This is a genomic window from Paucilactobacillus nenjiangensis (assembly GCF_005405445.1).
GTDB classification, from domain to species: domain Bacteria; phylum Bacillota; class Bacilli; order Lactobacillales; family Lactobacillaceae; genus Paucilactobacillus; species Paucilactobacillus nenjiangensis.
Window position 1 is genome coordinate 1 of record NZ_BJEB01000005.1, and the last position, 50,041, is coordinate 50,041.

Below are 50,041 nucleotides of genomic sequence, written 5' to 3' on the forward strand. Positions count from 1 at the left end.
CACTGGGTTTGATCACTGATCTTGACGAACTTTTCAGCTAGATTCTGTAATTTTCGATTGCGTTTGAGTCGAATAATATAATACTCAACTGGAGAGTCTTAGCCACGTTATAATAAGCCGATACACCCAGTAATATACCGATAATAACTCCAAGTAAAATTGGATCGCCTAAGATACCAAATCGTTTTTGAAGTTTTTCAGCGTCAACATCAATTTTGTTAACGCCAGGGATTCTTTCCATAATCCAATTAACTACAATTGCAAAAGGAATGAAGCCGACACAGAATGCTTGAGGAATAGAAATTCCTTTTAAGTCATCACCATAAAATTTTTCAACCATTTTTTGTGAACGGTCAGCACCACATAGAGTGATGATGTAAACGATGATTGCTGCAAATGCACCCTATAGGAAGCTGTGAGTTGCAATTGATACAATTGAGCCGATGAAAGCAAAGTGCCAATAGTTCCACAAATCGATATTCAGTGTTTTTGTTGTCTTAGTTAGTAACATTAAAATATTAACACCGAGTCCCAATGGGATAATAATTGCTCCAACTTAAGTACCGAAAGCAACAGTCGAAGCTGCTGGCCATCCGATACCTAAAGTGTGTAAATGTAATTTGTAAATTTTAACCATCGAATTAACGGCAGGCCCTAAGTTGGTAGTTAAAAGTTGTGTCACGACACTTAGTCCGACAAACCCAACCCCAACTGAAAGTCCTGATTTTAATGATTTTCCAACACCTAATCCAAGTAAAAGACCAAAGATAAGGAATATGATGGGCATCATTACGCTCGCTCCGAGCGACATAATATAAGATATTGCACTCATGATAATCTCCTCCAAAGTAATGATTTAGTTTTTTCTATGGTTGTTTTCCGATATAAGCTAAGATACCGCCATCAACATATAAAATATGTCCGTTAACAAAATCTGAAGCCGGTGATGCTAAGAATACTGCAGGTCCTTGGAGATCACTTGGTTCGCCCCAACGTGCAGCTGGTGTTTTGGCAATAATAAATTGATCAAATGGATGACGTGAACCATCAGCTTGCTTTTCAAGTAATGGTGCTGTTTGTGGTGTTGCAATGTAGCCGGGCCCGATACTGTTACATTGGATGTTCGCTTCACCATATTCTGAACAAATGTTACGGGTAAGTATTTTAAGACCACCCTTAGCAGCAGCGTATGCACTAACAGTTTCACGACCTAATTCACTCATCATTGAGCAAATATTAATAATTTTTCCGTGACCTTTTTTAATCATTGAAGGAATAATTGCTTTTGAAACGATAAAAGGACCTGTTAAATCAATATCAATGACCTTACGCCATTCTTCTGCGCTCATTTCTACCATTGGGGTACGTTTGATAATTCCGGTATTGTTAACCAAAATATCAACTGAGCCAACTTCTTTTTCAATTTTTGCGACAACTTCTGTCATAGCTGATTCACTTGTTACATCAGCAACATAACCGTGTGCTTCAATACCAGCTTCTTTGTATGAAGCCATACCTTTGTCTACAAGTTCTTGGTTAATATCGTTGAAAACGATTTTTGCACCATATTTTGCGTATGCACTGGCGATTGCAAAACCAATACCATAACTAGCACCTGTAACGAAAGCAACTTGTCCGTCTAAGCGGAATGAGTTTTCTGTAAAATCTGACAGTATATAATCTCCTTAGATATTTTTTTGATTTCCAATAAAGAAATGATAGTTCTTATTAAGATATCTCAACAAGAGTATATAATGTCATTAATTATTTTTCAAGTCTTAAATTAAAAAAATCACAAATTATTTTAAAAACAGAAATCGTTTCCATTTCTGTTAAATTAAGATTATTAAAATTGACATAGAACAATAAACCTACAAAAGTGATTGAATGAGCAAATTAATGCAAAAAAATAGCACATTTTTATGTGCTATTTTTACATCAGAAACTATTTGTTATAAAAGTCCGATAGCTCGCTAGGTGTGGGGTACCCATCGTTATCACCGGGGTTCATAACTGCAAGAGCACCAACGGCACAACCTCTGCTGACAGCGTCGGAAATCGATTGGCCTTCAAGTAATCCGGTAATCATACCTACTGCGAAACCGTCGCCTGCGCCCACGGTATCAATAACTTGATCAACTTTGAATCCAGCAACTGTCTCACTGCTTCCGTCTTTATGTTTAATAAATGCGCCTTTGGACCCTAGTTTGACCACAACAGTTTCTGTGATTTTACTTTGATTTAAGTAAAAATCAGCAATTTCATTAGGATCTCTTGAGCCCATTAATATTTCACCTTCATTAATTCCTGGCAAGACAAGATTTGCGTTCATTGCTATTTTATTTGTAGTTTTGACCATTTCTTCTTGTGATGGCCACAAAGCCGGACGTAAGTTAGGATCGAAGGTCGTAAAAATATTGTGTTGAATTAATAATTGATTGAGACGATTTAAGGAATCTAAATCATTTTGCGAGAGTGCAGCAAAAATACCAGACAGATGAGCAATCTTCAAATCACTAAAATCAATTTTTGATAAAATTTCATGATTAAAGTTAGCTGCTGCTGAGTTTTTTCTAAAGTAATAGGTACTTGGGTCACCCTTAGTTACACGTTGTTTCAGATAAAAGCCGGTCCAATGGTCTTTGTCTAAGTCGATTAAAGATGAATCGATTCCACTTTCGTGGACTTCGTTAATAATAAATTGTCCGAGCGGGTCATCACCTACAGCGGATAGATATTGTGATTGATGACCTAATCGTTGAACACCGATAGCGACGTTTAATTCAGCTCCAGCAACAAACTTTTTGAAATTTGTTGCGTCAACCAAAGATAAGTCTGGGTTTTCAGAAGCAAAAACGGCCATTGGTTCGCCAATAGTTAAGAATTCTTACATAGTGAAAGCACTCCTTTATATTTCTTTATAAGACATAATGTTTCCTTTAAAAATAGTATAATTCACTTGTTCAGTTATTATCAAGACATTTTTATTTTTGGCTATAATTTTTATACGGTACAACTTGTGATAAAATGTAAGTACTTTACAATGCGTGCAAATGGCGAATAAAAGTATGATGGGAGCTACAATGAAAGACTTCTTTGATCGAGAAAATTTATCAATCTTTATTAAAAATACTAATGTGCGTTCCCTGGCAATATTTTTGGTCGTGGTTTCAGGGTTAGGCGTTATTTTTGCGTTCATGACTAGTTGGATTTATGGTCTAATTATGCTGGTCTTAATTGTAATTGGACTGTATTTTTCAATTGAGTTATTACAGCGAATGGCGACGGATACACATGAATATTTAAAAGATTTAGCATACCGAATTAAAAATGGTGAGCAGCAAGCATTATTAGAGATGCCAATTGGTATCTTGGTGTTTGATGAAACTAATAAAGTCGAATGGATTAATCCTTACTTAGCTAAGTTTGTTGGTGACGAGGATTTAATTGGGTTTCAACTTGAAGATGTAGAACCTGAACTGTATGCAGAATTGCAAACTCATCAAAATGATGAAGGGTTCCAAACAATTAATTGGCAAGATAAACAATTTAGTTTACTGGTTCAGCCTGATTTTAATATTGCCTATCTAATGGATATTACTCGCTATGCGGACATAGAAGAACAATATGAAGATGAAAAACTTATTTTAGGAAACATCTACTTAGATAATTACGCTGAAATCAGCCAGGGAATGAGCGATTCCGATATATCGAATTTACGGAATTATATTACTTCGGAGTTAAATGAGTGGGCTGAAAAGTATGGACTATTTATTAAAACAATCGATGACGATTATTATTTGATTTTAGGGCATCAAAGCTCATTAAATTTAGTTGAACAAAACAAATTTTCAATTTTAGATGTTATTCGAGAGAACACGACGAAACAAAACTCACCAGTTACCTTAAGTGTTGGGGTGGCTTATGGTGATAATGATTTAAATAATTTATCTAAATTAGCTCAAAGTAACTTGGATTTGGCACTTGGTCGAGGCGGAGATCAAGTTGTGGTTAAGGCAGATGGGATGCAAGCCCATTTCTATGGTGGAAAAACGAATCCGATGGAGAAACGTACTCGTGTGCGTGCTAGAATGATTAGTCAAACATTACAAGATTTGATGACTGAATCTGATCAAATTTTTGTTCAGGGACATCGAATACCCGATATGGATTCAATTGGGGCTTGTTTAGGAATTCGACGGATTGCTAAAATGAACAATCAAGAATGCTGGATTGTCTTAGAAGATGATCACATTCATTCTGATGTGGCTAAGTTACTTGAAAAAATTGATGAAGATGGATATCAAGATATACGAGATCATATCATCACTGCAAGTCAGGCATTGGACCAAGCAACGGATAACAGTTTATTAATTATGGTCGATCATTCTAAACCAAAAATTTCAATGTCTGAAGCGTTATTTGAACGTTTGAAGAGTCGTGTTATGATTATTGATCACCATCGTCGTGGTGAAGAATTTCCTGAAAATCCAATCTTAGTATATATCGAACCATATGCTTCTTCGACGTGTGAATTGATTACAGAAATGATTGAATACCAACCACGGGATGCTGAAGGTATTAATAAGCTGGAAGCCACTGCAATGTTAACAGGGATCCAAGTCGATACTAAGTCATTCACTTTAAGAGCTGGGACACGGACATTTGATGCTGCTAGTTATTTACGGTCAGCTGGTGCAGATGGCTTGCTAATTCAGGAATTGATGAAAGAAAACGTTGATAGTTATATGCAACGGAATTATTTAATTTCCCGGGTAACTTTATTAAATAAAACCATGGCTTTAAGTGCAGGTGAAGATGATGTTGTTTATGATTCAGTCACAACTGCACAAGCAGCTGATTCGTTATTAAATATGACTGGAATTGATGCGTCGTTTGTAATTACATTGCGAGACGACGGAGCAGTTGGTGTATCCGCACGGTCAGTTGGTGACTTCAATGTGCAAGTCATTATGGAAGAAATGGGCGGTGGTGGACATTTATCAAATGCTGCTACCCAAATTAAAGATCAATCAGTTTCACAAGTTAAAGATAAGTTAATTGCTATTTTGACAAGAACTGAAGATGAAGAAAAAGATGAGGAGTGATTAGCATGAAAGTTATTTTTTTAGAAGATGTTAAAGGTCGAGGTAAACGTGGAGAAGTTAAAGACGTTCCTGATGGATATGCACAAAACTTTTTAATTAAAAAAGGTAAAGCTAAGCAAGCTAACAAGGCAGCGATTAGTGCGTTAGAAGGTCAAAAACATGCTGAAGATAAAAAGCATGCGGAAATGATTGCCGATGCTGAGAAGGTTAAGGCGCAACTGGAAGATGATAAGACGGTGGTTGAACTGAAGGCAAAGGCTGGAACTGATGGCCGTTTATTTGGATCAATTCCAAGCAAACAAATTGCGCAGGGCTTGGAAGAGCAGTATGGTATTAAATTGGATAAACGTAAAATGGAAATGAATGATGCTATTAGGACGATGGGATATACGAATGTTCCAGTTAAATTATTTGCTAATATCGTTGCCACCATTCGAGTGCATGTTTCCGAGAAATAAGAGTTAGGGATAGTAAACCATGAATAATGATGTTCTAATCGATCAAACACAACCACAAAATATTGAAGCTGAAAAAGCAGTACTTGGTGCTGTTTTTTTGAGCAACGATGCGTTAGTCGAGTCAATGGAGTATTTAACTGCAGATGACTTTTTTAAGCGTGCCCATCAAATAATTTTCGAAAAAATGGTCGATTTGAATGATCGGGATAAACCGATTGATGTCCTGACTATTCGTGAGGAATTAGAAAAAGCCAACCAAGTTGATGATATTGGCGGTGTCAGTTATATTGTTGAATTGGCTGAAACCGTGCCAACCGCAGCAAATGTTGTCTATTATGCGAAAATCGTTCAAGAAAAATCAGTTCTTCGTAAGCTGATCAAAACTGCGACCACAATTGTGACTCGTAGTTATGTGGGTGAAGAAGAAGTCTCTGATTTACTTGATGAGGCTGAACGTTCAATTATGAACGTTTCGGAAGCCACTAATAAAGAAGGATTCAAGAACATTCGGGATGTTTTGAGTGATAACCTGAAGGAACTTAATCGATTGGCGACCGATGATTCTGAAGTAACCGGGTTATCGACCGGTTTTACAGAATTGGATAAAATGACAACCGGGTTACATGACGATGAATTAATTATTTTAGCTGCTCGTCCGGCTGTTGGGAAAACTGCCTTTGCACTTAATATTGCTCAAAATGTTGGAACGCAAAATGATACTCCAGTTGCTATTTTTAGTTTGGAAATGAGTGCCCAATCCTTAGTCAGTCGAATGCTGTGTGCTGAAGGTAGTATAGATGCTAACCATTTTAGAACCGGTAACTTGACGCCGCAAGAATGGGATAATTTAATGGTTGCCATGGGTAGTCTATCTAAAACGAAGATCTTCCTTGACGATACCGCAGGAATTAAAGTAGCTGAGATTCGGGCGAAATGTCGTCGTTTGGCTAAAGAACAAGGCGGAATCGGACTGATTGTCATTGATTATTTACAACTAATTGAAGGTACTAATCATGAAAATCGGCAACAAGAAGTTTCTGATATTTCACGTCAATTAAAGAAGCTCGCTAAAGAATTACATGTACCAGTTATTGCGCTATCTCAATTGTCTCGTGGCGTTGAACAGCGTCAAGATAAGCGGCCGGTGCTGTCTGATATTCGTGAATCTGGTTCAATTGAACAAGATGCAGATATTGTTGGATTCTTATATCGAGAAGATTATTACGAACGCGATAATGATGCAGAGGATAGTAATCAAGATCCACGTGATAATGATGAAAATGTCGGTGAAGTAGAAGTTATTATTGAAAAGAACCGTAGTGGTGCACGAGGGACTGTTAGACTGTTGTTCGTAAAGTCGTATAATAAGTTCTCTTCGATTGCATATATGCCAGATGGACATTAAAATAAACCCTAATTCGAGTAGTTTGCGAATTAGGGTTTAACTTTGCGGCTTAAAAGGAGTATGGCCTTGAAAAATGAAATACGCTTGCGTTGGTTAGTTTTGGGCTCGTTTATTAGTAGTTTGGGCACGAGTTTCATTTGGCCACTAACCACGATTTACTTGCATAATCAATTACACCAATCACTGACTACTATTGGTGTTGTGTTATTAATGTATTCAGGAATGAATGTGGTCGGAAGTTATCTAGGCGGGATGTTGTTTGATGCTGCGGATCCACGAAAATTAATTATTGGCGGCTTGATTATTGATATCCTTGCGATGGCAAGTTTAATAGTTTGGAATAGTTGGCCAATTTACCCCATTTTGCTTGCCGTAGTTGGTTTCTTTAACGGATGGCTGACGACTTTAATTAACTCTCTAGGAACGCTCATTCGAAGCGTTGATGGACGCTATGTGTTTAATATGATCTATTTTGCTAGTAACTTGGGAATTGTTTTGGGAACTTCGGTGGTTGGGTTTATTTATCGTGGCAATGTGGCACCACTTTTTGCACTGACCGCGACATTATATTTAGCCTATTTGTTTGTTGCTTTCAAACATTTTCGAGTGGTTCGTTTGGCGAAAGGATTCAGACAGCAAAAAAGTACTGAAACTGTGACTATACCTAAACCAAATTTGACGATTATGTGGACATTTTTCATCTCACTCGCGATTGTTTGGATTATGTATGAGCAATGGGTCAGCAATATGTCGGTCTATGTGACTGATACCGGAGTATCGATGGCTAAATATAGTTTACTTTGGACTATGAATGCCGGGTTAATTGCTATTATTCAGGTTGTCATGAGTAAAATGACTCGTTTCCTGAAAAATCCTTATTATCAAATCTATGTAGGGATACTGTTCTGTGCGGGATCGTTCTTTGTTTTAATTTTTGCGCATTCATATTCAGCTTTTGTTGTGGCAATGATTATCCTAACTGTAGGAGAGGCAACCGCTTTTCCAACCGTGCCGGCAGTGGTCAATATGTTATCACCTCAATCAGTTAAGGGTAAGTATCAAGGCTTAACGAATGCATTTTCCTCGGTTGGTAAGGCATTAGGTCCTTTATTTGGTGGTTTAATTATTGAAGGGGCTTCTTATAAAATCTTGTTTATCGTCTGTGCGTCATCAATTGTGGCCGTTGATATTATCATCATGACCGTAGTTGGTTGGAAGAAAAAGCACTTAACAATCTATTAATAATGTTTCATGTGAAACAAAAAAACAGCCGGTCGGCTGTTTTTTAGTATTCACCTTTAATGACGAAGAATGACCCGCGGATGGTACCGGCTAATTTAGACTTTTGTCGAGCAAATTTAAATTTACCCTCAAACTCTTTAGGAATTTCCATACCATCGGTTAATTTAAATCCGACTGCCCGTTTAGAACCTGGTTCCAGACCGTATAAAACATTGACTTCGAGCCCGTTTTCGTAAAATACAAATGATCATTTTGTACCCTCTACTTCGAGTTCACTGACTTCTAGTGGCTTATAAGGGGAAACCATATCTCGTTCTTTTAAGATAGTCTCAATCTACTTCAATATTTCAGGGGCCTCTGCGGCTGGTGTGGTGATAAATTCATGTTTATATTTATTCCAGAAGTAACGTGCTTCGTTAGCGCGAAGACCTGCAAAGGCTTCTGCTACTGGAGATGATTCCAAACCAATGGTGCTAACTTCTTTAAAATCTAATTTATATGTCATGTCAAGGACTCCTAGTAAGTAAAATTTGTATACTGTATTACTCAGATTAAAACGTGCTAGAATAGCATTAAATTGGCCCGTAGTATTTTAAAAGGACCAAGTTTAGCGATATTATACCATAGACTAAATTGATGGGAGTAACACATGAAACTTAATCAACTTGATCACATTTTAATAATTGTGAGTGACTTAGTACGAGCAAAGGAATTTTATGTTTCTAAGTTAGGCTTTACGATTAAACGTGAAGTAGAACGTGTGAATAAACGAGACATAATGTTAGATTTAGAAAATGGTCAAGTGCAGTTAGAAATTTTTGTCAAAGCGAATGCACTAACTCGCTTGAATTATCCAGAAGCTCGAGGATTACGTCATTTGGCGTTCCGCGTTGAGCAAATCGAACAAGTCGTTGATGAGTTGAAGCAAAAAGGCATAGATTGCGAACCAATACGTCGCGATGATTTTACAGGAGAAAAAATGACGTTTTTATTTGATCCAGATGGTTTACCACTGGAGTTGCATGAATAAAGTAAATTAAGCGAAAAACAGGCACAAAAAAAGCTTGCAACCACGGCAACCAACACGCATCGTGATAACAAGCTAATATAGGTTTAATGGGCAGCCAGGGGATCGAACCCTGGACCCACGGATTAAGAGTCCGTTGCTCTGCCAGCTGAGCTAGCTGCCCATAAGTAATAATTTTTTCAACTCAAATATAGTATCATGGATTTCATAGTATCGTCAATACTATTTTGTAATAAAAGTTAATAAAACGCATTTAATTGGCCTTTTTCCATAAAAATCCAAAGATATTGGTGAAATATGACGAAAATAATGAGCAAAAAATATGAAATTTTACAATTGTGGTATAATAATTCACAAGGCGTCAGTTCAGAAAAGTGAACTATCTGACTGTCCAATATGAAGAGAAAATAAAAAAATTACATACCTCCGGAGGGGTTAGCCAATATGAAGAAAGTTTTAGTTGTTGATGACGAAAAACCAATTTCAGATATAATTAAATTTAACCTAGAAAAAGAAGGCTACGATGTTGTCGTAGCTTATGATGGTGAGGAAGCACTACAAAAAGTTGAAGATGAAGATCCTGATTTGATTGTTTTGGATTTGATGCTTCCTAAAATTGATGGCCTAGAAGTGGCCAAACAAGTCCGTGCCAAGAAGACGACACCAATTATTATGGTGACCGCTAAAGATTCAGAATTAGATAAAGTCCTTGGCCTTGAATTAGGTGCCGATGATTATGTGACCAAACCATTTTCAAATCGTGAGTTAGTCGCACGTGTGAAGGCTAATTTGCGTCGTCAAGAATCCGTTGAATCGGCTGTGCCTGACGAAAATGCTGATATTGAAGTGGGTGATTTAACAATTCATCCCGATGCTTATACTGTCAGCAAACGAGGAGAAAGTATTGATTTAACTCATCGTGAGTTTGAATTGCTCCATTACTTAGCGCAACACATCGGACAAGTAATGACCCGTGAGCATCTACTACAGACTGTGTGGGGATATGACTACTTTGGTGACGTGCGAACGGTTGATGTAACGGTTCGTCGCTTACGTGAAAAGGTAGAAGATAATGCGAGTCATCCAACATGGCTCATTACGCGTCGTGGGGTCGGTTATTATTTAAACAACCCTGAAAATGATTAGGAGTAACTGAATAATTGAACAGTAAGATTAAATTCTTTCAATCGATTCATTTTAAAATCGCTTTGGTATTCGCTCTGGTTTTGTTAATCACGATCGAAATTATCGGGGCGGTTTTTGTGCGTCAATTGGAGCGACAAAACTTAAACACATTTAAACAACAAATAGAGTTACCGGCCTATATTGAAAATTCTATTTCTGAGCAACTCTCAAATACAGATACAAAAGCTGCCAATAAAAAAATCAAAGCAATTTTGTCTGATGTCAATAACGCCAATATCACTGAAATCCGTGTAATTGATAGTAAAGGAATTATTCGCGGGACCAGTAGCGTCAATAATCAATCAATTGTTGGCCAAAAGACCACGAATGAAGATATCAAAAAAACAATCTCGAATAATCGGTCCTATGACCAAAACGTGTATGACGACAAAACCAATACACGATATTATGTTTCATCCTTACCGTTATTAAATAGTTCCACCAATAGTAGTGTGGCTGGTGCGCTGTACATGAGGGCTAATTTGGAAAGTGTTTACGCCAGCATTAATAAAATCACCCTTTTAAGTTTATCGGCAGCGTTAGTGGCGATTGCGTTAGGGTTATTTGTCGCAATTGTTATTTCCCGGGCAATATCAGTACCAATTGATGAAATGAAGAAACAATCGATCCGAATTGCTCGTGGAGATTTTTCTGGTCACGTTAAAGTCTATGGTAATGACGAGTTGGGACAATTAGCTGGAGCAGTTAATAACTTATCCGTTCGTGTTGAAGAAGCTCAAGATTCTACTGAAGCAGACCGTCGTCGATTAGATGGAGTGTTGCGCCATATGTCTGATGGTGTGCTAGCGACCGATCGTCGTGGAAATGTGACGATTATTAATGAAACGGCGACTGATCTGCTTAGTTCCTCGTCAGAAACTACCGTCGGGACTTCAATTTTAGATGTGTTGCATATTCGAAAAGATTATACCATTCGTGAATTACTGGAAAGTGAAGAAGAAATTATCATTGATCTTTCTACTGAAGCTAACGAATTGATTTTGCATGCTTATTTTTCATTAATTCAACGCGAATCTGGATTTATCAGTGGCTTGGTCTGTGTGCTCCATGATGTCACCGAACAACAACGAGAAGAACAAGAACGTCGTCAATTCGTTTCCAACGTTTCTCATGAATTGAGAACACCTTTGACTAGTGTACGTAGCTACGTCGAAGCACTTAGTGATGGTGCCTGGAAAGACCCAGAACTAGCACCTAACTTTTTAGCCGTGGTCCAGGATGAAACTGAACGCATGATTCGGATGATTAATGACCTACTGAGCTTGTCTCGGATGGATGCCGGAACATCTAAGTTAAATTTTGAATACATCAATTTAAATGAGTTAATTAATTATATTTTGAACCGATTTGATATGATTTTGAATAATCCTGATGATTCACAACCAAGTAAGACGTATAAAATTGAACGGATTATCACCGATAAAGATCTTTGGGTCGATATCGATACTGATAAATTCACCCAAGTTGTTGATAATCTGATGAACAATGCGATTAAATATTCTCCTGACGGGGGCACGATTACCGTCCGCTTGTTAGAGACACATAATCATGTGATTTTGACGGTTTCTGACCAAGGATTAGGAATTCCACGTAAAGATATTGCCCATGTCTTTGATCGCTTCTTCCGAGTGGATAAAGCGCGCTCACGTAAGCAAGGTGGGACTGGTTTAGGCTTGGCAATTTCTAAGGAAGTCATTAACTTACTGGGTGGTCAAATTTGGGTCGATAGTGTGGAAGGTAGAGGATCGAACTTCTATATTTCACTACCTTATGTACCTTATGAAGGGGATGAATGGGACGATGATTCGGAAAATTCGTAGTAATTGGTTACCAATCTTATTAACCATTGCGATTGTTGTGAGTTTACTGTTGTCTTGGGCAACGTGGACTAATCCGTCGCGAGACAATAGTACCGATACTGACGAGTCATCGTCGACCACCGATAAAGTCACTAATCGAGCCATTAGCGATGTCTTTTTGCCAACCCAAATTATTAAAAATAATACTGATGGTACCCAAAATTTAATGTATCCCAAAAAACGTAACTTAGTGGTTTCAGCACAGCAAATTTTACAAAAATGGAAGTTTGGTCGTGTTGAAAAGTTATCGACGGGTAGTCATAGTAAATATTTAAGTTATTTACAGCGAAAAGATTCATTGGTCATGAGTTACAACGATGCGGTGACAACCAGTGTCTTGAATAAAGTTTACGATCAATCCATTAATACTAAAAAAATCAGTAAAGTACAACGAATTGTGGTGCCAAGACATAATCCAAAATACATTTATTTGTTAAATGACGATGGCTTTAAAGTTTATCGCGCGAAGATTAGTAAATTTAGCAGCATAAAACTACTTCGTCAAATTACTGGTGAATCGGCGAAACGTTATCCAATTAAAACACGACTGTTAAACAAGACGATTATTATTGATTATACAAAGCCAATCAAAGTACCGACATATAGCTATTTGTTGAGTAAGCAAACAGGGAACAGCTTCATGTCAACGTTGATGAATGCAGATCAAAATGAATTAGTTTCGATGCATACCGAGGACAATGTCACCACTTACACTGATGGAACTGATAAACGGATGAGTGTGGATAATAGTACGAGCATGGTAACTTATGAAAATTTTGCTTCGAAGGATCGAAGCTATTCCGATTCAGAATTACTGACTGACAGTTTTAAAAAGTTGACTACCATTGGAGTACCACTGGATAATACTCGGTTTGAGAGTGTGGATAACAGTAAAAATGTGGTCACTTATCGTGATTATGTCGGTGGGATTCCAATTTATAACTCAAACAACTATGGAACTATGACAGTTTCATATTCAAGTAACAACGTGCAACGATATACATTTTCTTTATTTAGTTTACAAGTGCCAGTACCAAATAAGCTTGACAGTAAAGAGTTACCATCAACCGATGAAGTCATTAGTAGTCTTGAAGCTAAAGGCATCAAGGAAAAAGATATCAAAGGAATTCGTCTTGAATATGAGTGGAAGGCGAGTGAGTCGTCTGATATGGTGATTGACCTCGAGGCAAATTACTATGTTAATTACAATAATCAATGGGTTAAATACACCGATGTCACTAATAGTGACTAGAAAGGAGGGAACTGAAGATGAACTTTAGAAGAATTCAGTGGATTTTTCTGGTGGCATTTATTGCCTTAGATGTATTTTTGGGTTATTCGTTTATTTCCAATAATGATTTCACCATCAGTGTTGCTCAGACAACTCGGGAGCAAACAATTGTTAATGAAATGAAAGCAGATGGCATTGACACTGGTAAACTTTCAACAAATCGGCAATCTGGTTATTATATTTCCACGACTGGTAGTGGGATTTTACAAGATAAACTAGGTAATTTGAAGGGTCAAACACCAAGTTATAACAACGGTGTTTTGACGAGTAACTTCGATCAACCAGTTAAGATTAACGTTAAACATCCAGAAAAGACGCTTAACAAAATTGTAGCTGATAAAAACAAAGTTCTGTTCGGCTCCCAATATGTATATGATGCTGAGTTATCCTCAGATTATGACAACGACGTAATCTATGTCCAAAAAGGCCCATCATTGAATGTTTCAGGAACGGAAGGCCAGATTAGGTTCCGAGTGAATTCAGAAAATCAAATTATTAGTTATAGTCAGTCATATTTGAACAATATCAAAACTTTACGTGAAAAGGCTAAATTAGTCAGCGAGCGTAAAGCCGTGTTATATTTGTACCAACATGATAAAATTTATAATAATTCAAAGATTAAATGGACTAAGCTAGGCTATACCCGTCTGTTAGCATTAGATGATGATAATGCAGTTTACATTCCAACCTGGATGGTGGCCATTCAATCTAAAAATAGTGATAGTATAGAAATTAAACGAGTTAATGCCTTTACTGGGACATTAAGTAAGACCGATGCAGATACGCTTGATGAAGCCGCATCGGAATCGAACTAAGGAGATTTTTAACGTGCAAGCAGTTGATCAATTACAATATAGTATTTTAGCTAGTGGAAGTTCTGGGAATGTGACTTATTTGGAAACCCCAGAACATAAGATTTTAATCGATGCTGGCTTGAGTGGCAAAAAAATTAAAGAATTAATGAGTTCCATTGGTCGTAATATTGAAGATGTGGACTCATTATTTGTGACCCATGAACACTCAGATCACGTGCACGGGGTTGGTGTTTTGGCTCGTAAATATGGAATGGATGTCTACGCCAATGAAGGCACCTGGAAAGCGATGGCTAAAAAGGTTGGCGAAATTCCATTTGAGCAAAAAAATATCTTTGGTATCAATACCACACTAGATTTTGGAGATATGGATATCGAAAGTTTTGCGGTGTCGCATGATGCCGCAGAACCCATGTTTTATCAAGTTCATCATGATGGAAAAGCACTTTGTATTTTGACTGATACAGGGTACGTTTCCGATAAAGTCGCAGGAACCATTCGGAATGCGGATACTTATTTAATGGAGTGTAATCATGACATTCAAATGTTACGGTCAGGCTCATATTCGTGGCCATTAAAGCAACGAATTTTAAGCGACGAAGGGCATTTATCTAACGAAGACGGTGCTAACGCTATTATGTCAGTTGTTGGAGACCATACTAAGCAAATTTATTTGGGGCATCGTAGCCCAGAAAACAATCTCCGTTCTTTAGCACATTTAACCGTCTCAACGATGCTGCAAGAACATGATTTTGGTGTGGAACATGACTTTTATCTTCACGATACCGAACCTGACCAAGCAACTAAATTGAGTTCATTGTAGAAGAGTTATAGTTTCGTGGCATTTATTTCATAATATATTCAAATTTAATTGTTATTCTATTCATAACAACTAAATGGGAGGATAACATGCAAAATAATGATGAAGAAACACCTAAAAAGAAAAGACGTTTCAAACTTAATTTGTGGTGGAAAGTTGGCTTAATTGGTTTGGCTGCCGGATTGATTGGTGGTGGGGCAGCTTATGGCGTTGGGTCATATCTTTCTGATGGTAATGTTAGCAGTTTACTGTCGACACCATCTAGTTCGAATAAAAAAGGTGGCACGAAAGTTAACCAGAGCAAGGTAACTGGAACTAGCCAGTCGACAAAAGCCTATAAGTCAGTTAAAGCTGCTGTTGTGTCAGTTGAAAATTTACAGGCAGAATCAAGTAGTTCGGACAGTCTGTACGGATATACCACTGGTGATAGTTCTTCATCAGATTCTAGCAGCTCAGATAGCTCCTTAGAAGCTGCCAGTGAAGGCTCTGGTGTCATTTACAAGAAGGATGGAGACACGGCTTATATCGTTACTAACAATCACGTGGTGACCGGATCATCAGCGATCCAAGTGATTTTAAGTAATGGTAAAAAAGTGACCGCTACAATTGTCGGAACTGACTCAGCAACTGATTTAGCTGTCTTAAAAATTAGTTCTAAAAATGTAACTGCAGTCGCTAGTTTTGCCAATTCAAATGAAATCGATGCTGGACAAACGGTCTTAGCAATCGGCTCACCATTAGGTTCTCAATATGCCTCATCAGTGACCCAAGGAATTATTTCAGCCACTAAGCGAACAGTGCAAGTGCAAGATAATTCTGGTAATACCACTGGGAACGCAACCGTTATTCAAACGGATACCGCCATTAATCCTGGTAATTCAGGAGGACCACTGATTAACTTAGCCGGACAGGTAGTCGGCATCAATTCGATGAAATTAACGACTGATGATTCTGGTACGAGTGTTGAGGGGATGGGCTTTTCAATTCCAAGTAATGAAGTTGTGACGGTGATTAATAAATTAGTGAAGGACGGCAAGATTACACGGCCGGCTTTAGGTATAGAACTGGTTAGTTTAGATCAAGTCACTAGTTCACAACAATCTTCAGTATTAAAATTACCTTCAACAGTGACTAGTGGGGTCGTGGTGATGTCCATCTTGTCACCATCAGCTGCTGGAAATGCCGGCTTAGCTAAATATGACGTGATTACTAAAATGGATGGTAAAAAAGTCACTGACGAAGCTTCACTGAAAGATGTGTTGTATGACCACAAGGTTGGTGATTCCGTTTCCGTCACGTATTATCACAATGGTGAAAAGAAAACCGCAACAATCAAACTCTCTGAATCAACCTCAACGTTGAGCAGTAGTAGTGATAGCAGTAGTTAATAATAGAGATTCAGATAAAACTCCGTCTTGGAGTTTTTTTTTGAAGTAAAATCCGAACGATGTGAAATAAGGACACGCTAGGGATGAAAGTGCATATACATTTTAAAAGAATGAATATTTGACCAGAAAGAACAAAAATACGACACATTTAGCGTATATATCGGATTAATCACGAACAATAAATAGAATTATATTCTAAAATTAGAGATTAATAGGCAGATATTGAAATATTTTCCGAACAAAACTTAGTTCAAAAAACCATGTAGTTCATGCTGAATTATGCAAGATATTTTATAATAAATTTGGATGTGGAAAACTATGTGGAAAACTTCTGTTATAATTATTAAGAAAATATAAATGCCGCAGAATGGGCATTAACACCTGGTGTAAAACTTATCCACAAAGACGTGGATAAGTTGTGGATAACTTTTTAAAATAAAAAAAAGAATGCAATAATCGTTGATATATCAGTCTTTGAAAGCGTGTTAAACGAACGCTTGTTTCTGTGCAAAACTGTGGATAACATTTTTGTATAAAATAACGGTGTCAATAGAGTTTGAAGATTATTTGAACTTTTTTTATACATTTTAGAAGTCTGCCTGTGGAAAACTCTGTGGATAACTTGTGGAAAAAGAGGTAGTTATGAACATCAAAATAATTGGGGTTGGAAAACTCAAAGAAAAGTACTTTAAAGATGGCATCGCGGAATACGCCAAACGACTAGGAAGGTTCACTAAATTTCAAATTGTGGAAGTTCCTGATGAAAAAGCACCGGAATCACTGAGCTCGTCGGAAATGGAGACCGTTAAGCAAAAAGAAGGCGAGCGGATCTTGAGCAAAATTAAAGACAAAGAGTATGTTTTTGCGTTAGCGATTGAAGGTAAGGAGCGTTCTTCTGAGGAGTTTTCCAAAGAACTAACCCAATTGACTACTTATGGCCATTCAGATATCACGTTTGTGATTGGTGGCTCGTTAGGCTTGGATGCCGCTGTCATGAAACGTTCAAATGCACAAATTTCGTTTGGTCGATTTACATTACCACACCAATTAATGAGATTAGTGTTAACGGAACAGATTTATCGGGCGTTTATGATAAATGAAGGCAGTCCTTATCATAAATAATCGGATAAAAAAGGCCAATCTTGCGATTAGCCGTTAGAGTCTATTAAGCGTGCTTGAATTGCATTTGTCCGATGTTATGCAAAACATTTTGTATGATTTTAAAGCCAAGGATACACAATAATGCAATGAAGATACCCACACCATTATCGAAAATTCTCAATTCACTGGAAGCAGATAGGCCGTAAATACTTGTCGCTAAGGTTAATGCGCCAAAGCAATTAAAGACACTGTGTAGAAAGTAATTGATGGTTAATCCAAGCCCAAAACCTGCTGTTGGTGCTAAAATGAAAAACCATTGTTCCGGCAAATAAGTGACGCTTAAAACAAAGAGTATTGAACCGATAACTATCCCTGCAAAGCGATGTGTTGCGCGGCCTAGATAACCACCAGATTGAGGTAATAAGATCGACATGCAGGAATAACCTAGCCAAACTGGACGGTTGATATTGGCCCAGTCAGCAATCGCGATGACAGAACTGACACCAAAAGATAGGCGAAGCTGCCAGTGCGTTAATTTAGTCTGTAGGTTAAATTGAGAAAAGACATGGTGTAATCGATGCTGCGAATCAAAAGCACTATGTTTGAAAATCATAATGAAGGATAGAATAGTAAACACGGTAATCAGTGCGATGGCTCTTGTTTTAATCAAGCTACCCGTCACCGTCATTCCGGTAATGAAAATATAACTGAAGACATACACACCGGCATTACCAAATTATGGGCGAGCACTAGTTAAGATGATTATCAGAAGTAAGCTCAGAAAATTGGCAATAAATCCTAACGAAGTTGGCAGTGCAAACCAAGCTATGCCACCGATAAACATAATGAACAAAACGATGGCCAGTGATACAATGCTATCACTTGCACGATAGCCGAACCCGACAAAGTGCATTGCGATAATCATACAAAAACTGGCCACGGCTACGCTACTATTAGCTGATCCAAACAATTTGATAAATAAGGTAATATAGACGATGGCAAATGAGAGTAGAGAGACGTCTCGGAGCAATAGAGCTTGAATATAACGTTTCTTTTCTTGTGATTTTGCGTTTGCTATTTTAATTCTCAGTGCACCGGGACTGAGTTGAATTAATTGGTAAATAAGATCCCCTCCAAAAAGTAGTGTTGAGGAGTATAGCAAGTTATCATTGGAAGTGTCAATATTTCCTTTGGTAATAGCTGATAAATATTAGCTATTTTTAAGAATATATTTTAAATTGCACAGTGCAGATTTAAATCAAATCAATTTGTCGTATGAGTGGAAGGAATAAGCATGAAACAAATAGTTATTGGGACTGTTGCCCATGTTGATGCTGGCAAAACGACGTTATCTGAGTCGTTGTTGTATCAAACGGGTGAAGTTCGTACAATGGGACGCGTTGACAATGGGGATGCTTTTTTAGATCCAGATTTGTTGGAAAAAAAGCGTGGCATTACAATTGCCTCTCATCAAGCCAATTTTAAGACAGATAAGCTCGAAGTAACGTTGCTAGATACTCCAGGGCACGTGGACTTTGCGAATCAAACTGAGCAAGTTTTAGATGTGTTAGATTACGCTATTTTAGTTGTTTCAGCGACTGATGGAGTTCAAAGCTATACACGAACTCTGTGGCGATTATTAGAGCGTTATCAAGTACCTGTGTTTATCTTCGTTAATAAAATGGATGCTGCAGGGGCCGATAAAAATAAAATACTCGCCGAATTAAAATCAGTGTTATCCGACGGCTGTGTCGATTTTACGGAGCCTCTAAAAGATGAACGTTATGATGAGATTGCGATGCAGGATGATGCAGTTTTGGATGATTACATGGAAACTGGTGTGATTCAGGATGAACAGGTCCAAAATTTAATTAAACAACGACGAATAATGCCAGTTTATTTTGGTTCAGCGTTAAAATTGAACGGTATCGACGAGTTAATTAGTGGATTAGAACGCTGGACTGTCGCTTCTTCTCAAACCAAGGCAGATTTCGGAGCGCGAGTTTTTAAAATTTCGTACGATTCTCAAGGTGAACGGTTAACTTGGATTAGAGTGATTGGCGGGACGCTGAATAATAAAGCAGTACTATTTAATGACGAAAAAGCAAATCAATTGCGAATCTATAGTGGAAGTAAATATGATTTGAGTCAGCAAGTATCAGCTGGTGAAGTTTGCGCTGTCACGGGGATTAAGACTTCATTTCCAGGCCAGGGATTAGGGAGTGAAAAAAATAGCCAACCGCTATCGACACAGCCAGTACTGAATTATGCTGTAGATTTAAATGGTCATGATGTCAAAGAATGTTTGGTGGCACTTAGGGAACTTGAGGATGAGAACCCTCAGTTACATGTGACTTGGTCTAGTCATTTACAAGAAATCCATGTCCAAATCATGGGAGAGGTTCAGTTGGAAATCTTACAACAGATTTTGGCGAGTCGATATCACTTGGACGTTGAGTTTGGCGAGAGTAGTATTTTGTATCAAGAAACGGTTTCTCAAGATGTCGAAGGGGTTGGTCACTTTGAACCACTGAGACATTATGCGGAAGTTCATTTGCTATTATCACCAGGCCCTCGCGGCAGCGGGTTAACATTTGCTTCTGACTGTAGTGTAGATGTTTTACCTAATAATTATCAGCAGCAAATCTTAACCAGTTTAAAAGCCAAAGAACATTTAGGTGTGTTAACCGGATTACCTATAACTGATACGAAAATTACGTTGATTAATGGCCGGGCTAGTATTAAACATTCAGTAGGCGGCGATTTTCGAGAAGCTACTTGGCGTGCAGTTCGTCAAGGACTCATGATGTTAAAACAATCAGGCAACGTTCAATTATTAGAGCCATGGTATCAGTTTAGAATTGAAGTTGATCAAACGCATGTGGGTCGGGTGATGAATGATGTACAACGAATGAAAGGCATTTTAGATTCACCCAAAACTAGCGATGCTAATAATGGTTTATCTATTTTGACCGGTACGGCCCCGGTATCGGAAATGAATGATTATAGCCAGGAAATAAATAGCTTTACTCACGGACAGGGTCAATTTGAATGTGTTTTCACCGGTTACCAACCATGTCATAATACAGAAACGGTGTTAGAACAATTTGATTATGAGCCGGTTTCAGATTTAGATAATACACCGGACTCAGTGTTTTGTGCGCATGGAGCTGGTTATCCAGTTAAGTGGAGTGACGTTCCGGCCGCAGCGCACGTCGAATATACAAATTTACCAAAATAGAATCAGCGAAAGTTGGTTCTTTTTTTGACTTTGATTGGGTGGACCGTGCCATAGTTAAATGGACATAGAGGTATAACGATAATCGGTGAAATAACTCAACTCACTGCGTTTAACTACAGATTATTCGATTTCTACGAAACGAAATCATTCATAATCTTAGATTAATCCTCGTGAGCTTTTCGAGTTATTTCATACCTAAATTTAGTTTATATTAAAAAGAATTTTAGGGTTGCCATTTGAACTGGCGAACTGCGCCATAGTTCAATGGACATAGCGGTAATAGTGATAATCGGTGAAATAACTCAACTCACTGCGTTTAATTACAGATTATTCGATTTCTACGAAACGAAATCATTCATAATCTTAGATTAATCCTCGTGAGCTTTTCGAGTTATTTCACACGTAAATTTAGTTTATATTAAAAAGAATTTTAGGGTTGCCAAAACTTTTATAAGCATATATAATGTTTAACGGACGGAGGACTAGTCCATGGTTAAATGAAAGTCATAAGCTTCCAACTGTAATGCAGTTGGACGAAAATCTTTATGAAATTTATTTAGCTGTTTTGACAAGTTAATATAGTACTGGGGAAAGTACTCGTCCATCAAATTTATGATGGTAGGAGGTTTTGTCATGGCAGACGAAACAAAGAAAAGAAGCGTGAGTAAACTTGATGCGGAAAGCTCAAGTTTAGGTGAAGTAAATGGTTCGATTGCTGCACCAAAGGATGGCTCATTTTGGAGAAAATTACTCGCTTTCTCAGGACCAGGAGCTTTAGTAGCTGTTGGTTACATGGATCCAGGTAACTGGGTTACTTCAGTTAAAGGTGGGGCAACCTACCAATATACGTTGCTGTCCATTGTCTTGATTTCATCATTAATTGCGATGATGTTACAGTATATGGCGGGAAAGCTTGGTATGGTTAAGCACGAAGATTTGGCACAAGCGACTCGAGCAAGAACCAATAAGTTCGGCGGGATTGTACTTTGGGTAATTTCGGAACTTGCACTGATGGCGACCGATATTGCCGAAGTTATTGGGGGCGCAATTGCGCTTCACTTATTATTTGGTTGGTCCATGATTGCTTCAGTTCTGACCACAGCGTTAGATGTATTGCTATTATTGTTACTGATGCGGTTTGGATTTAGAAAAATTGAAGCTATTGTTGTTACTTTAATTTTAACGATTTTGTTGATTTTTAGTTATTTAGTCATTTCAGCTTCGCCAAATGTTGCTGCGATTTTTGGTGGTTACTTACCCCAATTACAAGCAATCAGTAATCAAGGAATTCATGGAGCTGATTCACCACTCTTAATGGCATTAGGTATTATCGGGGCAACGGTTATGCCTCATAACTTATATTTGCACTCTTCAATTTCTCAAACACGTAAAGTGAATCGTGATGATAAAAAAGAACTGCGCGAAGCCGTTCGTTTCATGACTTGGGATTCAAATATTCAACTTTCATTAGCTTTTGTTATTAATTCGATGCTGTTAGTTTTAGGGGCAGCAATGTTCTTTGGTCATGGTGATTCAGTTGGAACGTTCAGTTCTATGTACAATGCGCTTGGTGATAAAACAATCGCTGGTGCAGTAGCATCACCAATACTTTCAACGTTATTTGCAGTTGCCTTGTTAGCATCTGGTCAAAATTCAACCATTACTGGGACACTGACTGGTGAAGTCGTCATGAATGGCTTCCTACGTTTGCAGATTCCAATGTGGCTACAACGTTTAATTACTCGTGGATTTGCCTTAGTACCAGTTGTCTTCTTCACCTTGCTGTATGGTGGAAATGAATCAAAATTAGATCAACTTTTGGTTTATTCACAAGTGTTCTTGTCCGTTGCGTTGCCATTTGCAATGGCACCACTAATTATTTTTACCAGCTCTAAAAAAATTATGGGTGAGTTCGCTAATTCTAAATGGATGACTATTATGGCATGGATTGTCTTCTCTGTGTTAACATTATTGAACATTCAATTAGTCGTTCAAATTATTGGAAGCATGTTCTAGGGGGATGAATAAAATGGATAATAAATTATCATTAGATATTGAACCTAAACATTTTCATACGGTTTTAGTTGGTGTTGATGAATCTTATCAAGGCTATGTTGCACTCGCAAATGCAATTCATCAAGCGAGTGAAGATAGTGCCAAGTTAGTCATTGCTTCAATTTTAGAATTAGGCGATTTATCTACTTTTGATGCGATGAGTATCCCAGTGATTCGGGAAAAAGAAGATGAACTTCAAAAGCATTTGGACCGATACAAAGAATACGCATTGTCTCAAGGTTTGACGGATGTAGAGACAATTGTTGGTAATGGTAGTAAAGCAGGCGCAGTCTTAGTACAAGATCTAATTCCTGAAACTAACGCTGATTTAATTATTATTGGAGCTCACTCAAAAGATGGATTTTTAGATTATCTTGGGTCACAAGCCGTTTACGTGGCTCGTAATGCTAAGATTTCATCAATGATTGCTCGTTAAAATGTTTCATGTGAAACAAACATACTTTGGCCACGCAGAAGCGTGGCTTTTTTGATGTATTTAAATATTTTTAAAATTGAGTTACTTATTATTTATTCCAATAATATATATTGAGATATTCTTAAAAATATGGTTTAATAATGGCAAAGACTTTTGTTTGCATTTTATCGTAATTTGTGAAAATATGAACATTGAAAACTTGTTGGATAATAATGTTAAGCAAATATCAGTAAATACTTTACAAAGTAACTTGTTGTAGCGTTTTTATGAATATTTTTTTGATATCGTTTGAAAACGGTTTTGGTTCGACTATAATAACGGCAATCAATGGAGGCGATAATTATAGAATTAATAAAGCAAAAGTTTCGAGGCTTGGGGACTGTAATTACGCTCTCGGTTGCGCCGCCAGCGAATCAAATCCAATTGCAACAAGCAGAGCAAATGATTAACCGTTATGAGGATACTTTGACTGTTAATCGAGATCAATCCGAAGTGATGAATATTAATCATCAAGCCGGAATTGCCCCAGTACAAGTGTCAGAGTCGACGTACGAATTAATTAAAACGGCTGTTCAAGTTAGTCGTAAGCACTTGGGATTTAACGTTGCCATTGGTCCATTGGTTAAGCTTTGGAAAATTGGATTTGATGGAGCGAATAAACCTAGTGAAGAGGCGATTAAGCACTGTTTGCAGTTGATTAATCCGGATGCGATTGAATTAAGTGATGAAGAGCATAGCGTCTATTTAAAATTTACCGGTATGGAACTGGATTTAGGTGGAATTGCGAAGGGCTATATCGCCGACGCAGTGAAGCAAATGTGGATTAAAAATGGTGTTCAGACTGGCATTATTGATTTAGGTGGAAATGTTTTGCTGGTGGGAAACAGTATTCATGATAATCAGATGTGGAACGTCGGGGTTCAGAATCCAGTTAAAGATCGACATATCCCTATTGGTATTCTGCACATACCAGAAAAATCCATTGGCACTTCAGGAATTTATGAACGGAAATTGGTGATTGATGGTCACGAATATCATCATATGTTTGATTCATTGACTGGGTATCCAATTGCGAATGATTTGGCCAGTGTCACGATTGTTAGCAATCAATCAATTGATGGTGAAATCTGGTCGACGATTGCTTTTTATCAGGGAATTGACCACGGTAAAGAGTTGATTGAAGCAGAGCCAGGTGTTGAAGCTATATTTATTAAGCGAGATTTAAGTGTTGAAGTAACAAGTGGTTTGACTGAAAGTTTTCAGCTGACTACGTCGTTAACGAGTTAATTAATTGAAAGAAGGGTGTTTCATGAAAAAATATATCGCTATTGTTGGATCAAACTCGAAATTATCGACTAATCGTCGATTGTTGGAATATATGAAAAAGCGTTACAAGGATGATGTTGAAATTGAATTAGTTGAAGTTGCAGGTCTACCAATTTTTAAGAAAACAGTCGAAATGACGGTCCCACAACAAGCTAAAGATATGGCAGAAAAAATTACGGCGGCTGATGGTGTAATCATTGCCACGCCTGAATATGATCACGCCATTCCAGCAATTTTATCCAGTGCATTGGCTTGGTTGTCATATGGGATTCAACCATTGTTAGACAAACCGGTATTAATTACAGGGGCATCATTTGGTAACCTTGGTGCATCAAGAGCACAAGCACAATTACGTCAAATTTTGGATTCACCGGAAATCAAAGCACGTGTGATGCCAAGCTCTGAATTTTTACTATCAAATTCATTGAAAGCATTTAATAACGACGGCTTTTTAATTGATGAAACACAGGCAAAATGGTTAGATTCTTTGTTTGTTGATTTTGATGAGTTTATCGACATTTCAGCACAGTTAAACCATACTCACGACGATGATGCAGCCAAAATGAGTAGTTTTTCTTGGGATGAAGGTTCGAATTCTGGGGAGGTAAAATAATGAGATTAGTCGCAATTGCAGGCTCCATTGGGGAGCAATCATATAACAGAATGCTGGTTCGTTTTATTGCCAGACACTACAAAGATGAAGTTGAAATTGAAGTTTTAGATATTGATGATATTCCTGTTTTTACCCAGGATGAGGATTTAAGTGATTCAGTGGCTGTACAAAAGTTGTACCAAAAAGTTTTCAGCTCTGATGGTGTAATTTTAGCAACGCCAGAACACAACCATACTGTACCGGCAGCAATGAAGAATGTCATTGAATGGTTATCATTTAAATTACATCCATTCGAAGTCAAACCAGTTTGGATTGTCGGTGCTTCATACCACAGACAAGGCTCATCTCGAGCACAGCTACACTTGAAACAAATTATGGAATCACCAGGTGTAAATGCATACGTGATGCCAAGTAACGAATTCTTGTTATCAGACGCCAAACACGCTTTTGATGATGAGGGCAATCTGAAAGATGCTGGCACAGTTAAATTCTTAGATTCAATTTTTGAAAAATTCTTACATTATGTGAAGGTGATTGATTTGTTAGATACTCCAGATCCAAAGAATTATCTTGATGAAGATCTAGAATCGAACCACAAAGTAAATACGACAATTGATGGTGTCGATATGAAGGCAGAAGATTGGGTTGAACGCGCTGCTGAAAAGGTTCACGCTGTGGATGGTCGGACATATGTCAAACTTGATCGAGGAATTTTAACCGTTAACCAATTGAATTACTTCTTAAATTCAATGCCAATGGAATTGACGTACGCAGATGATAATAATCAATTTATTTACTATAATCACTACTTACCAGCCAATAAAATGTTGGCACCACGTCAACCAGGACAAGCTGGAGATCCATTATCCAACGTTCATCCTGGCCGTGCGGTAAATCATGTTAAACAAGTTATCCATGCTTTGAGAAATGGAACTGATTTAGTTAGTATGCCAGTTCCTGGTAATGGCCCAGATAAGCACATTATGCATTATTATAAAGCGATGCGTGATGAAAACGGGCGTTATCGTGGAGTAAATGAATGGGTATTGGATATTATGCCTATGATTAAATACTATCTTGCGGTCACAGGCCAAAAATTAGTTGATGATCCAACGGCTAAAAGGATTCCACCAGTTACAGGCTTAGATGTCACGTCTGGAGCTTCAGAAGCTCCTAAAGCACCGCAAACTGATGCCGATACAGGTGCGTCAGAAGAAGAAACGCCTGCACCACAAGCAGAGGTTAAACCAGATATTCCTGCAACGGATGCAGATACTGGAGCCTCAGAAGGTTAACCAAAAAATGAAGTGAAGCCACTAATCATGGCATCGCTTCATTTTTTTATGGCATCCCAGATAATCGATTTAAGCAAATCCAGTGAATATATTCAACTGGAATAGTGTATTATAACTATTTATCTGATAGAATGAAGTCATTAATAATAATGATATCGGAAGTATTTGATTATGAATATTGAGTTGTTTATTCAAACGAGAAAAGAATTAGGTTACTCACAATCACAATTGTGTGATGGTATTTGTACGCAAGCAACTTTGAGTAAATTTGAAAATTCCGAACAAATTCCTGCCATTCGAATTTTACTGAAATTATGTACGAGATTGGGACTTACACTGGATGATATTTTTCCGATTCAGCTACAGTCTCAAACAGAACAAACTAAAATTTTAGATCAGGCAGAGTTCACCTTGATTACTAGTGAATATGCCCAAGCAGAAAAAAGCCTTACGCAAGTTCAACCAGAGTTGTTAAATACAAATAGTCAATTACAATATTATTTTGTAAAAGGCTTTTTGTCAGCTTTGACTGACGCAAATGTGGTTGATACACTCTATTATTTTGATCAAATCATTAATAATTTAGACGAACAACATCGAACGATTTTTACGCAGTTAGCGTACACAGGAATTGGAGTGACATATAGTCGCTCTGGATCTGTTGAGAAAGCTGAATTCTACTTTCAAAAAGTTTTTTCAGGCTTATACGAACTACTATTGATTGATGATAAGTCAATTTGGCGAGCGCTAAACATGATTTTTTATACTGCCGAGTATTTTGCCCATGTCAGTGACTACAAAATTAGTGATTCACTGCTCGAATATGGTTATAATGTCTGTGCGAAAAATCATGTGACTTATTATGTCGCTCGAATTCTTTTTCGACAGGCACAAAATGCAAAAGCTACCAAGCAGCCAACAGAGGTGATTGATGAATTACTCAATGACGCGCAAGCTTTTGCAAAAATAAATAAAAACGATGTATTGCTTACTAGAATTGAAAGTATGCGTCGTGAAGCGTACTAAAAGGAAACATTAAAATTAAATGAGTATTGACGGCAGTTTCTTATTGTGTTTTAATAATAACGAAATCACAGGAGGAACAATGGTATGACAAAGAAACTAATTCAAGTTAATAATTTTTATTTTGGCTATTACTTTAGTTAGCGTTCGCAGCTTTGATGCGAACGCAACCAAACGCGTTTGCGTCTAAAGCTTAGTCATCCTTTGATGTGCCAGCTAGACGTGAAGTCCTAGCTGAAACTGTCATTGTCCACTCACGGATAAATACAAACCAGCTAGGAAACTCTCTAGCTGGTTTTTTTCTTGGAAAAAATGAGGAGTGGAAAATATGACAAACAAAATGAAATTACATTTATCTTTATCGTTATACATCAATTATATTATTCATGGTTTTGGACTAATTATTTTAGCACAAAACATGGCGTCGTTAGGACATCTGTGGAACGCGCCAATTGCAACGGTTTCTTATGTTGTATCGGGAATTGGAATCGGTCGCTTGTTAGCGTACTTTACGTTTGGCTACTTATCAGATCGATTTGGGCGTAAACTCTTGATTTATATTGGTATGGGAACTTACTTGATTTTCTTTACTGGTATTCCATTTGCACCCAATATCCAAGTAGCCTACGTCCTCTCTATTTTAGCTGGGGTAGCTAACTCGGGGTTAGACTCAGGGACGTACCCAACATTTATGGAAATGGGCGGTAAAGAAAGTGCATCAAACGTCTTCATCAAAGCCGCAATGTCTCTTGGAGAATTCGTCTTGCCATTGCTTGTCACGATGTTAGAAGCTAAATCAATGTGGTTTGGCTGGTCATTCATGTTGCCTGTTGCATTATTAGTGATTAATTTAATTTTAGTAACGCGGGTCCAATTTCCTCATCGCAATCAGGCACATCAAACAGGGGTTGTTCGTGAAGGCAACATTTCGAGCGCTAAAAAATGGATTGCTAGTGGCGCGTTATCAATTTACGGTTACTCTTCAATGGCAGTGATGATTTTGTTTACTCAATGGATCACGATGTACTCGACAAAAGAATTGGGTTATAGCTCGCTAGTTGCCCATGGGCTATTGTCATTGTATAGTCTTGGGTCAATTTCAGGGGTTGTCATTGTCTTTGCGCTCTTGCGTCGACAAGTTTCTGAATCATTGTTGTTGATTGTGAATAATTTGATTTCATTACTAGCGTTAATCGTAATTTGTATGACAACAGTTCAAATGGTTTCCGCTGTGGCAGCCTTTATCTTTGGGTTTACTGCTGCGAGTGGAATGATGCAAGTGGCTTTAAATATGTTCTTACGTTTATTCCCAACGCATAAGGGGATTGTTACAGGAACTTACTTTATGTTTGGTTCGATTGCCACATTTACGGTACCGATTGTTACTGGCTGGTTATCAAAAACAAGCATCGCGTTGGCAATGCAATTTGATATCTTGATTGCAATTTTAGGAACGATAGTAGTAATTGTCGCTGCCGTGATGTTAAGAGAAAAGCATGCGTTAAGTACAATGGAACGAGTAGTATCAGAATAATGTTTCATGTGAAACATTTGATGTAATTTGTTATAGTATCTTTGTAAAGTATTTAAACAAATCTATAGGAGGCAATTACATGTCATCAGAAGAAATTGTTTTAAAAACCCTAAAAGAATCAGTTGAGCCACTTAAAAGTGGTGAAATTGCGACGGCAACAAAACTTAGTTCAAGTGATGTAGCCAAGGCAATTAAATCATTGAAAGCGTCAGAACAAATTATTAGTCCAAAACGTTGTTACTATGCTTGCAGTGATAACTAATTTGAATATGACAGACGTGGTACTAATCTAATTATGGGATTAGTACCATTTTTATGCAATATTTGTTAAGGGGAAAGTGTTTATTCTTGAACTGAGTTAATTCTAGTGCTAAATTGATTGTACCGACCGGTAGGTTTTTGCATACTGGTAAAAATTCGATATAGGATTGGAATTGATTAATATGCCTAAAGAAAACAAAGTAAAAAGTGAAATTATTACTGCTGCTAGAGGCCTGATTTATGAACAAGGCTATTTAGAAACTTCTATTACTGATATTATGCGCAACGCAGATGTGGGGAAAGGCCAACTTTACTATTATTTTGATACTAAAAAAGAAATTGGGATGGATGTACTGGAGCAGCTTGATCAAGAATGGCGTGCCGATTTAATTGGCGAAATTTTAGCGCCGCAACGACCAGCCACTGAATCAATCAAATTGATGTTTGAATGGCTCTTGGATTTTCATCAAGAACAAGATCATTATTATGGTTGTCCGATTGGAAATGTCATTATTGAAATGTCGAACAAAGACGAAGATTACCGATTGTTATTAAAAAATTTAATTGAAACCTGGGAATCAGCGTTGGATGCTAAGTTAATGCAATTAGAAATACGGGATACAGATATATCGGCAGAATATATTATTTCTACACTGCAGGGGGCGATTATGTTGACCAAATTAGATGAAACTAATCGACCATTGGAACGCGCAATCAGCAAATTATCGACACAGTTAAATATCGTTTAAGGGTGAATTCAAATGACAGTACGTGATATTAGTTTTGGCTCCAAAGTGGGTTTGTCTATTTTATCGGATAAGTGGTACATGTTAGTGTTACAATTTTTAACCGAAGAAAGTAAACCATTTATGGCAGTTAGAAACGCGATTCGTGGCATATCAACGTTTAATTTACTAATTATATTGAGTAAGCTAGAAAGCATGAAATTACTTAGTAGTGAAGATTATGAATATCAGTTAACGTCGGATGGTGTTAAGGCGCAAGCGTTAATTTCACAAATCGAGCAATTTGGTAATCAAGAAGTGGCAAGCTTAAGTGATGATTTTTAAGTTAGCAAAATAAGTTTCACATGAAACAAAACAGCCAGGCATTTGCCTGGCTGTTTTTACTTACGGATTCGGACGGAAATTGATAAAACTATCTAAAAATTTAACAATAACTTGCTGATCTTCAATCGATAAACCTTTTAAAATTTGATTTCGAAAAGCAATTTCTAATTTATGATGCATTTCATCATGTGCCTGGGCAAGATTTGCACCATCGGCCGTTAGACGATAATAGATTTTTTTCTTGTCGTCGTGTGGTTGAAAGGATTGGATTAACTGATATTCAATTAATGTTTTCGCGGCCCGTGAAATGCCACCCCGTGTAGCTTCAAGCAAGTTAGCGAGCTCAATGCCGGTTAATGGCTCATCCTCCAATGATGATAAAATGTGCAACCCAAGGATAGAAATGTTTTCGGCTATTGTTTGTAACTTAGGGTCATTAAGTTCTAGGGCCAATTTACGATGTTCATTAACAACGTCTTGGTTACGTTCGCGAATTTTGTGTAATTGATTCGAAATCGTTGAATAATAATCTTCAGTCATTCTGTCTTCTCCTGAAATGAATTGATAGTTTCATTATAATCCATTCATAGGCAAACTAGGTTAATTATTTAACGCTCTCATGGCAGCGACGTTGATCACATTCCAAAGATTAGTCAATTTAGGTTGGAAAAACAAGTCTGCATCGGCCAGTTGTTTTAGAGTCATTTCCATTTGGATGGCCACGGAAATAATGTTAATTTGTTGTGTTTCATTGGCCGTAGACATAATGGCGGCACCTAATATTTTATGTGATTTGGGCGCATAAAATAATTTAAATCTAACGGTTTGTGCTGGTTCTTTAGAGAAGCCGGGCATTGCATTGACTTGTTCAACATAAGTCGATTCAACGTCAATGCCACTACGGCCCGCCGTCAAAGTGTTCAAACCAGTACTGGCGAATAATTCACCAAATAGTTGTAAACCGCTTGAACCATGTACGCCGTGAATTGGCTTTGTTTGTTCAAATAAATTGCGAACGGCGACTCGTGCTTGCCGTTCGGCATTACTGGCTAATGAAATATTCATGCGTTGGTGAGTCGGATTATATAAAATTTCAGTTGAATCACCGATAGCGAAAATATCTTTATTGCTCGTTTTTGAATAGTCATCAGTGAGAATATATCCACGCTCATTAGTTGCTAATGCGTCACCAATCCAAGCGGTATTTGGTCGCGTACCGGCAGAAACGAAAACTAAGTCAGCATCGAAAACACCATGATTAGTTTGAACGGCAGTTACTTGATGCTGGACATTTCCACTAAAGGACTCAACTTTGGTATTTGGGATAAATGCAATTTGTTTTTCACGCATATGGTCGTTCAAAATATCAGTGAAGTCAGCATCCAAATAAGTTGACAAAGGTCTGTCATTGACGTCGATAATCGTCACGTTTTTTCCAAACTGGCTGAGTTGGTCACTGACCATCATCCCAATATAACCAGCTCCTACAACGACGATATTTTTTATATTAGCTTGTTTGACGGTTGCCATCAGTTGATGCTGCTTACCGTGGCGAAGAGTCGCAACGTTATCTAAATCATTGCCAGCAATTGGTAAGTTGAATGCATGTGCACCAGTGGCAATGATTAATTTGTCATAATTAAAGCTTTCTGTTGCTACGTCTACAACGTTGACAAATTGTACGCTATGGTTCGTAGGATTTATTGCCGTTGCTTCATAAAAGCTGTGGACATGGATATGATGAGTTTCTAGTTCTTCGCGATTCATTTGATTGACAGCAGGATTGTTAATTGCTCCTCTTTGTTCTGCCCAGTTAACTGAATGTTAGATGTCTGCAGTGTCAAACTAATCAATCTGAGCATCGACAATCGTTTCGTGAATTGCTTGCGCTGCTTCATAGCCGGCGTGTGATGCGCCAATAATCATTATTTTCATTTTTAAAGCCTTCTTTTTTATTTTTGTTGATAGGCAACATAATAATCTCGTTTTTGTTGCTTGTCAACAAAAACTAAAAATTAATTGACATTTATTTTTAGTAAACCTATATTATCGGTAAGGAATGTACTGTTTGCTGACTTAATAAAGGAGAATCCGAATGACGGTTAAACGATTAATTAGTTGTAATGCAAGTGATATTTTAGGATTCAATGCTAGTGAACTGAAACAAAGTATTAAAGCATCAGAAGGACGGGTCATTTTATCAGAAACAATTGTCATTAAAGAACCGTTGGTTGGTGATATTACTGATGCGGAAGTGGCTAAGTCAGCTGGGGCGGATTTAATATTATTGAATATTTTTGATGTCTTCAATCCACGTATTTTAGGACTTTATCCAAATGAAGAAACTTTACAAACCGCGAAAATTCATTCTGACGCCGTAAATAGATTACGTAATTTGGTTGGCCGCCCAGTGGGGGCGAATCTTGAGCCTTTATCGAAAGACACCAAGTTAATGAGTAATCAAGAACAGTTAACTCCAGGTCGATAAGCCACAGTCGAAACATTTCAAGCTGCGGCAAGCTTAGGCCTCGATTTTATTTTATTAACTGGGAATCCGGGAGTTGGAACGGACAATGCGGCCATTGTAAAAGCGTTAAAAGAAGCCAAGCAATATTTCCCGGGTATTATTATGGTTGGAAAGATGCACTCAGCTGGTGTTGATGAACCAATTGGCGATGTAAAATCAATCACCGAATTTATTGAAGCTGGGGCAGATGTGGTACTAGTACCCGCAGTTGGCACGGTACCAGGTTTTACTGAAGCAGATTTAACAAGCATCGTTCAATTGGCACATCTGCATGATACGTTAGTTTGCTCAGCAATCGGTACGTCTCAAGAAGGAAGTTCAACAAGTGTCATTGAAAACATGGCAATTAGAAATAAAATATGTGGAGTGGACATCCAACATATTGGTGATTCTGGTTTTTCAGGAGTGGCGCCCGTCGAAAATATCTACACGATGAGTCAAGCAATTCGTGGTAAACGTCATACGTTGTCGATGATTGCTCGTTCAGTTTTACGTTAATATCAAAAAAACACATCTGCACGAAACAGATGTGTTTTTTATGCGGAGCCGGTTAGCTCGTCTTAGTTTTCGGCGGTTAGTTTAGCGGCTTCTTTATCCAATTCAGCGAATCCAGAAACTTTTTTGGTTTGTGGATGTTTGGCGCGTTCTTGGGTGGCTTTTTCGATCAAAGCTTTACGTTCTTCCTTACTGAGTTTTGCCATTTGAATCACCTCTTTAGTAGGTGGGACAAAAGTTGCGGTGACTCTCGTTAGACGAAAAGTATCGGCTTTTGAAGCACTTTGAGGAAATGAATATTTCACTTCCTGACACTATAATAGTTCCATTTCCAATTAATATCAAATATATTTACCATTCTAGCAATCGTCTTTCTTGTACATAAAATGTATTCCAATTACAATTGAATTAAATAATATATTCACAAGGAGGGGACTATGAAAAAGTTAATTCAGTACCGAAGACTAGTTGCAGTTGGGGTAGTTGGATTGATTGCGTTAATTTTGGAGTTTATCCTTCAAATGCCTTCGATTGCCCAAATTGTGGTGACAATATTGGGATCAATTATCACTATTCTAATGGTTATTGATATGGTGAAGACAATTCGCTCAGGTAACTTTGGTGTGGATTTATTAGCCATCACTGCCATCGTTGCAACTATGGCGATTGGTGAATATTGGGCGGCTTTGATTGTGTTGTTGATGTTGGTTGGTGGGGATGCCTTAGAAGATTACGCAGCCACCAAGGCCAACTCTGATTTACAAGCCTTACTGGAGAAAGCTCCACGTAAAGCGCATTTGTTAAATGAAAAGCAAGAAATAACCGATGTTGAAATTAATGAAGTCAAGATTGGTCATCGTATTTTGGTTAAACCAGGGGAAGTGGTTCCAATTGATGGCCACATTATTGAAGGAGCGTCATTAGTCGACGAGGCTTCAATTACTGGTGAATCAAAACCAATCGATAAAAAAGTAAATGACGAAATTTTATCTGGGGTTGTTAATGGTGAGTCAGCCTTAACGATTGAAGCAGATAAAATTGCTGAGGATAGTCAATATCAGGGAATTATCAAATTAGTGAAACAAGCTGAATCACAGCCAGCCCATTTCGTGCGCATGGCTGATCAATACGCAATTCCATTTACCATTCTAGCGTACGTCATTGCCGGAACTGCATGGTATTTGTCCGGTGATCCAGTTCGTTTCGCCGAAGTCCTGGTGGTCGCATCCCCTTGTCCATTAATCTTGGCCGCACCAATTGCATTGGTTGCGGGGATGAGTAAAGCGAGCGTCAGTGGTGTCATAGTTAAATCAGGTACTACATTGGAAAAATTAGCTAAAATCAAAACCATGGCGTTTGATAAGACAGGAACAATTACTCAAGGAAATCTGCAAATTCAAGATGTATTACCTGTTGCAGGAACATCAGAAAAGGAGCTATTATTTTTAACGGGGGCGGTCGAACAACATTCCAATCATATTTTGGCTCAATCAGTTGTAGATGCCGTGTCTGAAGAATTACCTAGTGTCACCGATATGACTGAGATACCGGGCAAGGGAATTCAGGGTACCGTGAATGGTCAGTTGGTTCAAGCGGGAAACGCTAAATTAGTTGATAATGAACAAGTCAAACAGATTCAAGATACTGCCATTTATGTTGCAATTGATGGTAAATATATCGGATGTATCACTTTTGCCGACGAAGTACGGACTGAAGCTAAAGAGACGATGTCAGAATTGAAAGACTTAGGGATTAAAAATTTGGTCATGATTTCAGGTGATCGCAAAGCCATTGCGGATAAGATTGCTAATTTAGTTGGGATTACTCAAGTCTTTGCTGAGAGGTTGCCTGCGGAGAAAATTAAAGTCCTTAATGAAATTCCAAGTACGCAACATCCAATTGCGATGGTGGGTGATGGAGTAAACGATGCGCCTTCTCTAGTGATTGCGGACGTTGGGATTGCAATGGGGAAGAGCGGTGCGACGGCAGCAAGTGAATCCGCTGATGCAGTGATTTTGAATGATGATTTAGCTAAGATACCGGCAGTCATTCAAATTTCTAAGTATACGATGAAAATTGCACGACAGGCGGTGTTGATTGGTATTTTGATTTGTACTATTTTAATGTTAATTGCTAGTGTTGGGGTGATTCCAGTAATTTTCGGTGCGATGCTGCAAGAACTCGTTGATACCGTTACGATTTTATATGCCTTGAGAGCAAAAGGTAGTTAAAAGTTTACAAAATTGATAACAATGATAAGGTTCACGTTCGATTGTGCGTGGATCTTTTATTTTGTGGTAAATTAGTTATATCAGTTTTAAGGACGGGTATGAATAATGGAAAGAAATCCAACAATCAAGAATTATGAACTGCAAGAAATCGCCATGGGATTAACCTTTGTTGGTGGCTTTATGGACGCTTACACGTTTATTCAACGTGGTGGGGTGATGGCGGCAGGACAGACTGGCAATGTCATTTTTATCATGAGTGATCTGGTTGATGGCCATTGGGGTAATGTGTTCATTAAATTAATGACGATGCTTTCATTTATGGTGGGCATTTCGGTGACGAATGTGATGAATTATAAACTACAACCAACTAAACTACATTGGCGTGTGATTCCTTTGGTTTTAGAGATTATTGTCTGTATTGTGGTGGGATTTATTCCTACAAGTGCCTCCAATTTACTTGTGACCCCACCATTGGCCTTTGTGATGGCAATGCAAATTTCCGCCTTTACCCACATTGATGGTCGGACATATAACAGTACCTTCACGACCGGGAATATTCGTAATATGGTCAATGGCTTTACGCGCGGGATCGTTGCAAATAGTTCTGATGATATGAGTAAGGGTGTGACTTATACAAAAATTGTTGTTAGTTTTGTAATTGGGGCGTTGGCATCCGCATTAATTCAAAAAGTAGTTGCGATTCGTTCAATTTGGATTGCGGCAGTTATTTTAGGCCTAATTTTGGCTTATTATTGGTTTATTGTCCGTAAACGCTAGTTTATGGTATAACGTCGACTTCAACGTTTACGTTGTCACCAATTTCCTTGCGAATGGCCTTGGTAATACCGAGAATATAACAAACATTCCCGTCATTATCTTTGAGACCCATGTTTACGACGCTGCCACTGTAACTGACGCCATCAAATTTGGCATTCACTTTGACACGACCTTTATCAAACATGGCTTTAATATTAAATGGAAAAATCACAAAGGCACCGCCTTTGCCGATTTCTGATTGTTGAATTTTAGTATCATATGTAAAATGTTTTGATTCCATAGTCAATACCTAGTGATAATTTAATGTCTAAATTATCAGCTTTCCCAGAGCTGCAGTCAATCAAACGCGGGTGATAACAGCCACTTTGTTTCACGTGAAACAAGACCAAACCTTTTGTTTGAATTTGATAGTAAATGGTGCTATATTTTACACAATAAAAAGGGGGTGATGTCTTTTGACTAGTGGAATACAACTTAAGACATCAGCATCCGTATCTTATGGTGCAGTGTGCTGATGTAATTAAGGAAGGGCCGGCAAATCTAATGCTGGTCTTTTTTGTTGGCAAAATTTGTCTATTAAGCCGAAATAACGAGAATTTGATGAGAAGACGATTAGGATGTTATAAGAGTTAAACACCTACGTCTTAATTCGTGATATTCTGGCAAAAAGAATATTTTTGAAACGGAGAAATCGCCTTATGAAAATCGCAATCGCCGGTGCTGGGGCCTTAGGCAGCCGCTTTGGATTTGCCTTACATCAAGCAGATAATGAAGTTGTTTTAATTGATAATTGGGTTGATCATATCAATGCAATTCGTGAGCACGGCTTGAAAATGACTATTGATAATCAAACGCATAATGCCGCGATACCGATAATTACACCACAAGAAATACCGTCTAATGTGACTGTCGAATTATTAATTGTGTTCACTAAAGCCATGCAGCTTGATCAGATGTTGCAAGACGTGAAACCCATTATGAACGACAATACCAAAGTGTTGTGCTTATTGAATGGCATTGGCCATGAAGATATAATTGCAAAACACGTCAGTCGTAAAAACATATTTATTGGTAACACGATGTGGACAGCTAATTTAGTTGCTCCGGGGCACTCCGAATCTTTTGGAGCAGGGAGTGTCAATTTACAAAATTTAGCACCAGGTGAAGAAAATATGGCAATTGCCATTGCAGATGTTTTAACTGAGGCTGGTTTGAATGCGCACTTTACTGAAAATGTTCATAACACCATTTATTTAAAAGCATGTGTTAATGGAACGATGAATGGTTTATGCACGCTTCTTGATGTGAATATGGCTGATTTTGGCGCAACTAAAGATGCACACGATATGGTGGCTAGTATTGTTAAAGAATTTGCCGCCGTGGCTGCCTTTGAGAATGTTCAGTTGGACGTTGAAGAAGCGATTGAATTCGTAGAGAAATGTTACGACCGTACTACGATAGGGGAACACTTTCCATCTATGCATCAAGATTTAATTAAGAACCACCGACTGACTGAAATTGACTATATTAATGGTGCAATTTCGCGTAAAGGTCGTAAATATGGTGTCAGCACCCCATACTGTGATTTCCTTACTCAATTGATTCATGCTAAAGAAGATATTATTTTAAAATAAAATTTACTTTCTTGATAGGTATCAAGTATTTTTAAATCAGGTTACGTTACAATTTGAGTTAATAAGTAGTTATGATTTAAAAAAATAAGTGAGTGTGTTATTTTGAAACTTAGATAATATTCGTTAATGATTTCTAATATTATCAGTCAAAAAGTTAACGAATAGGAAATGGGGTCGTGGTATGTTAAAAGAAGATCATTTATGTGTCACCCTTGTACCATTGTTTGATGTGTTAGATGTAGAAGACCAAAAGCGCATCAACGACCTGGTTAGTCATCGTACTTTGTCAAAAGGGGAAGTCGTGATTGATCCAAACGAAGAAGCTCAATTAGTGATTGTTGCTAGAGGAGATCTGAAGATTTATCAGTTGTCTGCCAATGGGCATGAACAATTGATGCGAATTGCTGAACCAGGTGATTATGAAGGTGAAAGTGCACTACTTGGTGCTCACAATGAAAATGTATACGGTGAGGCACTGGAGAAAACGGAAGTTTGTATTTTGAAACATTCTGATTTTCATGATTTGCTCGAAAGCTATCCAGAGTTGGCACTTAAACTATTGTCAATTAATGCAGATAAAATGAAACAAATTGAGCAGCAATCACAATTTTTAACAATGGAGAAGGTCGAAGAACGCTTAGCTAATTACCTGTTAAACCTAAATAAGGTGGCAGATGATGAGAATGTCGTCATTCCAATGAAAATGAAAGATTTGGCAACGTTTTTAGGTACGACACCAGAGACCTTGTCACGTAAATTAAAATTATTAGAACAAAAGAAATTAATTAAAAAAAATCATAAACAAGTACGACTGTTAGATATTGATGCATTGGAAGATGTTTAAAAATACTCAAAAAGGTTGGAATCAAATGCGAATTTGATTCCAACCTTTTTAGTTACAAAAATTAAGATTAGTATTTCATTGGAGAGTCGCCGTCGGTATTTGGTTTGTTAACCCCAATTGAACGGCCACGATATGGCTCAGGATTGGCTATGATTTTAGCGATGAACGTACCAACGCTTTTACGTGAAACAACAGTACCCTTAAAGGTTTCATCAGCTTCTGTGGTTTCATAATCGACGTCAGTATTATCGGACAACCAAGCAGGCCTGATAATGGTGTAGTTCACATCAGAAGTTTGAATTAATTTAGCGGCATCTGCATACGTCGTCAGATAACTATTTTTGACACCGCCACCTAACGTCGTATTGTTAAATTCACCAAATTTTCCAGGGACTTCGTCGTAAATTCCCAGTGTGGAAACCCAAATCAGTTGTTGAACTTTGGTAGCTTTGATGGCTTTGACAACATTCTCGGCTAATGGAACGATACTGTTACTGGCTAAATTAGCATATACCAAATCGATCCCATCCATGGCTTCGGTCAAAAATTGTAAATCAGAAACATCACCGACGACAATTTTGACTTGATTGTGGAGCTTTTCAGGCACTTTGTTGGCATCTCTGACTAATAATGTAACATCAGCACTACTGTCGTCTAATAAGCTTTGTGTTGCAAATTGAGCAATACGGCCATTACCACATAAAATTAATACTTTTTTCATGTTCAATACTTCTCTTCTAAATGTTTACAAGTCAGTGATAAACCAGATTCAGGCGGTAGGTCAAGAAAAAGCACTTTTTAAGTCAAATTGGGGATTATTTGTTAATTAGGGTGCGTATTTTTGCCATTTAGTAATGGTAATTAACCACTTAACTAGTTTAGGTTTACTTGTGCCAGTTATTATGGTGTAATAAGACTTGCGAAAAATGCGATGCGACGGTAAATATTGGGAGAAACAGCTCAGATTAGTCTTAAGTGAGTTTGGAATTTATCACTTGGACACCGTTTGTGTGCGTATGATTTTATGTTTCAGGAGGAAAATTAAATGGTTTTTAAGGCGATTGGTAAGTATAAATTACTCGTCTGTGCAGCGTTGGTCACGATGATTATTCAAGTAGCCGCGATGCTCTGGCAACCACAATATTTAAAAAGCATTATGAAGGTCATGGTTGATACCAGCCTTTCAACGAATGGTAAGGTCGATCAAATCAGTTCGTATGGTTTTGGACTGTTAGCAATTGCGGTGATGGGACTAATTGGTTCCGTGCTCAATACAATTGCGGCAGCTAAAATTGCACAATCTGTCTCGGCCGATATTCGAGAAAATACATTTCGAAAAATTCAGACTTTTTCATATGAAGATGTCGAAAAGTTTAGCGCATCTAATTTAGTAGTGCGAATGACCAATGACTTGAATCAAGTTCAAATGTTATTGATGATGGTCTTTCAGGTATTAATACGGGTCCCAATTTTGTTTATTGGTGCCTTTGTTCTGTCAATTTTAACTATGCCACAATTATGGTGGATTATTATTGTGATGGTGGTGTTAATTGTCGTGGTGACCGCATTTTCAATGAAAGCCATGGGTCCACATTTCATGGCATTCCAAACCTTAATGGATAAGATTAATGGGATTGCCAAAGATAATTTGCGTGGCTCACGCGTGGTTAAATCTTTCGTGCAAGAAAAAAATCAAATTAGTAAGTTCGATAAAGAGTCTGACGAACTATTCGGCCATAACTTGGCGGTTGGATATATTTTTTCTACCATGGTTCCGGCATTTACAATTATTTCTCAATTAGCTGTGTTTGGCGCAATTTTATTTATTTCGACTTACATCACGGATTCAGTGTCAGTTGCTACAGATCAATTAGGCGGAATCATGTCCTTTATCCAATATATGATGCAAATTATGTTTGCGATTACCATGGGTGGGATGATGTCAATGTTTGCTTCTCGTGGGTTTGTGTCTGCACACCGGATTCAAGAAGTATTGGCAACGGAACCTTCGATGACTTATGACGATGTGCCAGATGAAGACTTAGATGGTTCAATTAAATTTGATAACGTGTCATTTGCATATCCTAATGATGAAGATATGACACTTAAAAATATTAGTTTTGAAGTTAAGAACGGCGAAATGGTCGGGATTGTCGGGGCCACCGGTTCTGGTAAATCGACGCTTGCACAATTAATTCCGCGACTATTTGATCCAAATGAAGGAACAGTTAGTGTCGGTGGTAAAGATATTAAACACGTGTCCCAAAATACTTTAAAAAAATCAATTTCAATTGTCTTACAAAAAGCGATTCTCTTTTCAGGGACTATTGCTGATAATTTAAAGCAAGGCAAGTCAAATGCAAGCGAAGACGATTTAAATCGAGCTGCTAAAATTGCCCAGGCAGCCGAATTTATTGACCGTCTCCCAAATCGCTATAATGCAGAAGTGGAAGAGCGTGGAAATAATTTTTCTGGTGGTCAAAAGCAACGTTTATCGATTACTCGAGGAGTCATCAAGAATCCTAATATTTTGATTTTAGATGATTCAACTTCCGCACTTGATGCACGTTCAGAAAAGTTGGTTCAAGATGCATTCAACCAAGAATTAAAAGACACTACCACAGTGATTATTGCGCAGAAGATTTCATCTGTCGTACATGCTGACAAGATTTTAGTTCTGGATGAAGGTAAATTAGTTGCTCAAGGGACTCATCATGAACTTTTGGAGAGCTCTGACGTTTACCAACAAATTTACGATACTCAAAAAGCACAGGAGGACTAGAAAATATGAATGATACATTACGAGCAATTAAGTTCTTTTACTTGTATTTAAAAAAATATAAATTCTCGTTCTTCTTAATTGCAATCTTTATTATTGTGGCAACTTATTTACAAGTTAAATCTCCTGTAATTTTAGGGGATGCGATTACTAATTTAAGTACTTACGTGACTGACTTTTTTAGTCACCAACACTCTGGTGAGGCGATTAAAGCTTTGAAAAAAATTGCTGCCGGGGCAGCAACATCTCAGGATACTTTACAGCAAATAGCCCAACAAATGTCCGCCTCCGCTGGGCACACCATTAGTTGGAAGTCATTGACTGATGCCAATGTTCCACAAGCTGTGTTATCAAGCTTACCTCAAGGAACTAGCATTCACAGCCTTCAACAAATGGCAGCCATGCCAACAAATTGGAAATCTTTAACAGATGGTAATGTGGCTCAAAGCATTATTTCAAGCCTTCCGTCTGGGACGTCGATTCATAGTTTGCATCAAGCAGCCGTATCTGTCGCGCCCAATAAAAATGATTTCTTTGGGGCGATGTGGAAACTACTCGCGTTTTATGTAATGACTGGGGTAGCACAGTTACTTTACACCATCTTGTTCACGCGGATTATCGCACATTCCACAAATCGGATGCGTAAGGGCCTCTTCGCTAAAATCGAACGTTTAACGATTGCGTATTTTGATTCTCATGCCGATGGAGATATCTTAGCTCGTTTCACCTCTGACTTAGATAACATTCAAAATACTTTGAATCAAGCAGCCGTGAACGTGGCGTCTAATTTTGCTTTATTCATCGGGATTGTCTTCATGATTTTCCATGAGAATGTAAGTATGGCCTGGGTGACTGTCTCGACGACCCCAGTAGCTGTTTTAGCTGCCGTGATTATTATCATTCAAGCCAAGAAGTATACTGATCGCCAACAACAAGAAGTTGGTGAATTGAATGCTTATATGGATGAGAAAATTTCGGGTCAAAAAGCGATTATTGTTGAAGGCCAACAACAAGAAGCGATTGATGGCTTTGTAAAGCAAAATGAAAAAGTTCAAAAATCAACTTTCGCAGCACAAACTTGGTCGGGGATGATTTTCCCATTAATGAATGGCTTTTCATTATTAACGACCGCATTAGTGATTTTTATGGGTACCAAAATTGCCTTACAGGATAGTTCGTTATCAACGGCTGCTGCACTTGGTCTTGTGGTAACCTTTATCCAATATGCGCAACAATATTACAATCCAATCATGCAAATTTCTTCATCATTCGGCCAATTACAATTGGCGGTGACCGGAGCAACTCGATTGAATGTTCTCTTTGATGAAAAAGAAGAAGTTCGTCCCGTTAATGGGAAGCAATTTGGAGAAATGTCGACCGGTATTCAGATTGAACATGTTGACTTTGGCTATGATCCTGGCAAACCAATTTTAAAAGATGTCAATATTGATGTTGAAAAAGGCCAAATGGTGGCCTTAGTCGGGCCAACCGGTTCTGGTAAAACGACAGTCATGAATCTTATGAATCGTTTCTATGATGTTGGTAGTGGCGTTATTAAGTACGACGGAACTGATATTCGCGAGTTTGATCTTGATAGCTTAAGATCTAAGGTCGGAATCGTATTACAAGAATCTGTTCTATTTACTGGTACGATTGCTGACAATATTAAGTTCGGTAAACCTGATGCCACTGATGAAGAAATGATGGAAGTTGCTAAAATGACACATATTCATGATTTCATCATGTCATTGCCAGACCAATACCAAACTCAAATTGATGATAGCGAGTCTGCTTTTTCCGTGGGTCAAAAACAACAAGTTTCGATTGCTCGAACGATTCTAAGTGATCCTGAAATTGTAATTTTGGATGAAGCAACATCAAATGTCGATACTGTGACGGAACAACAAATCCAATGGGCAATGGATGCAGCCATTGAAGGAAGAACTTCCTTTGTGATTGCTCATCGACTTAAAACAATTTTAAATGCAGATAAGATTGTTGTCCTAAAAGATGGCCAAGTGATTGAAGAGGGTAATCATCATGAACTTGTCGCTGCCGGTGGATTTTATTCTGAACTGTATCATAATCAGTTTGTATTTGAATAAAAGAGTGCGAAACTAATTGTTCAATTCTAAAGCATTAACGAAAAAATACCGTTTATTCTATTTTTGAATAGACGGTATTTTTAGTTAATCGAAGGAATTAATTAGTTAAGCGCGTATCAAACAACCACACATAAATTTCCTGGGTAATTATTTGCATTACGATTTTCCAAAAGTAGTCGACTGTCAAACTATTACATGTTATAGTGTAATAGATAAAGACGAAAGGAAATTTTAAAAATGACATACGAAGATTGTTGTCCAGAGAAGCCAAGCTTGGCCGAACGTGATTTAATCAATGAAAATCAAGCCTTATCCGTGGTATCACTGTTTAAAGTGCTATCGAATGATACGAGATTAAAAATTTTGCACGCGTTGGTCAGAGAACCAAACTTATCAGTGGGGGATATTGCGACTTTGTTGCATATGAAAGTTCAAGCAGTATCAAACCAATTACAAACGTTAGTTAGCCAAAATATTATTAAGCCAAATCGTGATGGAAATTTCATTAAATATCAAATTGTTGATGATTGTACGTTAATCTTACTTGAACGTGCGTGGTGCCTAGCTGAGGATACGGGTAAAATTACCGTTTCCGACGAGGTTACGCAGTGATTCAATTAATTCTCACGGATATTATTATCTATGCCTCAACAGCCATTGATTTGGTCGTAATCCTGATGCTATTGTTTTCGAAATATCGTTCAGCGAAGCACCGCCGGCAAATATATATTGGCCAATTTTTAGGATCATACACTTTAATCGCAATTAGCGTGTTTTTTGCATTTGTTTTGCACTACGTCCCAGCTAAATGGATTCTGGGATTCTTAGGTATTATTCCCATTATGTTTGGGTTGAAATACATTTTTGGTGACGAAGATGAAGCGAGTGAAGTTAGTCAAAAAATTGAAGATCGTCAAGATAAGAATTTAATTTCAACTGTCGCACTCATTACTGTGGCTTCTTGTGGTGCTGACAATATTGGATTATTCGTACCATACTTTGTTTCACTGACTATGAGCCAAATAATTGTCACGCTAATTGTATTCACCATATGTATCTACTTACTAGTGTGGATTGGTGATAAATCATCACAAGTCAGTTTTGTAAAAACTTTTCTAGACAAGTTTGGTGACTGGATTATGGCCATTATTTATATTGGTTTAGGAATTATGATAATTATGGAAAGTGGCACGATTACACATCTGATCAAGTTAATCGCGCATTAATGATTTAACTGAATACAAACTAAAGCTTGAAGTGACCCCCCGAGATTGTTGTCCAATCTCGGGGGGTCACTTCAACGTGGGGTTCGTAATTTACGGCTTTATGATCAAGCAGACTTGGAGCATGTAGCCTTAGTGCGGCGTTTAAAAAACGGTGGGTTTTCGTTAGACGAAATTTTGGAATATACCAAAATTCGTGATCAAGGGGTTGAGACCATTCCAACCCGGCTAACGCTGATGGCGGACAAAATAACCCAATTGTAAGCTAAACAAGAAGCAATTGATGCAAGTATCAAGTATTTAGAAGAAAAAATGTTGATTTTAGAAGCACAGGAAAAGTTGAAGTAATAAGGATTTCGAGGGAGGTAAATCATGCAAAAACGACAAATGTATATAGATACGCAAAACAAAATCATTGAGACAACGCTTGTATTGATGAAGACCAAACCCATTAATTCAATTAAAGTTACTGAGATTGTGAGAATGGCAAAAATTAACCGAACGACATTTTACTTACACTTTCAAGATGTACCAGCGTTAATAGATTTCATTGAAAACACTCTAATTGACGATTTAATTGAGTGTTTTAAAAGCGTGCCGGTTGATTGGATTCAGACTTACAATCAAACTCAAGAAGAACAATTCTATTTAGAATTTGCCCAATTGATTGAAGCCAACTTCAATACGTATCAACGGTTAATGAGTTCAAATGGGGATGCGAAATTTATTTCATTGATGCGACAACGGTTATCTGACTATATTACACCAACAATTATCACGACCAATGATGACTTGAATATTTCTGGAGACATCCTACATGAATTGATTTTAAGTGGCTTGCTGGACATTTTGCAGTATTGGATTCAAAAAGAACCCAGTTTAACCCCACAAAAAATCGCGAGACTATTACTAGTCTCACGACATGTGTCACCAAATCAAAGAGTTAAAGAAAATCTGTAGTTATTTATAAATCACACCACCGTCAACAATGTAGGCTTGGCCAGTAATGTAATCTGCTTTATCACTAGCTAAAAATGAGACTAGGTTAGAAATATCTTGTGGTGTGGCGGGGCGTTGCAGAGCAATTCGTTGTGAACCGCGGGCAATTTCTTCTTCGACAGTGGTGCCGTTTTGTTGGGCATACTGATTGAGAATATTCTCCATCATCGGGGTCATCACGTATCCAGGACAATATGCATTAACTGTAATATTATCCGCACCAAATTCTTTTGCAGCGCCTTGAGTCAATGAACGAACCGCAAATTTGGTAGCCGAATAGCCAGCATGCTTTTCGGCGACAGAATAGGCCCCAATCGAGGCGGCATTGATAATTTTTCCCTTAGATTGTTGTTGCTTAAATTGCTCAGCAGCGGCTTGCATTCCAAATAAAACGCCCTTAACATTGACGTTCCACAATTGATCAAAGTCGGCTTCACTCATGTCGGCCACTGTGACTTCTTTGGTGATACCAGCGTTATTCACAATGATATCTAGTCGACCAAGGTCCGTAACTACTTGATGCACAACGTCAAAAACTTGTTGTTTGTTTTCGACATGTAATTCGTAGCCTTTGGAATTAGGAATCGTTTGGGCAATTTCATTGGCACTTTCTTGCGTTAGTCCAGTTACCGCCACCTTGAAACCATCTTCTGACAACTGTTTAGCAATACTTAAGCCAATACCCATGGTTGAACCAGTGACGATTGCAACTTTTTCATTCATAATTAGTTACTCCTTTGTTATTTATTTCACAACAAGCATAATTGGGTTAGCGCTCGACTTCAATCAGAAGTTGATAGTAAAGTGTCTAAGATGAGATCAACGGGTTCAATCATAAAGAAGACAAATTAATTGACTTTATTATTCATCTACAATAAAATATCCATAGATAATAAAAAGTGGATGAATGGAGATTATAATTATGAATATCGTACTATTAGGTGGCAATGGATACTTGGGCAGAAACTTCACGGAAAAAATTGTTGGCATGAATCCATAAATTGACGTTTTAGTATTGTCAAGATCAGGTAAAAATAGTTTAAGTAAGCCACAAATTGAAAACATTGCTGTCGACTTGAATGACTATGACGCTGTCAAAAATAGTTTGCCCGATCAAATTGACTATATTGTTGATTTCATCGGTCGGCCAGAAAAGGACGCGACTCAATTACGGGCCATCAATATGCAACCCGTTGAGTTAATGAAACGGTTAGCCGAAGAAAAACAGGTTAAAGCAATGGGAATGATTGGTGGAGTGTTAGGAGCTAAATCATTTGTTAATATCAAAGCAGAAGCAATTCAATTGTTAAAAACTAGCTCGATACCTTTAGCCTATGTGGAACCAACGTTAGTTTATGGAAATGGACGACAGGACTCTATGACCAAAATGGTTCCGCTGTTGAAATTCTTTGGGTTGTTTGCAAAAAATATGAAACCTGTTGATGTCAATGAGGTCGTTTCTGATTTGGCGATACAGCTTTTCAAATATTAGAGGTCAATACTGTGAAATTAAATCAAAGTACGGAACAAGGAGTCTACGTGGTGGTCATTTTGGCCCTGCAAAAAGGCCACAAACCGTTAAAAAGTTCTTTATTAGCTAAGACGTTACAAGTCTCAGATTCTTACTTAAAGAAGATTTTGCGTAAGTTAGTGGTCGCAGATGTGATTAATTCAGTGGCCTCAAAAGAAGGTGGATTTGTTTTGAATCGCCCCATTAATCAAATTTCATTCGGGGATGTTTATCGCGCGGTTCAAGATAATCACGCTGAAATTAAGTTTAACCACATTGGTAATCGCCTTTTTGACAACGTCGAGCATGTCAAAGAAGGCGAAGATAAAATTTTTGAAGCATTGCAGAATGCAGATCAGGCTTTTTTGACGGAGTTAAATCAAATTCCGATGTCGGATTTATTGGAAGCATATGCTATTTCAGATGGCGCGATTGATTGGGAAAAGCAGTTTGGTGAATAATAATGACAAAACGAATTGTAATTAAACAGGTGATTGGTGCCTCGGTGGAAAGTACTTTTGATTGGATGGCTCACTCCAATAACTTTTCCAGAGCACCATGGGTGTTCAGCTCAAAATGGCGTGATAGCAACAACTATACAGTAGGGGCAGTGCGCAATATTTTTATGTTAGCTGGATGGTATCAAGAAGAAATTACTGAGTTTGTGCCTAATGAAATAATTCAGTACCGGGTGTTGAAATCATTTCTACCAGTGAAACAAGACTTTACTGAAATGAAATTCGAGAAAGTTTCACGTGGAACAATGGTCACTTGGACTATTGATATCGATGTACTGATACCAATAATAGGACCAATTCTTACGCAAGCTGCTGGCAAATTAGCTGCAGGCTTGTACGGGAGTATTTTAACTGCTGGTAAGAAGGTATTAGAAAGAGGATGAGTAATCATCTTCTTTTTTTCTATCTTTATGTTGATGTAAGCGGTACAATTACGCTGAGGTGATAGTTGTGAATACTATTTTAAAAATCATCGTATTTATTTGTGGAGTGGCATTTTTTGTTCAGGCCTATCGTGATAAAAGATTTCGTGGGCAAGAGAACTATCGCTCATGGAAACAAATTTTTCATGGAGAAAATAAATTTTCTGGGGATTCAGCTAACAATGAACCAAAACCAAACATCACACCACTGACGCCTCCAGCAGCTACACCGATTTCTGGGCCAGTGGGAATTGTATTGCCGGCGATTTTTCTCACTACGGATTATCATAATTTGAATGATGAAGAAACTGATGAATTTTTAGATGAGGCCATGGCGGATTTAGATCAACAAGGATTAAATACAAGTGATTGGACTTATGATCAGGCCGTGATGGTCTTCAATGCCTTAATGAAACATGATGAAATTGATCCTGAATTGTTACAAGATCCGAACGAATTCGATGCTTTGGAAGACGATATCGAAATTCAACGACGTGAAATTGAACATGAAGATTATCCTGGAGATGAAGATGATAAGGATTTTGATCTTGCAGGGAAGTCGATTGATGGAACTGATTATGATAATTGGAATCATACAGACGCTGAAGATAACGATGATGATGAATATACTAAGTACTATTCAGACCGCTAAAAATAATTAGGAGCGTGATTTTAATGGATTCAAATGAAACTCATCAATTACTTGATGAAGAAATGTGGGATGCAAAATGGGAGCCCAGTCGTCATTTAATAGACTTTCACATTGCCGGATTTACTTACTATGATGGTCTTGAAGTGATTAATGAACTGCATCTTGGAACTCGTGTGGATTTAGTGGGTGAGCCGGATAATCCATATGATCCGGAAGCCATTAAAGTCATGTACCACGATAAAAAATTAGGCTATGTCCCTAAGGACCGGAATTCACAAATGAGTACTTTCTTGTATTACGGACACGGTGATATTTTTGAGGCACAAATTCAACTGGTCAACACTGAAACACATCCAGAACGGCAATTTCGCGTTGTTGTGAAAATCAAAGACAATCGTCCCGGCCTGAAATAACGTGACGTTTCTTAAACAACTGTAATGTTTGATTCAAAGTTTTATAAGACTTTGTTCATGCATTTTTCACAAACATCAGTTATAGTTACCACATACCAAATGTATAAACCTCTTTTTCATATACTCCTCCCAAAGTAATGAAAAACGTAGCTGGCATAACCAGTTACATCCTACTCCTAAAAAAGTGGCTGGGAAAAAACTAACCAGCTATAGAAAAATCGACCAAAAATTCTATAATTAATAGAATTTTTGGTCGGTTTTTTGTTTTTTTATATTTGATAATTGTTTATGTGAAAAATTAGCGGTTGCTTTGGTTAAAATTCCCGCTAATTTTGTTAGAT

48 protein-coding genes, 1 tRNA gene and 3 pseudogenes are annotated in these 50,041 nt (G+C 37.8%); 39 read left to right on the top strand and 13 right to left on the bottom strand.

The genetic code is table 11. The features are described 5' to 3' along the window. Positions 1-37: 37 nt before the first annotated feature. The 3 genes and pseudogenes from FFM59_RS01285 to FFM59_RS01295 form a co-directional block, all read right to left on the bottom strand. Positions 38-832: pseudogene (locus tag FFM59_RS01285) on the bottom strand (PTS transporter subunit IIC). Between the two features lie 34 nt (positions 833-866). Next, the gene (locus FFM59_RS01290) at positions 867-1,673 is read right to left on the bottom strand and encodes a gluconate 5-dehydrogenase (protein WP_170175897.1); all 807 of its coding nucleotides are present in this window, start codon (positions 1,671-1,673) and stop codon (positions 867-869) included. Positions 1,674-1,945: 272 nt separating this feature from the next. Continuing rightward, entirely contained in the window at positions 1,946-2,863 is a 918-nt protein-coding gene (locus tag FFM59_RS01295; protein ID WP_225420264.1) for a sugar kinase, read from the bottom strand. A 220-nt stretch (positions 2,864-3,083) separates the two neighbouring features. On the opposite strand from FFM59_RS01295, the gene FFM59_RS01300 reads away from it, so the two are divergent. Genes FFM59_RS01300 through FFM59_RS01315 form a run of 4 tightly spaced genes read left to right on the top strand, consistent with a single transcriptional unit; the run spans position 3,084 to position 8,213 of the window. Continuing rightward, entirely contained in the window at positions 3,084-5,108 is a 2,025-nt protein-coding gene (locus tag FFM59_RS01300) for a DHH family phosphoesterase (protein WP_137601301.1), read from the top strand. A gap of 5 nt (positions 5,109-5,113) precedes the next feature. Then, the gene (rplI, locus tag FFM59_RS01305) at positions 5,114-5,566 is read left to right on the top strand and encodes a 50S ribosomal protein L9 (protein ID WP_137601259.1); all 453 of its coding nucleotides are present in this window, start codon (positions 5,114-5,116) and stop codon (positions 5,564-5,566) included. Positions 5,567-5,585: 19 nt separating this feature from the next. After that, positions 5,586-6,971 (top strand): replicative DNA helicase, encoded by a 1,386-nt coding sequence (gene dnaB / locus FFM59_RS01310; protein ID WP_137601260.1) that lies wholly within the window; start codon positions 5,586-5,588, stop codon positions 6,969-6,971. A 60-nt stretch (positions 6,972-7,031) separates the two neighbouring features. Beyond that, complete coding sequence (locus FFM59_RS01315; protein WP_137601261.1) at positions 7,032-8,213, top strand: MFS transporter; 1,182 nt, start codon at positions 7,032-7,034, stop codon at positions 8,211-8,213. A 43-nt stretch (positions 8,214-8,256) separates the two neighbouring features. Here FFM59_RS01315 and FFM59_RS01320 read toward each other — a convergent pair. Then, positions 8,257-8,718 (bottom strand): annotated as a pseudogene (locus FFM59_RS01320) (DUF8821 family protein). 144 nt (positions 8,719-8,862) lie between these two features. Between FFM59_RS01320 and gloA2 the strand changes: the two are divergent. Next, positions 8,863-9,243, top strand: coding sequence for an SMU1112c/YaeR family gloxylase I-like metalloprotein (gene gloA2, locus FFM59_RS01325; protein WP_137601262.1), 381 nt, complete (start codon positions 8,863-8,865; stop codon positions 9,241-9,243). 87 nt (positions 9,244-9,330) lie between these two features. Here gloA2 and FFM59_RS01330 read toward each other — a convergent pair. Then, positions 9,331-9,403: transfer RNA gene (locus tag FFM59_RS01330), tRNA-Lys, on the bottom strand. A gap of 281 nt (positions 9,404-9,684) precedes the next feature. On the opposite strand from FFM59_RS01330, the gene yycF reads away from it, so the two are divergent. The 7 genes from yycF to rlmH all read left to right on the top strand — a co-directional run bounded on the left by yycF (position 9,685) and on the right by rlmH (position 17,738). Beyond that, entirely contained in the window at positions 9,685-10,386 is a 702-nt protein-coding gene (gene yycF / locus FFM59_RS01335; RefSeq protein WP_137601263.1) for a response regulator YycF, read from the top strand. Between the two features lie 14 nt (positions 10,387-10,400). Beyond that, positions 10,401-12,266: a cell wall metabolism sensor histidine kinase WalK gene (walK, locus tag FFM59_RS01340; protein WP_137601264.1), complete on the top strand. Its 1,866-nt coding sequence runs from the start codon at positions 10,401-10,403 to the stop codon at positions 12,264-12,266. Then, positions 12,247-13,557: a YycH family regulatory protein gene (locus FFM59_RS01345; protein ID WP_170175894.1), complete on the top strand. Its 1,311-nt coding sequence runs from the start codon at positions 12,247-12,249 to the stop codon at positions 13,555-13,557. The genes walK and FFM59_RS01345 overlap by 20 nt, the downstream gene beginning before the upstream one ends. 17 nt (positions 13,558-13,574) lie before the next feature. Beyond that, positions 13,575-14,411, top strand: coding sequence for a two-component system regulatory protein YycI (locus tag FFM59_RS01350; protein ID WP_137601266.1), 837 nt, complete (start codon positions 13,575-13,577; stop codon positions 14,409-14,411). Between the two features lie 13 nt (positions 14,412-14,424). Continuing rightward, on the top strand, positions 14,425-15,231 hold the full coding sequence (locus FFM59_RS01355) for an MBL fold metallo-hydrolase (RefSeq protein WP_225420265.1): 807 nt from the start codon (positions 14,425-14,427) through the stop codon (positions 15,229-15,231). 86 nt (positions 15,232-15,317) lie between these two features. After that, positions 15,318-16,616: a S1C family serine protease gene (locus FFM59_RS01360; RefSeq protein ID WP_137601268.1), complete on the top strand. Its 1,299-nt coding sequence runs from the start codon at positions 15,318-15,320 to the stop codon at positions 16,614-16,616. 642 nt (positions 16,617-17,258) lie between these two features. Then, on the top strand, positions 17,259-17,738 hold the full coding sequence (rlmH, locus tag FFM59_RS01365) for a 23S rRNA (pseudouridine(1915)-N(3))-methyltransferase RlmH (RefSeq protein ID WP_137601269.1): 480 nt from the start codon (positions 17,259-17,261) through the stop codon (positions 17,736-17,738). A 43-nt stretch (positions 17,739-17,781) separates the two neighbouring features. Here rlmH and FFM59_RS01370 read toward each other — a convergent pair whose 3' ends face one another. Together FFM59_RS01370 and FFM59_RS01375 are read right to left on the bottom strand one after the other, a co-directional pair. Further along, on the bottom strand, positions 17,782-18,387 hold the full coding sequence (locus tag FFM59_RS01370) for an FUSC family protein (RefSeq protein ID WP_170175895.1): 606 nt from the start codon (positions 18,385-18,387) through the stop codon (positions 17,782-17,784). A 66-nt stretch (positions 18,388-18,453) separates the two neighbouring features. Next, the gene (locus FFM59_RS01375; protein ID WP_137601271.1) at positions 18,454-18,642 is read right to left on the bottom strand and encodes a hypothetical protein; all 189 of its coding nucleotides are present in this window, start codon (positions 18,640-18,642) and stop codon (positions 18,454-18,456) included. Positions 18,643-19,011: 369 nt separating this feature from the next. Here FFM59_RS01375 and FFM59_RS01380 point away from each other — a divergent pair, with 369 nt between their 5' ends. The 11 genes from FFM59_RS01380 to FFM59_RS01430 all read left to right on the top strand — a co-directional run bounded on the left by FFM59_RS01380 (position 19,012) and on the right by FFM59_RS01430 (position 30,571). Then, a complete protein-coding gene (locus FFM59_RS01380; RefSeq protein WP_137601272.1) occupies positions 19,012-20,958 on the top strand; it encodes an elongation factor G in 1,947 nt (648 codons plus the stop codon). A 633-nt stretch (positions 20,959-21,591) separates the two neighbouring features. Beyond that, positions 21,592-22,974 (top strand): Nramp family divalent metal transporter, encoded by a 1,383-nt coding sequence (locus FFM59_RS01385; RefSeq protein WP_137601273.1) that lies wholly within the window; start codon positions 21,592-21,594, stop codon positions 22,972-22,974. 13 nt (positions 22,975-22,987) lie between these two features. Then, a complete protein-coding gene (locus FFM59_RS01390; protein WP_137601274.1) occupies positions 22,988-23,449 on the top strand; it encodes a universal stress protein in 462 nt (153 codons plus the stop codon). Between the two features lie 327 nt (positions 23,450-23,776). Further along, complete coding sequence (locus FFM59_RS01395) at positions 23,777-24,736, top strand: FAD:protein FMN transferase (protein WP_137601275.1); 960 nt, start codon at positions 23,777-23,779, stop codon at positions 24,734-24,736. 22 nt (positions 24,737-24,758) lie between these two features. After that, positions 24,759-25,388, top strand: coding sequence for an NADPH-dependent FMN reductase (locus FFM59_RS01400; protein WP_137601276.1), 630 nt, complete (start codon positions 24,759-24,761; stop codon positions 25,386-25,388). Further along, entirely contained in the window at positions 25,388-26,683 is a 1,296-nt protein-coding gene (locus FFM59_RS01405) for an NADPH-dependent oxidoreductase (RefSeq protein WP_137601277.1), read from the top strand. The genes FFM59_RS01400 and FFM59_RS01405 overlap by 1 nt, the downstream gene beginning before the upstream one ends. A 171-nt stretch (positions 26,684-26,854) precedes the next feature. Then, positions 26,855-27,709: a helix-turn-helix transcriptional regulator gene (locus FFM59_RS01410; RefSeq protein ID WP_137601278.1), complete on the top strand. Its 855-nt coding sequence runs from the start codon at positions 26,855-26,857 to the stop codon at positions 27,707-27,709. Positions 27,710-28,034: 325 nt separating this feature from the next. Further along, entirely contained in the window at positions 28,035-29,240 is a 1,206-nt protein-coding gene (locus FFM59_RS01415; protein WP_137601279.1) for an MFS transporter, read from the top strand. A gap of 79 nt (positions 29,241-29,319) precedes the next feature. Next, complete coding sequence (locus FFM59_RS01420) at positions 29,320-29,502, top strand: MarR family transcriptional regulator (RefSeq protein WP_137601280.1); 183 nt, start codon at positions 29,320-29,322, stop codon at positions 29,500-29,502. A 181-nt stretch (positions 29,503-29,683) separates the two neighbouring features. Then, entirely contained in the window at positions 29,684-30,250 is a 567-nt protein-coding gene (locus FFM59_RS01425) for a TetR/AcrR family transcriptional regulator (RefSeq protein ID WP_137601281.1), read from the top strand. Between the two features lie 12 nt (positions 30,251-30,262). Beyond that, positions 30,263-30,571, top strand: coding sequence for a winged helix-turn-helix transcriptional regulator (locus FFM59_RS01430; RefSeq protein ID WP_137601282.1), 309 nt, complete (start codon positions 30,263-30,265; stop codon positions 30,569-30,571). Positions 30,572-30,631: 60 nt separating this feature from the next. Here the strand turns inward: FFM59_RS01430 and FFM59_RS01435 are convergent, their stop codons facing one another. Both FFM59_RS01435 and FFM59_RS01440 read right to left on the bottom strand, forming a co-directional pair. Next, positions 30,632-31,111 (bottom strand): helix-turn-helix domain-containing protein, encoded by a 480-nt coding sequence (locus tag FFM59_RS01435; protein WP_137601283.1) that lies wholly within the window; start codon positions 31,109-31,111, stop codon positions 30,632-30,634. 60 nt (positions 31,112-31,171) lie between these two features. Then, positions 31,172-32,362 (bottom strand): FAD-dependent oxidoreductase, encoded by a 1,191-nt coding sequence (locus FFM59_RS01440; RefSeq protein WP_307722416.1) that lies wholly within the window; start codon positions 32,360-32,362, stop codon positions 31,172-31,174. A gap of 304 nt (positions 32,363-32,666) precedes the next feature. Between FFM59_RS01440 and FFM59_RS01445 the strand changes: the two are divergent. Beyond that, a pseudogene (locus tag FFM59_RS01445) lies at positions 32,667-33,596 on the top strand (DUF7916 family protein). 62 nt (positions 33,597-33,658) lie between these two features. On the opposite strand, the gene FFM59_RS09980 reads toward FFM59_RS01445, so the two are convergent. Beyond that, positions 33,659-33,799 carry a hypothetical protein gene (locus FFM59_RS09980; protein WP_170175896.1) on the bottom strand — a complete coding sequence of 47 codons (141 nt, stop codon included), beginning with the start codon at positions 33,797-33,799 and terminating at the stop codon, positions 33,659-33,661. A 231-nt stretch (positions 33,800-34,030) separates the two neighbouring features. Between FFM59_RS09980 and FFM59_RS01450 the strand changes: the two genes are divergently transcribed. Both FFM59_RS01450 and FFM59_RS01455 read left to right on the top strand, forming a co-directional pair. Continuing rightward, positions 34,031-35,824 carry a heavy metal translocating P-type ATPase gene (locus FFM59_RS01450; protein WP_137601285.1) on the top strand — a complete coding sequence of 598 codons (1,794 nt, stop codon included), beginning with the start codon at positions 34,031-34,033 and terminating at the stop codon, positions 35,822-35,824. 105 nt (positions 35,825-35,929) lie between these two features. After that, positions 35,930-36,601, top strand: a complete 672-nt coding sequence (locus FFM59_RS01455; protein WP_137601286.1) for a YoaK family protein — start codon at positions 35,930-35,932, stop codon at positions 36,599-36,601. A gap of 1 nt (position 36,602) precedes the next feature. Here the strand turns inward: FFM59_RS01455 and FFM59_RS01460 are convergent, their stop codons facing one another. Beyond that, positions 36,603-36,881: a DUF1905 domain-containing protein gene (locus FFM59_RS01460; RefSeq protein WP_137601287.1), complete on the bottom strand. Its 279-nt coding sequence runs from the start codon at positions 36,879-36,881 to the stop codon at positions 36,603-36,605. Positions 36,882-37,299: 418 nt separating this feature from the next. On the opposite strand from FFM59_RS01460, the gene FFM59_RS01465 reads away from it, so the two are divergent. After that, positions 37,300-38,235 (top strand): 2-dehydropantoate 2-reductase, encoded by a 936-nt coding sequence (locus FFM59_RS01465; RefSeq protein WP_137601288.1) that lies wholly within the window; start codon positions 37,300-37,302, stop codon positions 38,233-38,235. A 181-nt stretch (positions 38,236-38,416) separates the two neighbouring features. Beyond that, positions 38,417-39,079 (top strand): Crp/Fnr family transcriptional regulator, encoded by a 663-nt coding sequence (locus FFM59_RS01470; protein WP_137601289.1) that lies wholly within the window; start codon positions 38,417-38,419, stop codon positions 39,077-39,079. Positions 39,080-39,146: 67 nt separating this feature from the next. On the opposite strand, the gene FFM59_RS01475 is transcribed toward FFM59_RS01470, so the two are convergent. After that, a complete protein-coding gene (locus tag FFM59_RS01475; protein WP_137601290.1) occupies positions 39,147-39,800 on the bottom strand; it encodes an NAD(P)H-binding protein in 654 nt (217 codons plus the stop codon). A 324-nt stretch (positions 39,801-40,124) separates the two neighbouring features. Between FFM59_RS01475 and FFM59_RS01480 the strand changes: the two genes are divergently transcribed. The 6 genes from FFM59_RS01480 (at position 40,125) to FFM59_RS01505 (ending at position 46,146) form a co-directional block, all read left to right on the top strand. Beyond that, on the top strand, positions 40,125-41,861 hold the full coding sequence (locus tag FFM59_RS01480) for an ABC transporter ATP-binding protein (protein WP_137601291.1): 1,737 nt from the start codon (positions 40,125-40,127) through the stop codon (positions 41,859-41,861). 5 nt (positions 41,862-41,866) lie between these two features. Next, on the top strand, positions 41,867-43,963 hold the full coding sequence (locus FFM59_RS01485) for an ABC transporter ATP-binding protein (protein WP_137601292.1): 2,097 nt from the start codon (positions 41,867-41,869) through the stop codon (positions 43,961-43,963). 237 nt (positions 43,964-44,200) lie between these two features. After that, positions 44,201-44,575, top strand: coding sequence for an ArsR/SmtB family transcription factor (locus tag FFM59_RS01490; RefSeq protein WP_137601293.1), 375 nt, complete (start codon positions 44,201-44,203; stop codon positions 44,573-44,575). After that, a complete protein-coding gene (locus FFM59_RS01495) occupies positions 44,572-45,189 on the top strand; it encodes a CadD family cadmium resistance transporter (protein WP_137601294.1) in 618 nt (205 codons plus the stop codon). Before FFM59_RS01490 ends, FFM59_RS01495 begins: the two co-directional genes overlap by 4 nt. Before the next feature lie 45 nt (positions 45,190-45,234). Then, entirely contained in the window at positions 45,235-45,450 is a 216-nt protein-coding gene (locus FFM59_RS01500) for a MerR family transcriptional regulator (RefSeq protein WP_137601295.1), read from the top strand. Between the two features lie 108 nt (positions 45,451-45,558). Beyond that, entirely contained in the window at positions 45,559-46,146 is a 588-nt protein-coding gene (locus FFM59_RS01505) for a TetR/AcrR family transcriptional regulator (RefSeq protein ID WP_137601296.1), read from the top strand. Here the strand turns inward: FFM59_RS01505 and FFM59_RS01510 are convergent, their stop codons facing one another. Then, complete coding sequence (locus FFM59_RS01510) at positions 46,147-46,908, bottom strand: glucose 1-dehydrogenase (protein WP_137601297.1); 762 nt, start codon at positions 46,906-46,908, stop codon at positions 46,147-46,149. It abuts the gene before it with no gap. 292 nt (positions 46,909-47,200) lie between these two features. Between FFM59_RS01510 and FFM59_RS01515 the strand changes: the two genes are divergently transcribed. The 5 genes from FFM59_RS01515 to FFM59_RS01535 all read left to right on the top strand — a co-directional run bounded on the left by FFM59_RS01515 (position 47,201) and on the right by FFM59_RS01535 (position 49,700). Further along, positions 47,201-47,677: a Rossmann-fold NAD(P)-binding domain-containing protein gene (locus tag FFM59_RS01515; protein ID WP_307722415.1), complete on the top strand. Its 477-nt coding sequence runs from the start codon at positions 47,201-47,203 to the stop codon at positions 47,675-47,677. A gap of 11 nt (positions 47,678-47,688) precedes the next feature. Beyond that, the gene (locus FFM59_RS01520) at positions 47,689-48,156 is read left to right on the top strand and encodes an Rrf2 family transcriptional regulator (RefSeq protein WP_137601298.1); all 468 of its coding nucleotides are present in this window, start codon (positions 47,689-47,691) and stop codon (positions 48,154-48,156) included. A gap of 2 nt (positions 48,157-48,158) precedes the next feature. Next, on the top strand, positions 48,159-48,596 hold the full coding sequence (locus tag FFM59_RS01525) for an SRPBCC family protein (protein WP_137601299.1): 438 nt from the start codon (positions 48,159-48,161) through the stop codon (positions 48,594-48,596). A gap of 67 nt (positions 48,597-48,663) precedes the next feature. Beyond that, on the top strand, positions 48,664-49,287 hold the full coding sequence (locus tag FFM59_RS01530; RefSeq protein WP_137601300.1) for a hypothetical protein: 624 nt from the start codon (positions 48,664-48,666) through the stop codon (positions 49,285-49,287). A 23-nt stretch (positions 49,288-49,310) separates the two neighbouring features. Continuing rightward, positions 49,311-49,700 carry an HIRAN domain-containing protein gene (locus tag FFM59_RS01535; protein WP_371858069.1) on the top strand — a complete coding sequence of 130 codons (390 nt, stop codon included), beginning with the start codon at positions 49,311-49,313 and terminating at the stop codon, positions 49,698-49,700. The last annotated feature ends 341 nt before the right edge of the window (positions 49,701-50,041 follow it).

Excerpts from the sequence above, each read along its gene's own strand:
- FFM59_RS01295 (WP_225420264.1), bottom strand. The coding sequence starts at position 2,863 with ATGGCCGTTTTTGCTTCTGAAAACCCAGACTTATCTTTGGTTGACGCA.
- FFM59_RS01300 (WP_137601301.1), top strand. The coding sequence starts at position 3,084 with ATGAAAGACTTCTTTGATCGAGAAAATTTATCAATCTTTATTAAAAAT.
- rplI (WP_137601259.1), top strand. The coding sequence starts at position 5,114 with ATGAAAGTTATTTTTTTAGAAGATGTTAAAGGTCGAGGTAAACGTGGA.
- dnaB (WP_137601260.1), top strand. The coding sequence starts at position 5,586 with ATGAATAATGATGTTCTAATCGATCAAACACAACCACAAAATATTGAA.
- FFM59_RS01315 (WP_137601261.1), top strand. The coding sequence starts at position 7,032 with ATGGCCTTGAAAAATGAAATACGCTTGCGTTGGTTAGTTTTGGGCTCG.
- gloA2 (WP_137601262.1), top strand. The coding sequence starts at position 8,863 with ATGAAACTTAATCAACTTGATCACATTTTAATAATTGTGAGTGACTTA.
- yycF (WP_137601263.1), top strand. The coding sequence starts at position 9,685 with ATGAAGAAAGTTTTAGTTGTTGATGACGAAAAACCAATTTCAGATATA.
- FFM59_RS01345 (WP_170175894.1), top strand. The coding sequence starts at position 12,247 with ATGATTCGGAAAATTCGTAGTAATTGGTTACCAATCTTATTAACCATT.
- FFM59_RS01350 (WP_137601266.1), top strand. The coding sequence starts at position 13,575 with ATGAACTTTAGAAGAATTCAGTGGATTTTTCTGGTGGCATTTATTGCC.
- FFM59_RS01360 (WP_137601268.1), top strand. The coding sequence starts at position 15,318 with ATGCAAAATAATGATGAAGAAACACCTAAAAAGAAAAGACGTTTCAAA.
- rlmH (WP_137601269.1), top strand. The coding sequence starts at position 17,259 with ATGAACATCAAAATAATTGGGGTTGGAAAACTCAAAGAAAAGTACTTT.
- FFM59_RS01375 (WP_137601271.1), bottom strand. The coding sequence starts at position 18,642 with ATGATTATCGCAATGCACTTTGTCGGGTTCGGCTATCGTGCAAGTGAT.
- FFM59_RS01380 (WP_137601272.1), top strand. The coding sequence starts at position 19,012 with ATGAAACAAATAGTTATTGGGACTGTTGCCCATGTTGATGCTGGCAAA.
- FFM59_RS01385 (WP_137601273.1), top strand. The coding sequence starts at position 21,592 with ATGGCAGACGAAACAAAGAAAAGAAGCGTGAGTAAACTTGATGCGGAA.
- FFM59_RS01390 (WP_137601274.1), top strand. The coding sequence starts at position 22,988 with ATGGATAATAAATTATCATTAGATATTGAACCTAAACATTTTCATACG.
- FFM59_RS01395 (WP_137601275.1), top strand. The coding sequence starts at position 23,777 with ATGGAGGCGATAATTATAGAATTAATAAAGCAAAAGTTTCGAGGCTTG.
- FFM59_RS01400 (WP_137601276.1), top strand. The coding sequence starts at position 24,759 with ATGAAAAAATATATCGCTATTGTTGGATCAAACTCGAAATTATCGACT.
- FFM59_RS01405 (WP_137601277.1), top strand. The coding sequence starts at position 25,388 with ATGAGATTAGTCGCAATTGCAGGCTCCATTGGGGAGCAATCATATAAC.
- FFM59_RS01410 (WP_137601278.1), top strand. The coding sequence starts at position 26,855 with ATGAATATTGAGTTGTTTATTCAAACGAGAAAAGAATTAGGTTACTCA.
- FFM59_RS01415 (WP_137601279.1), top strand. The coding sequence starts at position 28,035 with ATGACAAACAAAATGAAATTACATTTATCTTTATCGTTATACATCAAT.
- FFM59_RS01420 (WP_137601280.1), top strand. The coding sequence starts at position 29,320 with ATGTCATCAGAAGAAATTGTTTTAAAAACCCTAAAAGAATCAGTTGAG.
- FFM59_RS01425 (WP_137601281.1), top strand. The coding sequence starts at position 29,684 with ATGCCTAAAGAAAACAAAGTAAAAAGTGAAATTATTACTGCTGCTAGA.
- FFM59_RS01430 (WP_137601282.1), top strand. The coding sequence starts at position 30,263 with ATGACAGTACGTGATATTAGTTTTGGCTCCAAAGTGGGTTTGTCTATT.
- FFM59_RS01435 (WP_137601283.1), bottom strand. The coding sequence starts at position 31,111 with ATGACTGAAGATTATTATTCAACGATTTCGAATCAATTACACAAAATT.
- FFM59_RS09980 (WP_170175896.1), bottom strand. The coding sequence starts at position 33,799 with ATGGCAAAACTCAGTAAGGAAGAACGTAAAGCTTTGATCGAAAAAGCC.
- FFM59_RS01450 (WP_137601285.1), top strand. The coding sequence starts at position 34,031 with ATGAAAAAGTTAATTCAGTACCGAAGACTAGTTGCAGTTGGGGTAGTT.
- FFM59_RS01455 (WP_137601286.1), top strand. The coding sequence starts at position 35,930 with ATGGAAAGAAATCCAACAATCAAGAATTATGAACTGCAAGAAATCGCC.
- FFM59_RS01460 (WP_137601287.1), bottom strand. The coding sequence starts at position 36,881 with ATGGAATCAAAACATTTTACATATGATACTAAAATTCAACAATCAGAA.
- FFM59_RS01465 (WP_137601288.1), top strand. The coding sequence starts at position 37,300 with ATGAAAATCGCAATCGCCGGTGCTGGGGCCTTAGGCAGCCGCTTTGGA.
- FFM59_RS01470 (WP_137601289.1), top strand. The coding sequence starts at position 38,417 with ATGTTAAAAGAAGATCATTTATGTGTCACCCTTGTACCATTGTTTGAT.
- FFM59_RS01475 (WP_137601290.1), bottom strand. The coding sequence starts at position 39,800 with ATGAAAAAAGTATTAATTTTATGTGGTAATGGCCGTATTGCTCAATTT.
- FFM59_RS01480 (WP_137601291.1), top strand. The coding sequence starts at position 40,125 with ATGGTTTTTAAGGCGATTGGTAAGTATAAATTACTCGTCTGTGCAGCG.
- FFM59_RS01485 (WP_137601292.1), top strand. The coding sequence starts at position 41,867 with ATGAATGATACATTACGAGCAATTAAGTTCTTTTACTTGTATTTAAAA.
- FFM59_RS01490 (WP_137601293.1), top strand. The coding sequence starts at position 44,201 with ATGACATACGAAGATTGTTGTCCAGAGAAGCCAAGCTTGGCCGAACGT.
- FFM59_RS01505 (WP_137601296.1), top strand. The coding sequence starts at position 45,559 with ATGCAAAAACGACAAATGTATATAGATACGCAAAACAAAATCATTGAG.
- FFM59_RS01510 (WP_137601297.1), bottom strand. The coding sequence starts at position 46,908 with ATGAATGAAAAAGTTGCAATCGTCACTGGTTCAACCATGGGTATTGGC.
- FFM59_RS01525 (WP_137601299.1), top strand. The coding sequence starts at position 48,159 with ATGACAAAACGAATTGTAATTAAACAGGTGATTGGTGCCTCGGTGGAA.
- FFM59_RS01535 (WP_371858069.1), top strand. The coding sequence starts at position 49,311 with ATGGATTCAAATGAAACTCATCAATTACTTGATGAAGAAATGTGGGAT.